The 57,671-nt window shown below is 40.4% G+C and carries 48 protein-coding genes, 1 tRNA gene, 1 other RNA gene and 4 pseudogenes (1 of these 54 only partly in view); 21 read left to right on the top strand and 33 right to left on the bottom strand.

The genetic code is table 11. From position 1 onward, the window contains the following. The 8 genes from ACFIO5_RS02855 to ACFIO5_RS02820 form a co-directional block, all read right to left on the bottom strand. A protein-coding gene (locus ACFIO5_RS02855; RefSeq protein WP_375636947.1) for a hypothetical protein crosses the window boundary here: on the bottom strand, nucleotides 1-117 show its 5' portion. Its footprint begins 15 nt before the window's first position; 117 of the gene's 132 nt are visible here — the first part of the coding sequence; it begins with the start codon at nucleotides 115-117; its stop codon lies off the left edge, out of view. A 32-nt stretch (nucleotides 118-149) separates the two neighbouring features. Beyond that, nucleotides 150-845 (bottom strand): phage adaptor protein, encoded by a 696-nt coding sequence (locus ACFIO5_RS02850; RefSeq protein WP_375633311.1) that lies wholly within the window; start codon nucleotides 843-845, stop codon nucleotides 150-152. A gap of 83 nt (nucleotides 846-928) precedes the next feature. Next, entirely contained in the window at nucleotides 929-2,047 is a 1,119-nt protein-coding gene (gene bgtG, locus ACFIO5_RS02845) for a BaGTA-type gene transfer agent major capsid protein (RefSeq protein WP_375643242.1), read from the bottom strand. A 241-nt stretch (nucleotides 2,048-2,288) separates the two neighbouring features. Further along, complete coding sequence (locus tag ACFIO5_RS02840) at nucleotides 2,289-3,062, bottom strand: hypothetical protein (protein WP_375636945.1); 774 nt, start codon at nucleotides 3,060-3,062, stop codon at nucleotides 2,289-2,291. 279 nt (nucleotides 3,063-3,341) lie between these two features. Next, nucleotides 3,342-5,189 carry a BaGTA-type gene transfer agent portal protein BgtI gene (bgtI, locus tag ACFIO5_RS02835; RefSeq protein ID WP_522729871.1) on the bottom strand — a complete coding sequence of 616 codons (1,848 nt, stop codon included), beginning with the start codon at nucleotides 5,187-5,189 and terminating at the stop codon, nucleotides 3,342-3,344. Further along, complete coding sequence (locus tag ACFIO5_RS02830) at nucleotides 5,174-6,535, bottom strand: PBSX family phage terminase large subunit (protein ID WP_375631846.1); 1,362 nt, start codon at nucleotides 6,533-6,535, stop codon at nucleotides 5,174-5,176. The genes bgtI and ACFIO5_RS02830 overlap by 16 nt, the downstream gene beginning before the upstream one ends. 533 nt (nucleotides 6,536-7,068) lie before the next feature. Beyond that, entirely contained in the window at nucleotides 7,069-7,200 is a 132-nt protein-coding gene (locus ACFIO5_RS02825; RefSeq protein WP_375684124.1) for a hypothetical protein, read from the bottom strand. Next, nucleotides 7,187-7,531, bottom strand: coding sequence for a hypothetical protein (locus ACFIO5_RS02820; protein WP_375633375.1), 345 nt, complete (start codon nucleotides 7,529-7,531; stop codon nucleotides 7,187-7,189). The genes ACFIO5_RS02825 and ACFIO5_RS02820 overlap by 14 nt, the downstream gene beginning before the upstream one ends. A gap of 792 nt (nucleotides 7,532-8,323) precedes the next feature. Between ACFIO5_RS02820 and ACFIO5_RS02815 the strand changes: the two genes are divergently transcribed. Further along, nucleotides 8,324-8,692, top strand: a complete 369-nt coding sequence (locus ACFIO5_RS02815; protein ID WP_375633315.1) for a helix-turn-helix domain-containing protein — start codon at nucleotides 8,324-8,326, stop codon at nucleotides 8,690-8,692. A 1,194-nt stretch (nucleotides 8,693-9,886) separates the two neighbouring features. Here ACFIO5_RS02815 and ACFIO5_RS02810 read toward each other — a convergent pair. The 3 genes from ACFIO5_RS02810 to ACFIO5_RS02800 form a co-directional block, all read right to left on the bottom strand. Further along, nucleotides 9,887-10,282: a conjugal transfer lipoprotein TrbH gene (locus ACFIO5_RS02810; RefSeq protein WP_375705089.1), complete on the bottom strand. Its 396-nt coding sequence runs from the start codon at nucleotides 10,280-10,282 to the stop codon at nucleotides 9,887-9,889. A 659-nt stretch (nucleotides 10,283-10,941) separates the two neighbouring features. Further along, the gene (locus ACFIO5_RS02805) at nucleotides 10,942-12,177 is read right to left on the bottom strand and encodes an MFS transporter (RefSeq protein ID WP_375705094.1); all 1,236 of its coding nucleotides are present in this window, start codon (nucleotides 12,175-12,177) and stop codon (nucleotides 10,942-10,944) included. A gap of 803 nt (nucleotides 12,178-12,980) precedes the next feature. Further along, nucleotides 12,981-13,328, bottom strand: coding sequence for a hypothetical protein (locus ACFIO5_RS02800; protein WP_375705088.1), 348 nt, complete (start codon nucleotides 13,326-13,328; stop codon nucleotides 12,981-12,983). A gap of 63 nt (nucleotides 13,329-13,391) precedes the next feature. On the opposite strand from ACFIO5_RS02800, the gene ACFIO5_RS02795 reads away from it, so the two are divergent. After that, entirely contained in the window at nucleotides 13,392-13,763 is a 372-nt protein-coding gene (locus tag ACFIO5_RS02795) for a helix-turn-helix domain-containing protein (protein WP_375636961.1), read from the top strand. Between the two features lie 752 nt (nucleotides 13,764-14,515). Beyond that, nucleotides 14,516-14,887: a helix-turn-helix domain-containing protein gene (locus ACFIO5_RS02790; protein WP_375634542.1), complete on the top strand. Its 372-nt coding sequence runs from the start codon at nucleotides 14,516-14,518 to the stop codon at nucleotides 14,885-14,887. A gap of 240 nt (nucleotides 14,888-15,127) precedes the next feature. Here ACFIO5_RS02790 and ACFIO5_RS02785 read toward each other — a convergent pair whose 3' ends face one another. After that, a complete protein-coding gene (locus tag ACFIO5_RS02785; protein ID WP_375680849.1) occupies nucleotides 15,128-16,267 on the bottom strand; it encodes a phage major capsid protein in 1,140 nt (379 codons plus the stop codon). Nucleotides 16,268-17,103: 836 nt separating this feature from the next. Continuing rightward, a complete protein-coding gene (gene clpB / locus ACFIO5_RS02780) occupies nucleotides 17,104-19,683 on the bottom strand; it encodes an ATP-dependent chaperone ClpB (protein ID WP_375701268.1) in 2,580 nt (859 codons plus the stop codon). 457 nt (nucleotides 19,684-20,140) lie between these two features. On the opposite strand from clpB, the gene ACFIO5_RS02775 reads away from it, so the two are divergent. Then, nucleotides 20,141-21,172 carry a DUF3472 domain-containing protein gene (locus ACFIO5_RS02775; RefSeq protein ID WP_375674732.1) on the top strand — a complete coding sequence of 344 codons (1,032 nt, stop codon included), beginning with the start codon at nucleotides 20,141-20,143 and terminating at the stop codon, nucleotides 21,170-21,172. A 594-nt stretch (nucleotides 21,173-21,766) separates the two neighbouring features. On the opposite strand, the gene ACFIO5_RS02770 is transcribed toward ACFIO5_RS02775, so the two are convergent. Further along, the gene (locus tag ACFIO5_RS02770; protein WP_375684119.1) at nucleotides 21,767-21,916 is read right to left on the bottom strand and encodes a hypothetical protein; all 150 of its coding nucleotides are present in this window, start codon (nucleotides 21,914-21,916) and stop codon (nucleotides 21,767-21,769) included. A gap of 1,341 nt (nucleotides 21,917-23,257) precedes the next feature. Between ACFIO5_RS02770 and ACFIO5_RS02765 the strand changes: the two genes are divergently transcribed. Then, nucleotides 23,258-23,629, top strand: coding sequence for a helix-turn-helix domain-containing protein (locus tag ACFIO5_RS02765; protein ID WP_375705087.1), 372 nt, complete (start codon nucleotides 23,258-23,260; stop codon nucleotides 23,627-23,629). Between the two features lie 491 nt (nucleotides 23,630-24,120). Then, a complete protein-coding gene (locus tag ACFIO5_RS02760) occupies nucleotides 24,121-24,492 on the top strand; it encodes a helix-turn-helix domain-containing protein (RefSeq protein WP_375662272.1) in 372 nt (123 codons plus the stop codon). Between the two features lie 428 nt (nucleotides 24,493-24,920). Here ACFIO5_RS02760 and ACFIO5_RS02755 read toward each other — a convergent pair whose 3' ends face one another. The 4 genes from ACFIO5_RS02755 to infA all read right to left on the bottom strand — a co-directional run bounded on the left by ACFIO5_RS02755 (nucleotide 24,921) and on the right by infA (nucleotide 28,225). Further along, nucleotides 24,921-26,129, bottom strand: a complete 1,209-nt coding sequence (locus ACFIO5_RS02755; RefSeq protein ID WP_375705093.1) for an MFS transporter — start codon at nucleotides 26,127-26,129, stop codon at nucleotides 24,921-24,923. 612 nt (nucleotides 26,130-26,741) lie between these two features. Next, entirely contained in the window at nucleotides 26,742-27,026 is a 285-nt protein-coding gene (yacG, locus tag ACFIO5_RS02750; protein ID WP_375611670.1) for a DNA gyrase inhibitor YacG, read from the bottom strand. Nucleotides 27,027-27,047: 21 nt separating this feature from the next. After that, entirely contained in the window at nucleotides 27,048-27,761 is a 714-nt protein-coding gene (locus ACFIO5_RS02745; RefSeq protein ID WP_375705086.1) for a Maf family nucleotide pyrophosphatase, read from the bottom strand. A 245-nt stretch (nucleotides 27,762-28,006) separates the two neighbouring features. Further along, nucleotides 28,007-28,225, bottom strand: coding sequence for a translation initiation factor IF-1 (infA, locus tag ACFIO5_RS02740; RefSeq protein ID WP_004857577.1), 219 nt, complete (start codon nucleotides 28,223-28,225; stop codon nucleotides 28,007-28,009). 1,392 nt (nucleotides 28,226-29,617) lie between these two features. Here infA and ACFIO5_RS02735 point away from each other — a divergent pair. Together ACFIO5_RS02735 and ACFIO5_RS02730 are read left to right on the top strand one after the other, a co-directional pair. After that, entirely contained in the window at nucleotides 29,618-29,983 is a 366-nt protein-coding gene (locus ACFIO5_RS02735) for a helix-turn-helix domain-containing protein (protein WP_375705085.1), read from the top strand. A gap of 364 nt (nucleotides 29,984-30,347) precedes the next feature. Next, the gene (locus tag ACFIO5_RS02730) at nucleotides 30,348-30,713 is read left to right on the top strand and encodes a helix-turn-helix domain-containing protein (protein ID WP_375705085.1); all 366 of its coding nucleotides are present in this window, start codon (nucleotides 30,348-30,350) and stop codon (nucleotides 30,711-30,713) included. A 1,913-nt stretch (nucleotides 30,714-32,626) separates the two neighbouring features. On the opposite strand, the gene ACFIO5_RS02725 is transcribed toward ACFIO5_RS02730, so the two are convergent. Further along, entirely contained in the window at nucleotides 32,627-33,208 is a 582-nt protein-coding gene (locus ACFIO5_RS02725; RefSeq protein ID WP_375613594.1) for a disulfide bond formation protein B, read from the bottom strand. Nucleotides 33,209-33,218: 10 nt separating this feature from the next. Next, a complete protein-coding gene (locus ACFIO5_RS02720) occupies nucleotides 33,219-33,371 on the bottom strand; it encodes a DUF5993 family protein (RefSeq protein ID WP_273790835.1) in 153 nt (50 codons plus the stop codon). A gap of 819 nt (nucleotides 33,372-34,190) precedes the next feature. Here ACFIO5_RS02720 and purE point away from each other — a divergent pair. Beyond that, nucleotides 34,191-34,688, top strand: coding sequence for a 5-(carboxyamino)imidazole ribonucleotide mutase (gene purE / locus ACFIO5_RS02715; RefSeq protein WP_375610656.1), 498 nt, complete (start codon nucleotides 34,191-34,193; stop codon nucleotides 34,686-34,688). Between the two features lies 1 nt (nucleotide 34,689). Beyond that, entirely contained in the window at nucleotides 34,690-35,877 is a 1,188-nt protein-coding gene (locus ACFIO5_RS02710) for a 5-(carboxyamino)imidazole ribonucleotide synthase (RefSeq protein WP_375705084.1), read from the top strand. Nucleotides 35,878-36,070: 193 nt separating this feature from the next. On the opposite strand, the gene ACFIO5_RS02705 is transcribed toward ACFIO5_RS02710, so the two are convergent. Beyond that, nucleotides 36,071-36,196, bottom strand: a complete 126-nt coding sequence (locus ACFIO5_RS02705; protein WP_375627706.1) for a hypothetical protein — start codon at nucleotides 36,194-36,196, stop codon at nucleotides 36,071-36,073. 1,058 nt (nucleotides 36,197-37,254) lie between these two features. Here ACFIO5_RS02705 and ACFIO5_RS02700 point away from each other — a divergent pair. The 6 genes from ACFIO5_RS02700 to ACFIO5_RS02675 all read left to right on the top strand — a co-directional run bounded on the left by ACFIO5_RS02700 (nucleotide 37,255) and on the right by ACFIO5_RS02675 (nucleotide 42,832). Next, the gene (locus ACFIO5_RS02700) at nucleotides 37,255-37,635 is read left to right on the top strand and encodes a hypothetical protein (protein WP_375684187.1); all 381 of its coding nucleotides are present in this window, start codon (nucleotides 37,255-37,257) and stop codon (nucleotides 37,633-37,635) included. Nucleotides 37,636-39,033: 1,398 nt separating this feature from the next. Beyond that, the gene (ykgO, locus tag ACFIO5_RS02695) at nucleotides 39,034-39,159 is read left to right on the top strand and encodes a type B 50S ribosomal protein L36 (protein ID WP_004863016.1); all 126 of its coding nucleotides are present in this window, start codon (nucleotides 39,034-39,036) and stop codon (nucleotides 39,157-39,159) included. Between the two features lie 141 nt (nucleotides 39,160-39,300). Then, nucleotides 39,301-40,086 carry a tetratricopeptide repeat protein gene (locus tag ACFIO5_RS02690; protein ID WP_375633330.1) on the top strand — a complete coding sequence of 262 codons (786 nt, stop codon included), beginning with the start codon at nucleotides 39,301-39,303 and terminating at the stop codon, nucleotides 40,084-40,086. Nucleotides 40,087-40,897: 811 nt separating this feature from the next. Then, nucleotides 40,898-41,058, top strand: a non-coding RNA gene (ssrS, locus tag ACFIO5_RS02685) — 6S RNA. 328 nt (nucleotides 41,059-41,386) lie between these two features. After that, nucleotides 41,387-41,992 carry a 5-formyltetrahydrofolate cyclo-ligase gene (locus ACFIO5_RS02680; protein ID WP_375636927.1) on the top strand — a complete coding sequence of 202 codons (606 nt, stop codon included), beginning with the start codon at nucleotides 41,387-41,389 and terminating at the stop codon, nucleotides 41,990-41,992. 18 nt (nucleotides 41,993-42,010) lie between these two features. Further along, complete coding sequence (locus ACFIO5_RS02675; RefSeq protein ID WP_375613599.1) at nucleotides 42,011-42,832, top strand: TIGR00282 family metallophosphoesterase; 822 nt, start codon at nucleotides 42,011-42,013, stop codon at nucleotides 42,830-42,832. Between the two features lie 336 nt (nucleotides 42,833-43,168). Here ACFIO5_RS02675 and ACFIO5_RS02670 read toward each other — a convergent pair whose 3' ends face one another. From ACFIO5_RS02670 to ACFIO5_RS02645, 6 genes and pseudogenes are all read right to left on the bottom strand, one after another. After that, complete coding sequence (locus ACFIO5_RS02670) at nucleotides 43,169-43,525, bottom strand: helix-turn-helix domain-containing protein (protein ID WP_375705083.1); 357 nt, start codon at nucleotides 43,523-43,525, stop codon at nucleotides 43,169-43,171. A gap of 280 nt (nucleotides 43,526-43,805) precedes the next feature. After that, a complete protein-coding gene (locus ACFIO5_RS02665; RefSeq protein ID WP_375683330.1) occupies nucleotides 43,806-44,390 on the bottom strand; it encodes a helix-turn-helix domain-containing protein in 585 nt (194 codons plus the stop codon). 235 nt (nucleotides 44,391-44,625) lie between these two features. After that, nucleotides 44,626-44,977, bottom strand: a pseudogene (locus tag ACFIO5_RS02660) (carboxyvinyltransferase); the annotation flags it as partial. Between the two features lie 325 nt (nucleotides 44,978-45,302). Continuing rightward, nucleotides 45,303-45,630, bottom strand: a pseudogene (locus ACFIO5_RS02655) (carboxyvinyltransferase); the annotation flags it as partial. A gap of 91 nt (nucleotides 45,631-45,721) precedes the next feature. Beyond that, a complete protein-coding gene (gene murA / locus ACFIO5_RS02650) occupies nucleotides 45,722-47,017 on the bottom strand; it encodes a UDP-N-acetylglucosamine 1-carboxyvinyltransferase (RefSeq protein WP_375634530.1) in 1,296 nt (431 codons plus the stop codon). 176 nt (nucleotides 47,018-47,193) lie between these two features. Then, the gene (locus ACFIO5_RS02645; RefSeq protein ID WP_375607050.1) at nucleotides 47,194-47,346 is read right to left on the bottom strand and encodes a hypothetical protein; all 153 of its coding nucleotides are present in this window, start codon (nucleotides 47,344-47,346) and stop codon (nucleotides 47,194-47,196) included. A gap of 176 nt (nucleotides 47,347-47,522) precedes the next feature. On the opposite strand from ACFIO5_RS02645, the gene ACFIO5_RS02640 reads away from it, so the two are divergent. After that, a tRNA-Thr gene (locus tag ACFIO5_RS02640) sits at nucleotides 47,523-47,597 on the top strand. A 2-nt stretch (nucleotides 47,598-47,599) separates the two neighbouring features. On the opposite strand, the gene ACFIO5_RS02635 is transcribed toward ACFIO5_RS02640, so the two are convergent. Then, on the bottom strand, nucleotides 47,600-47,935 hold the full coding sequence (locus tag ACFIO5_RS02635) for a hypothetical protein (protein WP_375705082.1): 336 nt from the start codon (nucleotides 47,933-47,935) through the stop codon (nucleotides 47,600-47,602). Nucleotides 47,936-49,320: 1,385 nt separating this feature from the next. Here ACFIO5_RS02635 and ACFIO5_RS02630 point away from each other — a divergent pair. Next, nucleotides 49,321-49,878, top strand: coding sequence for a hypothetical protein (locus ACFIO5_RS02630; RefSeq protein WP_375636918.1), 558 nt, complete (start codon nucleotides 49,321-49,323; stop codon nucleotides 49,876-49,878). A gap of 228 nt (nucleotides 49,879-50,106) precedes the next feature. Then, a pseudogene (locus ACFIO5_RS02625) lies at nucleotides 50,107-50,341 on the top strand (DnaJ domain-containing protein); the annotation flags it as partial. A gap of 874 nt (nucleotides 50,342-51,215) precedes the next feature. Here ACFIO5_RS02625 and ACFIO5_RS02620 read toward each other — a convergent pair. The 5 genes from ACFIO5_RS02620 to ACFIO5_RS02600 all read right to left on the bottom strand — a co-directional run bounded on the left by ACFIO5_RS02620 (nucleotide 51,216) and on the right by ACFIO5_RS02600 (nucleotide 54,378). After that, the gene (locus tag ACFIO5_RS02620; RefSeq protein WP_375705081.1) at nucleotides 51,216-51,977 is read right to left on the bottom strand and encodes a lambda exonuclease family protein; all 762 of its coding nucleotides are present in this window, start codon (nucleotides 51,975-51,977) and stop codon (nucleotides 51,216-51,218) included. Nucleotides 51,978-52,517: 540 nt separating this feature from the next. Further along, entirely contained in the window at nucleotides 52,518-52,679 is a 162-nt protein-coding gene (locus tag ACFIO5_RS02615; RefSeq protein WP_375671809.1) for a hypothetical protein, read from the bottom strand. A 488-nt stretch (nucleotides 52,680-53,167) separates the two neighbouring features. Further along, nucleotides 53,168-53,356 (bottom strand): hypothetical protein, encoded by a 189-nt coding sequence (locus ACFIO5_RS02610; protein WP_273790850.1) that lies wholly within the window; start codon nucleotides 53,354-53,356, stop codon nucleotides 53,168-53,170. Nucleotides 53,357-53,358: 2 nt separating this feature from the next. Beyond that, on the bottom strand, nucleotides 53,359-53,748 hold the full coding sequence (locus ACFIO5_RS02605; protein WP_375634523.1) for a hypothetical protein: 390 nt from the start codon (nucleotides 53,746-53,748) through the stop codon (nucleotides 53,359-53,361). 312 nt (nucleotides 53,749-54,060) lie between these two features. Next, nucleotides 54,061-54,378 carry a helix-turn-helix domain-containing protein gene (locus ACFIO5_RS02600; protein ID WP_273790852.1) on the bottom strand — a complete coding sequence of 106 codons (318 nt, stop codon included), beginning with the start codon at nucleotides 54,376-54,378 and terminating at the stop codon, nucleotides 54,061-54,063. A gap of 415 nt (nucleotides 54,379-54,793) precedes the next feature. Between ACFIO5_RS02600 and ACFIO5_RS02595 the strand changes: the two genes are divergently transcribed. Next, the gene (locus tag ACFIO5_RS02595; protein ID WP_375705080.1) at nucleotides 54,794-55,864 is read left to right on the top strand and encodes a YdaU family protein; all 1,071 of its coding nucleotides are present in this window, start codon (nucleotides 54,794-54,796) and stop codon (nucleotides 55,862-55,864) included. A 1,000-nt stretch (nucleotides 55,865-56,864) separates the two neighbouring features. Continuing rightward, nucleotides 56,865-57,671 (top strand): annotated as a pseudogene (locus ACFIO5_RS02590) (DNA primase); the annotation flags it as partial.

Genomic DNA, 57,671 nt, shown 5'->3' with positions numbered 1-57,671 from the left:
AACGATACCATCAATAATAGCCACCCCAACGCCATCCACCAGCCCTTCACCATCAACACCCAACGCGCATCCAACCATAAGCGACAAACCAGCCACCAGTGCCAAACCAACCTTCAACGCCAGCCATAAACGATTTGGAAAAAAGTCTTTTAAAAACGCATTGGGCGAATCTTTGAAAAACCTTTTCGGCGCGATGTTTCAATGCGCAAAGCTTGAAGCTGTTCTTGAAAATCTCTGAAAGAAACGGCGGCATATTCAGGATCTTTAAGAATATTTTTATAAAGTTCATATTTTGCCCGTGCTTTAATAAGATCAAAAGCATAAATCAACCAAGGATTATCGTCTTCTCTCAACTGTTCATCAGCAAAATGAACAGGAGCATAAGAAAGCTGTACAGTTTCCACATGTTCTGGTGTTGGAAAGAGTCCTATTTTTTGATCAAGGTACGTATAAAAGAATGGCGTTCCTAGCGCAGGATGCATACCATATTGTTGATGCAACACTTCCAAGGGCTTAAAGAACAACTTTGTTGGTGTTGCATCCTTTGTTACTAAAAAGACGCCCTCCAAACTCTTTTCTGATTCAATAAAAACCCCCTCTTCTTGCCCATACCATGTTTTACCACTTTGTGTTTTAAACGTCCTTTCTCTTTTTTCATTAAAGAAAAAGGGTTCGCGTTCACACAAACGCAAAGCCGTAAAAATTGAATCTTGAATTTGCAGGGAATATTCCGCTGTTGTATCGTCAATTTCATCTTGAATAAGCGCGACCATATAAGCAAAAGTTTTAGAATGATCTGAATGTGTAAGGTTTAGATTTTGGGGATCAGTGGATAAAGTGGTCATAAGCCTGTCCTTGTTTCTGGAAGCATTTTAAATTTTTCCCCCAACAGATCCCTCTTGTTGGGGGAAGAGAGCAAAAATTCGCTTTAAGCGGGTGCTCCATAAGTTGGGATGACAATAGTGCCAAAATCCTGAGCCCCTTGCGTACTTCCTGGCAAGGTAAAGCAAGTTTTTTTCATACCAATAATGGTTTTTGCCGCGACCCCGAATTCTCTTTCATAGTCGAAGAGTTCTTCCACCAATTTATAGCGTGTTGCTCCTCGATCTTTACCAAAAGCAATCACAGCACTCTGCGCACCAAGCAGAACAGCACGACGCACATTTGGCACAGCTTTATTTGCCGTCCCAGATTCAACCCCTTCGGTAATATGTTCAGCTTCGCGCAAAACCACACCATTATACATGCCCAACGATCCATCATAGAGCGGATTTTTGATACGACTTCCACTATAGATTGCCTTGGTAATGTCGAGCCATTGCCCCGCATCTGTATTGGTTCGCAATTGTGTCACTTGGGTTGGATGGAGATAAAGCACATAGACATTTTCCCCATCGAGCCGCACAGGTCTAATTTTAGGATTTGCCAATTTAGCCCGTTCAACTGCTTTATCAATCAAGCTGAGATCAAAAACATCGTCTTCTTTTAAGTCCTCATCTTTTGCTTTATCATTAGGACGTACCACGCGTTTATTGGTTGGTGCCGTTGGCGCATTAAACCCATAATGGACAGGTTTAAGAGTAATCGTACGTCCCTCAAAGTTAATTGTTTTTGCGGTATACCCGCAAACTTGAATGAAGAACATCATACTCAGACGATCTGCATACCAATCAACCAAACCATTTTTTGCCTCGGTGCGCAAATCATGAAGAATTCGTTGTTGATCAATCGTTCCCTCATTTTTGACACGCACAGCATGAACGAGTTCATTAATTGCCAAGCGATCATTGAGAAACTGTAAAGCTTCTTCATTGCCTTCCAATGTCTGCCCTTCGCTCACCCCATCGCCTAGCAACTGCACACGCAAATTAAAGCTAATAGCATCCCCACTTGCTTTCGTAGTTTCATCTTTTAATTGTACGATACTGTTTGAATCATTTCCAATCAACGGTGCAATTGGAAGTGCTTTTGAGACTTCTTGGTTTAGTAATTTAGACCATGTGCGCACTGCCATTGGGTCATTAAGTCCGATATAAGTTACAGTCATTTTGTCCTCTAAAAGTTTTATTGACATAAAAAACCCGGCAAAGCGCCGGTTGTTAAAACACCACATTTCATTTCAAATGGTGAATATGTTGTTCGTGAGTTTTATCTAATTTCTGTTAGCGTCTGCCTCCCCCTTATAAGAGCTCTCCTCTCCACATCCGTGTTTGAGAAATCCCCCCGCATTCTCCTGCGCCAAAAGCCGCTCCACGTTCCCGCAAAAAGCACCTGCCACATTCTTGTTTTTAAAATTCTCTCCCACCCATTAAACGATTAAAAGCAGCTTTATTTTTAGGTTCAGAAACCCAAGCGCTAAACTCTGCTTCTGACATTTTATCAAGCATATCCAAAGAAATCGGCCCATTTGGCGTCAAGCCGTTATAAGCAGCAAGAGTACGTGCAGAATTGTGTCTTTCCTGTAAATTTTCACCCATGTTATTGGGAACATTTGTGTAGCCAATTTTTTGTGCAATAGAGTAAATCACTTCAGCCGGATTTTGATTTTTTTGCGCACAATCGCGCAAGATCTGCTTCAACTCATCACCAATCAACGCATCAATATTTTTGGGATCGGCCATCTCAGGATAGAGCGAAGCACAAGCTGCCAATTGTTTAGCCCGCGTTTCATAAATAAAATCAGCTGCTTGATCAAAATCATCATGCTTTTGTTTAACACTGGCAACAGACTGCTGAAAAAACGCATGCAACTGTTCTGCTTCCAAAGCAAGAGAAGGCTGTTGTTTTTCATGTACAAGCCCTTGTTTTTGGAGTGTTTTTCCCAACCATTGCATATAGCCCATAAAGTCTTTTTGTGGATCTGGTGGAGCATCTTCTCCCCCTTGAACCTCTTTTCCAGCCTTTTGCGAAGAGTCCTGTTGTTGATGCATTTGCCCTTGAAAATTATCTTCAAGAGTTTTTTCTTCTCTTCCAATTTCACCATCTTCTCCCTCTTGTGTTGAGACCAGAAAATCTTGTTTCAATTGGTTTTGTTCTGCCGGCGTTAAGTGTTCTTGATCCATGACATTAGCCTTCTCTTTTTTTTAACAATAAAATCAAATTTTTCAGATAAAACAGCCCATAAGCATTTACCCCTCAATGCTCTCTCATCATTTAGCACCAGCATTCCCCCATGGCTCCCCCACCATGACAGCAAAACTCCTTCTCCACCCTGCTTTTCCCAACAGTCCTGCCCTACAAAACAGTTCTTTTGAGAAAAGGGAGCCCATGCACTACGAAAATCGATAAGCAATTTATGATATATGGCGTTTATCAGAAGTCACGCATGACAAAGTGTCCTATTATTGAGCCTTTAGTGTCTGCAACATCTGCATTATCTGGTCTGCCCCCACATTATCCCCCATCTGCGCTGAGGCATTTTGCTCTTCTTGAAAAGAGTTTTGCGCCTTTATCGCAATTTTATGAATAAGTGAAGCCGGTAAAGGCGAATAGCGTAAGAGATCGAGCATAATCTCAGGCGTTGCAAAATTTTGCATCAAAGGCAGCAATTGCATGATCAGTGCAAAAGTACGCTCTTTTTCATTAAGACTTGTTGGTGCATCATCCACGACAATATCATATTCCAAACTTGTCACCATTTCGCGTGTCAGCGGCACATACTGGGCATTTTCATCACCGGCAATACGCACCAACCGCCCATCGGACAGATAATTTTGAATAAGATAGAGAATAATTTTCCCCTGTCGTTGCCGATATCGACGCAACCCATCAAAAAAGGAAGCCAAAAGATTAAGTGACGATTGTCGCCGTTGTTGTTCAAGAATGCCAGGCTGATTGACAGCTCGCGTCCCAATAAATTCAGAAGACAACCCCGTCACCTGTTCGAGAGCGCTCTTTGCTTCATTAAACAATTGGAAAAACCCTTGCGGAAATTGCGCCACGGGTTTAGGCTGGATTCTTCCCCCAGACACAGCCCCACTTTTCAACCAAGTAATACTATCGACTCTAGCCCAACTCTCGAGGGCTTGTCGATCATCATCAAAAGCATCGCGTTCTGCCATAATTCCGCCTTTTGATTGGCTATTGAGCAAATGCATCACTTGACTAAAATATTTGTTTGCCCACCGTTGCGGATCTTTTGTTGGCTTAACAATTCCGTAAAATTGCCGGCTTAACTTATCAAAAGTACCGGTAATACACTCCCATCCCAATTGATTGGGTGGAACCAAGGGCTTATCAGGCGCTTCAAGCAGCTTTCTACCTAAAAATGCCCGTTTGACAATTTTTCTGTTCAACCTTGTTGCCTGGACATGAGGAAAGGTTTTGCTTAAATTTTGGAAATCCTGCTCTGAATAATCGACAAACTTTCCACTTAGAGGCTCGAGAACTTTATAAACCACCTCGCGTTCAAACCAGCGACATTCTACCAATGTCACCATTTTAGGACGTTGATAGCCGCTCCCCTCTTCTCCTTGATACCCCCTCTCGGACTGATAACTTTGTGTCATCCCATCGCTGGTTGAATGTAAAAAACTCTGATGTTTAACCCAATCAGCATTAAGATCGCTCCAATGAACATTGGGAAACATTTCCTGCGCCACAGCAAGGGGTTTTTCATCAATATACCATAAGCGTTGTGCATCAATAAGATTAGGCTTGACAGCACTTGCATCCCACACCATTTTCATCGGGTCTAAGCGTGCAATGATTGGTTTTCCTTGTGGATCTTGTTCATAATCAAGGCGTGTATCTGTCCAGCCCATTCCGCAAATAATTGCATCTTGAAAAGCATCGGAATCTTCGTATTCCCCGTCAGCTTCATCACGAAACCACTCAGCCGCCCCTGTCAGAATCTGGTTCGCAAAAGCTGCTCCTTCTTGTCGTGGAATAAATTGAACTTGTCTTTTATTATTGCGCTCAGCCCCAATCACGGCATTAATTAAAGGTGCAATACGGTTAAAAGTCATGACCGGTCTGTTTTGTTCGTTTAAGACAGCCAAGTCTTGCTCATTCCATTGCCGTCCATTATAAAAATCGTAATCTTCCTGGGCATTTTTTCGCCATTTTTCGACATGATCAATATCATCCTGATACCAACCCACGAGTTTTTTAAATAGTGCTTGATTTTCAAGCGTTTCGATTTGATTAAAAGAAGAATCTGTAGACATATTCATTAAAAAGCCATCCATGAAGTTTGAGAATGGTGAAACGAGCGATAAGGTTTTTTTCGCGCTTTAGCATTTGGCTGTTCATAAGCCACACACATCAGTCCAAAGGCATCGGCCCCATGGCTTGCCCAATCATGTTCAGCGCCTAGTCCGATATTGCGCTGTTCGTCGCGCTTTTCATGATACCAAGCAAGCGCTTTTCTGCCCGCACATGTTGTTTCACGATTAAACCATAGTGCAGGAAACAACCGCCTTACGGCTTCGATACGCATTTTCACAGCGCCAGTTCCTTGATTAGGAATTATTTTGGTTTGAAAACCGGCTTGTTGAAGGGCACTTTCAAAACTCACATTATAGACACGATCTTTTGTTGCGCCATCATGAGGCAAGACCATAAGAGCCTTTTCATATCCCCTTTGAAAGACCCAGCCCACATGCTCTGAGAGAGGTTGTCCTTGGGCTTCATAATAATCGAGCACTCGGATTTCCCGTCCAACGAATTGCGCCACCCACAATGCGGTAGCATCGGCCTTTGCTCCTGTTCCCCCGATATCCCAAAAGATTCTCACCTGCATCAAAGGATCACGTGGAACAGTTGTAATCCGCCCTTCCATTTCGGCTTCGAGAAGACATTTCTGATAATAAGCCCCTTGGACAGCTTGGAGATATTCGCCTTCCCAAATATGGTTATACTGCTCTGGTCTTTGCTGCAAATCGTCCATTCGATCACGATTGAGTTTTTCAGGAAATTGCGGATTATCACGCCAATTGATTTCCACCCCTTTGATATGAGGATTATCGACATTTCGGAAACGTTTTTCCACGGCTGCATTTTCATGGCATGGGTTCCATGTCACCCATAATTCTGCATTCCAATCTTTTCCTTCTTCGCGCAAAGTTGGAATAAGTGTTTGCCAAGCAGTTTCTGTCACGGGCTCGGCTTCATCGACCCAACAAAGGAAAACGCGCCCCATTGATTTAATACTTGCGATATTGCGATCAAGCCCAGCAAACACATAGACGATCCGTCCATCTTTTGACTTAATATATTTATCGCCGATTTCATAATAGTCTTGTAAAAAAGGATAAGACTCGATAGCGCGTTTAATTTCCTCCAAAGAACTTTCATTAAGAGAATTTTGAAATTGCCGTGCACAAAGAATAATCCCGCGTTCTCCAGCCATTCCATGGCGATATCCCACCACAGCAGACATCAAAGCAAAAGAACGTGTTTTTCCAGAACCGCGTCCTCCCCAAGCGGCTCGCACATCGGCATTTCCAGTAAAGACAGGAATAAGCTTTGGAATAAGAGCCACTTGAGCCGTTTTCTGCTCAATTTTTTGAGAAATTTTCTGAACAGTTGTCATTATAAATTTTCATACTTTAGCAATAATTGCGCTGCACCCTTTTGCTTATCCCAAGTTTAATGATCCCAGAGCAATTGAACGAAAAGAGCAATTGAACGAAAAACGCCCTTCTCAAAAGCAGCGCTTTATCTTTTCTTCATCCTAATATTCAATAAATTTCACTTTTTTGCATGAGATCCCCTTGACCCCACCTATGCGCCCCAAGCCCCCAAGGCACAAAAGCCCCACCCCCTCAAACACCGCGCCTGTCATCCCCCAACCACAAGCACGGTATCCCCTCAACCAAATCATAGCCTCAGCACATGGCTCTCAGGCATATCCAAAGCCCAACATCCTCCAAGATCATGCCTCTCAAGCATCACCAATCCTCACACTTTATCCCCCAAGATACCCCCACCAAAACACATGCATCCCGCAAGCATAACACTTCTCTCAAGTTTCATGCCCCCCACCCATCAAAACACTGTTCCATATCCACCACACAAATACCCTGCACCAAATTCCCTCCAGCACACGGTCCCTTACAGCATCATTCACCAAAGCCCCTTCCCAGTATCACGAGCGCCCACAAGCACGATAGCCTCCGCTTCAATCCCTTCAAGATAGGCAATCACCAAAGCAGCCCCCTTCCAAGATATCACCCACCCAAGCCTAACATTTTTCAATATCACAAGCCTCAGTTATCGAGGTATTATGCTTCTCCGGTCCGCTATTTTTTGCATTCACTGGTACAATCTCGATACGCGAAACTGTTTTAACCTGCCCTTCTCCAGCCTCCTGAAGAGGCAACACTTTTGCAAGAAGCGAAAAAAACGGTACGGGATTATTGAGAGCATGATACTGAAGATAAGACACCAGCCCATCTTCACCATAGTGATATCCAGCCTGCTCCGCCGCTGTCAAAAGAGCTTCATTAAATCGCTTTGTTGTTTTATTTAAAGTCCCTTTTTTCCGCCCTCTTCGACGTAAGGGAAGACAATGTTCATCTACCATCATCATGTTCCTTCCAACTAAAGAGAAACCAAAACCTCAAACACAAAAAATGACATAAAAATCAGCAACAAAATTTGACAAGCATTCAAAAATTAAAAAAATGGGACACACCCAAAAAGATAAGAGCCCACATAAAGCCCAAATCCTCCGCTTCATTTTACAGATTCACATTTTTACGCTTTTACATCATTACAGAAAAAAGCCAAATGAAACTCAAAAACCGCCATCCCCACGCCCCTCTGTAAACACGGGTCTGTCAACAAGCTGATTTCTCGTCTATCAGATTTCCCTGCTGATTATTTCATATGGCTATCCCACACTTCAAAGAATGGTGTTTCATCAAACACGCCAGATAAGCTCTGATCTACAATTCGACTTCAAAAAGCAAATTTTCCTCTGCTGAATAAAGCTTCCACCCCGCACCGGTTTTAAACTATCATCCAACCTCTTCCCCAGTAAATTCCCCTACTAACATCAGATTACCACCCCCCCAAACATCCCTATTTTACAATATAACAGACTAGAAAATCTTTTAATTGTTCTTGCCAATCCCTTGAAATTACTTTATCACTCAAAGGATATATTGATCGTCCACGCAACGATCAATAAGGGATAGTAAAGCCCTAAGCTCTAGCGTAAGAATGAACCCACTTTGTGGGTGTCCCGGGATTCCGGGAGTTTTTGCTATGTCCAGGTGTGATAAGCACTAAAAGCAAAAATGCTGACTAGAGCTCAGTACTTTACTACTCCCGGAATACCAATGCGAGGGCGCTCGCAACCGGAGGGGAGCTTGAAGTGCAAACTAAAAATTCACATTTCAACGACATTTCAATAGGTAAAAAGATCCGTCATAGAAGAATTTCAATGGGACTTTCTCAAAAGGAATTAGGAAGCTATTTAGGTGTCAGTTTTCAACAAATCCAGAAATACGAAAAAGGATCTAATCGTGTAAGCGCGGGGTGTTTGCTCGAAATTGCTAAAAAACTAGAGGTTCCTATGAACTTTTTTTATGCGGACCTTTTAACAGCAGATATTCCCACAAAAGAACATGCCTTACACCACGATCAAGACACATACAGCGAAAAAGAATACGCACTTTTGAAAAACTTTAGAGAGCTCGAAGCGAAAAAACAAAAAGCAATCTTGTGGTTAATTTCTGATTAGGCAAAAGCGCATCAATCGACATCCTTTGCCAATATTCCCCTCTGCCTAAAGCCTTGCCCGCCTGATATCACCACATCTCAAAAAACGGTTTACGACATCATAGGATAACAAACTTCAAAATAGGATAAAAACACCAAAACCTTGGAAAAACATCCCCACCCCTCTCACAGAATCTTATCAAAAGATCTCATCTGATTTAAACGCACAATTCCGATTGTATCATTATGATACCTTTTTACATTTACCTTGTCAAGTTTTTATATTTTTCTTTTGATATTTTTGTGTTTTTCTTTAAGGAAGCCACATCCCTCAAAACACCCTTCCCTGCAAAATGCCCCTCATACAAAACACAATGTCTAAAACAACAAGAGCTAAAATAGGATTTCTCCTAAATAGGCTTTCATTGTATTGCTCATTCACCCACTTATTAAAAAAAACACTTCTCAATGCTTCTCACACCCATTTCACGGATATCCCCATACAAATATAGATGCAACTATAATTGTTAAGCTCCGCATAGAATATAAACGCCAACCACAATTTTTCTCTCTTCACATCTCTTTACACATCAACTCTGCAATCTGTTCACAGCCATTCCCCACACACTCTTCTCCAGAAAACGCACTTCAACAACACTCTTCATCCCAACTTTCTCCTCCATTCACGAAGACACTTCCCCCAATCCTTCCCACCACATTCCATGCCATGATAAAAGCTCTCACAAAGCACAAATCCTCCGCTTCATTTTACAGATTCACATTTTTACGCTTTTACATCATTACAGAACGCAGCCAAAGGAAACTCCCAAACCACCACGCGATAATTTGATAAAAACAAAACACCTTTACAACAATCTCAAACAACAGATTTCTGTAAAGAGCTCATATGAATTTGATTGTTTAGATCTGACTATTAGATTGGCATATAGAGCCGTAGAACAGAAAGTAATTTTCTATAAGACAGAAACGATAAAAGCGCTATATAACTGAGACAGAACATGAAGAATTGCAAACAGATAAAACGACATCTTTCTTCGTTACAACACTGAAATTGTAAACGAGACGATGAATAACTATCGTCTGAATATGCAATTTTCACATCTGCAAATTTTTATTGATTAATTCAATCCCAACACTTCCCCTGAAACACATTTCTTCATTATCTACTTCTTTGAGACAAACCGGCAAAGGGGTTTCATCTATTATAAGTACGGATATAATAACGGGTTACTCCAACCTCATCATAAGAAACCATAGACATGATACCTGTCTTTATTGGCATTATTTGATAAGTCAAGATTACACCATTTTGCTGTTTGTTTGGTTGATCTGTATAGATCACGTTATATCCATTCCGTCGCAAGAGATCAATAAATAGAGGAGTAAAGTTGTCTTCTGTTTTATTTTTTTTCACAATAAGTATTGTTGTAGCGGGCGGTAAAGGTTTTTTAAGATTACGAACAAAATCGTTAGCAATTAATTTTACATCATCTTTCGTAATATTTGGACTGACATAACTTGATGAATAATTACTGATAGATGCACAACCAGCCACCAATACAAGCGGTAACGGAAATAAATATTTTGACATCTTAACTCCCCTATTAATTGCATTCTCTTCTGAGAAGCTCCTACACCAGAAATAAGAGCCTCCTTTCAAAGAATAGCCTTAACAACATATTTCTTTACTATCAAGCATTAGTTAATCACTTTCTCGCTTGTTTAAAAAAACGACCACCATCTCTCATAGTACTCAAAGCTTATGTTTAAGACACAAAATATATATGTTAAAAGTACGAAAAAACACATGTAAAGCATATAGTATATGTATACTTACTTTCATGGTGTGTTGCATTACATAAACCAACGCACAGCACCCTTCATTTCCCCTCCATTCACAAAAACACTTCCCCCCAATCCTTCTCACCACATTCCGCGCCCCCAAAAGCCCAAAGTGACCAAAAACACGCACAATATATAAACCACAAATCCCCCACTTCACTTTTACAGATTCACATTTTTACGCTTTTACATCATTACAGAACGAAGCCAAGGAAAGGTTCACCGCCCCGTACCACTCTATAAACAACGGTCTGTAAAGAATTCAAATGCTTGCCTAGCAAGTTTCCACCACTGACCACTCATTCGTTTCAGATCACCCCCTTCAAAGAGCTGTGTTTTTACCTCATGAATAAGATAATGAGCGAACCGTCTTTAGAAAAAAGAAACGGCATGGAGATATAAAATATATCAATGGTCGTCATCGACTGTCGTGTTAAGAGGTGTTAACTCTTTATTTTTCTTAATTTTTACAACGCCAATAATTCCGGTGGAAATAATTAATGCGGACATAGCTAAAAAAGAGCTTAACAATCCCACGAGAGCCAAAAGTCCAGCAATAAAGCCAGACATTGCTTCCGCAGAGTTTGCTAAAGTTGAAAAGGTTCCAAAGCTCTTACCAAAATCTTCACGACGAGAATATAATTGAATAGCTGAGACTAAACCAATATCCACAAAGGCACCAATAAATCCTAGAACAAATGCTAACACGAGAAGGAATTTTAAATAAATTTCTGCAGCTAAGGGCATAACAAACAGAATAACCCCATAAAGAAGCCAAAATATCATGAGCTTCAACGATGTAATATTTAATATAATTTTACTATAGAACAAACCACCAACAATAGTTCCAACAGCCATGAGAGAAAAAATATAACTCACAAGGCTCTCCTCTCCCCCCACAAAAAGAACAAAAGCTGGAATTAAAAATCTTAAAATAGCACCCGTAAAGAGAATAGCAAACGACGATCCAACGAGCGTAATAAATAAATTATTATTTTCTGTAGAAATATATTTAAGATATGAAGCTGTTTCTCGATAAATTTTTATAAAATTGAATGATTTACTCTCGCTTGAATTTAAATTCATGAGATTAAATAACATGATAATAGATATAAAATAGGTAAAAAAATCAAAAATGAGTACTGCCGATTTATTTGCTAAAAAAAGCAGTATGGAACAAACCAAAGGGCCAATGACGGCTGCCGTTTCCATGATAATTTGAGCAATGCTATTGGCCTTTGTAAGATCTTTTATTGAAAACATTCTGGGAATAGCAGCTTGAAAACTTGGTTGGAAAATACTTCTTCCTATCGTTGTACATATTGCTGCAAAAATAAGAACAATGATATGTGCCGTACCTGTTATAGTGGTTATAAAAACAAACAATGAAGCTAATAATCTAACAACTTCACTTAAGATCATATTTTTCTTCAAAGAAAAATTATCCGCTAACCAACCTCCTATAGGGCCAAAAAAGAGAAAAGGGATAAATCGAAAAAAATACACAAGACCTGTAAAAAAGGTGTTATCTGTTAATTCTAAGACCAGTAAAATAAAAACAACTTCATAAGCATAATCACCAACTTTGGAAATAAAGAGAGAGCAAAAAAGAGCTAATGGACTCTTTTTTAAAAACAAATTCATATCAACCATCCGATGTTAAACTTTGCTACACTTAAAGTTACACTTCCTTCGCTACAATTGGTGATATGAACTTCAGAAGAGTCTTTTATTCTAATAAATCGCTTAATAAGTTAAGTGAAAATTTTTAAAGAAATACTCCTCTTGATATAAGCATTTACTCTAATATCAAGTAATATATTAATTTTTCTTGCTTATTTGCTTTAAAAAAAGAAAGAATGTAAAAATTATGAGATCACAATCTTCCATATTATTACATTGACCTCCACCCCACGTCTCAAAGAATGAAAATTCCCAACCAGCACTAGTCTACAATCCCACAATAAAAAGCAACTTTCCCCACAAAATAAAGCTTACACCCAACCACTTCTCAAACGACAGCACGTCATCAGGCTCGACAAATCAAGCCCTATCTCCAAAACCGCCATCCTTCACGCATCTCTTTGCACCACCGCCTTACCCACACTCTCCTCCTATCCATGCGCACTCTCTTCATCCTCCATTCCCCTTTTTCTCTCCCGTCACACACTTAACAACTTAACAGCACTCTTCCTCTAAACTTCCATTCACGAAGACACTTCCCCCCAATTCTCGCACCACATTCCACGCCCCCAAAAGCCCAAAGTGACCAAAAACACGCACAATATATAATCCACAAATCCCCCCACTTCACTTTTACAGATTCACATTTTTACGTTTTTACATCTTTACAGAACAAAGCCAACGAAAAGTTCACCACCCCGCACAGCTCTATAAACAATAGTCTATAAACGAATCCAGCTTTTTGCCTAGTACCCTTACAGTCTTCAGACCCGCCCCTCAAAAGAAAATGTTTCATCAGACCAGACAAGATAAGCCCAGCCAAAAATATTCACCACACACTCTAAAAAACACCTAAATGTGGAAATTGATATACTTGATATCATCCCCCCTCCAAATAACGCCGTTTTATAGCACATTGATTTTTCTTGCCAATCTTCTGAAATTACTTTATCACTTAAAGTGTAATTTTGATCGTCTACGCAACGATCAATAGGGATTAAAAACCCGAAGACTTGACACATAAATTTATCCCGCTTTGCGGGTATCCCGGAATTCCGGGAGATTTTGCTATGTCCAGGTGCTTTGGCACTAAAAGCAAAAAGCTGAGTCAAGTCAGTGTTTTTAACTCCCGGAATACCAATGCGAGGGCGCTCGCAACCGGAGGGGGGCTTGAAGTGCCAACTAGAAATCCACATTTTATCGATATTTTGATAGGCAAAAGAATCCGTCACAGACGCATTGCAATAGGGCTTTCCCAAAAAGAATTAGGAAGCTATTTAGGTGTCAGTTTCCAACAAATCCAAAAATACGAAAAAGGCTTAAACCGTGTAAGTGCCAAATGTTTACTAGAAATCGCTCAAAAACTAGAAGTTCCTATGAACTTTTTTTATGCAGACATTGCCACAAAAGAAAATCTTTCAACAAAAGAAACCCTCTTACACCACAATCAAGAAACCTATAGCGAAAAAGAACACACTCTTTTGAAAAACTTTAGAGAGCTCGAAGCGAAAAAACAAAAAGCAATCTTGTGGTTAATTTCTGATTAAGCAACAGCGCACTAATCAACATTATTCCATTCATATCCCCCTTAAGTCAAATTCAAACCAGCTCCCCTTCAAAGAGCAATGTTTTACGGCATAATAGAATAGAAAATTCTTGATTTTTCTTGCCAATCTTCTGAAATTACTTTATCACTTAAAGTGTGATTTTGATCGTCCACGCAACGATCAATAGGGAGTTGAAGACCCGAAACCTAAACATAAATTTATCCCACTTTTGTGGGTATCCCGGAATTCCGGGAGTTTTTGCTATGTCCAGGTGCGATGAGCACTAAAAGCAAAAAGCTGATTTAGGTTCAGTATTTTTGACTCCCGGAATACCAATGCGAGGGCGCTCGCCCCTAGCGGGGGGCTTGAAGTGCAAACCAAAAATCCACATTTTATCGACATTTCTGATTAAGCAAAAAACGCGATTTATAATCCATATTTCGCACTTTTTTAAAAAGTACCCAATCTTATAGTCTTTGAGATTATTTTGATTTTTCTTGCCAATTTTCTGAAACTACTTTATTACTTAAAGGGTGAGTTTGGTCGTATACGCGACGATCAATAGGGAACTGAAAGCCCGAAACCTCGATACATAAGAATGAACCCACTTTTGTGGGTGTCCCGGGATTCCGGGAGATTTTGCTATGTCCAGGTGCGATGAGCACTAAAAGCAAAATGCTGATTCGAGGTCAGTGCTTTCAGGCTCCCGGAATACCAATGCGAGGGCGCTCGCAACCGGAGGGGGGCTTGAAGTGCCAACTAGAAATCCACATTTTATCGATATTTTGATAGGCAAAAGAATCCGTCACAGACGCATTGCAATAGGGCTTTCCCAAAAAGAATTAGGAAGCTATTTAGGTGTCAGTTTCCAACAAATCCAAAAATACGAAAAAGGCTTCAATCGTGTAAGTGCCAAATGTTTACTGGAAATCGCTCAAAAACTAGAAGTTCCTATGAACTTTTTTTATGCAGACATTGCCACAAAAGAAGATCTTCCCACAAAAGAAACCCTCTTACACCACAATCAAGAAACCTATAGCGAAAAAGAACACACCCTTTTGAAAAATTTTAGAGAACTCCAGCCGAAAAAACAAAAAGCAATCTTGTGGCTAATTTCTGATTAAGCAAAAGCGCAACGATCAACATTATTCCATTCATATCCCCCCCTTAAGTCAAATTCAAACCAGCTTCCCCTCAAACAACAGCACTTCATCAGGCTCAATAACTCAAACCCTGCCCTCAAATATTCTAGCACACCACACCCCTTCAAAGAGCAATGTTTTACGGCAGACTAGGATAATCAGCTGCATTTTTGTTGTCACTTATAATTTTCCAATGACTTTTGAATGCCTCAATTAGTCTTTTTATAGCACTTTCACTCTTTTTAAAGCTTCTTTCTCTGCTTCTTCTTTTAACTTCATGTCATTGGTGCCTTCATACCTTTTTATTGTTTTTTCAATCTGATCATCAGTCCCTGCTTTAAAAACAATCATTGTTTCAAACGGACGAAATAATGACGATTGCGAAATATGAAAAAAGATATTCGTGCGCAAATTGTTTGGATCAAACTCGCTATACCTTTTTATTTTTAAGTCATCGATAGATATCGCTTTTTTTGACATAGCAAGACCAATAACATCGCTATTTTTCTCACCAAAATCTTTTACTTTTAAAAGGTTATTTTTAGCGTCACAAACTGTCGATATATTCATGACTTCGTTAAGAACTAGAGCATTTATATCAAATTGAGCACCTATGCCAAAAATGAATACAAGATCACGCAAAGAAAAAGCTTTTTGAAAATAACAAGCATTGTACAAACGTGAGGGAACCCCAAGACATCTGACTGCTCGTCGAATGATTTTTATAGCGAGCTCATATGATTTTTCATCTAAACGATGATCACGAATGTCTGGAATGTAGATTTCTTGTGTTTCTTGTAACGGTGCAACTTCACTGTTTACTGCACGATCAATAAGCTTTTCTAACCAATTGTAACTCTCAACATTATCCTGCTCTCGGACAGACGATCTAATCTCTTCTAAAAGATTGTCCAGCCCACACTCTTCTCTAAAAGCACGCTCTCTTCGATCACACGTCATCGTAAATGTATGGGTATTTTCTCGTTTGTCCGGTATAGATGATGCGTCAATTTTTGGATCATTCACTTTAAATGGATCAACGCTTTCTCCACTTTTAACAGATATCGAATGCTCACCTCTAATAGTATCAAAAACTCTCGCCCCTTGCTCCTCCCTAAAAGAAATGCCTTGTTCAAGAAACATCTTTAATGGATTGGAATCATCCGGTGTTAACGATATACGCTGTATTAAAGAGTCCAAAATTTCCTGTTGAAGCTTATCATCACTTATTAACGAATCTTTCCTATCCTCGTAGAAATCCTTTAAGCCTTCTGGAATACGCCGATTGTAACTCTTAACTTCCTTTGCAAACCAGCTGTTAATTAATTCCTTGTTTGTGGCTAAGTTTGTAGCTAATTTCATGAGATTATACCCCCCATTTAAATTTCAAATGACCCTTTTTATCAATAAACTCCAATACAGTTCTTATTAAAGTTCTTGAAAAAAGTTCATTATCTGTTTATTTTACTTAATATTTACCATATTATAGTTTATTGGTAAATAAGTAAAGTAAACTAAATTAAGATATAGATGATATTTTTAATATACACCTCCACTTAAACTTGTCTTTGTAACACGAATAGCGAAAATTTTAACCAAAACAGGTTAGGGAGCTTTTTTAAGTCTTTATCTTGATTAAAAAACTGCAAAGGAGCAAACTTGATTGTGCAGATAATCATGCTTCATTATCTACGAGCCACTAACAAGAGTGCAATCAATCAAACAGTTAAAAAAAACTTTTAGCAAAATTTTAAAGCAAAAAAACGCACATCACCGAAAAAATGAGAGAGCAGTGCATTTTACGCATCCTCCACCTTTTTCTTAAACAGCAAAACTCCAATCCATCATCAAAATATCTTCGTCTAAAATCCCCCACACCCCCTCAAAGAGCAATGTTTTACGGCGGATAAACGGCATTTCTCTCTAACGTTTTTACGCACAAAGCAATAAAGCAATCCCGCTTGTGACTTCACTTATAAAATTGCAAGAAAATAGTTTTCACGACAAACAGAAGTAAAAGAATCCTACGATATTCGAAAACGCTGATTTAACATGCAAAAACACCAGCCACTCCCTTTGCTTTGCAATAAAATACCGCTGTCTCATCGTGAATTTTTCTAAATCAGCACGCTTCAAAGAGCGGTGTTTATCACATAATAGGATTATCACCGCCCTTTATACCATGAATTTTTCCAAACTTAATCTTCAGGCAAAAATTCCAACCGATCTCCTTGTTTTGTAATTTTCACCGTTGTCTCATCGTGAATTTTTCCAAATAAGATATTTTCCGCCAGTGGGTCTTGAATTTCTTTTTGGATAATCCGTTTAAGCGGACGCGCACCATAAAGGGGATCATAGCCCTTATCGGCAAGAAATTTTCTCACCTCTGGCTCGATTTGCAAAGTTATTTTGCGTTCATTGAGCAAATTTTGCAAATGTTCTATCTGAATATCGACGATAGCTTCCATATCGTGACGTTGCAGCCTTTGAAAGAGAATAATCTCATCAATACGGTTTAAAAATTCAGGACGGAAAGCCGCTTTAACGACATTCATAACATCATTTTTTGCCTGATCGGTTGTTTGCCCTTCAGGCAAAGCAGTTAAAAACTCAGCACCAAGATTAGAAGTCATAATCAACAAAGTGTTACGAAAGTCGACAGTTCTGCCCTGGCTATCCGTCAAGCGTCCCTCATCCAACACTTGCAACAAGAGATTAAAAATATCAGGGTGTGCTTTTTCAATTTCATCGAATAAAATGACCTGGTACGGTCTTCTACGTACAGCTTCGGTCAGCACTCCCCCTTCTTCATATCCGACATATCCGGGAGGTGCCCCAATCAGCCTCGCCCCAGCATGTTTTTCCATATATTCTGACATATCAATACGCAACATGGCATTGGGGTCTTGGAAAAGAAAAGCGGCCAGTGCTTTGGTTAATTCGGTTTTCCCCACACCAGTAGGACCCAAAAACATGAAAGAGCCAAGCGGCCGATTAGGATCTTGCAACCCTGCACGCGCACGACGTACAGCACGAGAAACAGCTTGCACAGCCTCTCCCTGCCCAATCACACGTTTGCTAATTTCATCTTCCATCCGCAACAGCGCCTCCCGTTCTGCCTCCAGCATTCGATCAACAGGAATACCGGTCCAGCGTGAAACAATCCGCGCCACATGTTCAGCAGTAACCGTCTCTTCGACGAGATGATTTTGTTGGTCATCATTTTCCGCGATACTCAATTGTTTTTCGAGTTCAGGAATGACACTATAAGCGAGCTCTCCAGCGCGTTGGAATTGTCCATCACGCTGTGCAATAGCCAAAGCATTACGGGCTTCTTCGAGTTGTTTTTTCAAATCGGCAGCATGCCCTAATTTTTGTTTCTCGGCCTGCCAAGCACTTGTCATCTCAGCGGACTGTTGTTCCAATGTTTTGAGTTCCTCCTGCACATTTTCCAAACGTTCTTTTGCTGTTGGCTCGACATCTGTTTTCAAAGCTTCCCGTTCGATCTTCAACTGTAAAATACGCCGATCAACAGCATCGAGTTCTTCCGGCTTTGAATCGACCTGCATACGCAACCGCGCAGCCGCTTCATCGATCAGATCAATAGCTTTATCCGGCAAGAAGCGATCCGTAATATAGCGTGAAGAAAGCTTTGCAGCTGCAATTAAAGCACTATCAGCCAAACGAACTTTGTGATGTTGTTCATATTTTTCCTTAATACCGCGCAAAATAGAAATAGTATCTTCCAAAGAGGGTTCAGGTACAAAGACAGGTTGGAAGCGGCGTGCAAGAGCAGCGTCTTTTTCGACATATTTTCGATATTCATCGAGCGTAGTAGCGCCCACACAATGGAGTTCTCCGCGTGCAAGAGCAGGTTTTAACAAGTTAGAAGCATCCATAGGACCGTCAGATTTTCCAGCGCCAACAAGATTGTGCAATTCATCAATAAAGAGGATAATTTGTCCATTTTCGGCTTGCACCTCTGCCAGCACCGCTTTAAGGCGCTCTTCGAATTCCCCACGATACTTTGCACCAGCGATAAGCGCTCCCATATCCAACGCATGAAGCTGTTTATCCCGCAAAGTTTCAGGCACATCGCCATTGATAATGCGCAGAGCTAACCCTTCCACAATAGCTGTTTTCCCCACCCCAGGCTCACCAATCAACACGGGATTATTTTTGGTACGCCGTGAAAGCACCTGAATAGTGCGGCGGATTTCCTCTTCCCGCCCAATCACAGGGTCGAGTTTTCCTTCACGGGCATCTTTTGTGAGATCCCGGGCATATTTTTGCAAGGCATCATATTGTCCTTCAGCATGGGGGCTTGTTGCTGTTTTTCCTTTCCGCAGCGCATTAATTGCCCGATTAAGCGCTTGCGGGGTCAATCCTCCACTTGTTAAAATATCGGCTGTTTTTGCGGTCTTTTCCATGATCAGCGCTTGCAACATGCGCTCCACGGTCACAAACTGATCACCGGCTTTTTTCGCAATATCCTCAGCCAGCGCGAAAACTTTTGCCAATGGCTGAGAAAGATAGAGCTGTCCATTTCCCCCCTGCACTTTAGGCAAAGCATCAAGTGCTTCTTTTAGCGCCTTTTGAATAAGAGTAAGATCACCACCAGCGTTTTGGATAAGCGATGCAGCCAATCCTTGAGAATCGTCTAACAACACTTTCAGGAAATGCTCCGGCAAAAACTGCTGATGATCAGAAGCAAGAGCGCTATTTTGTGCTGATTGTAAAAAACCCTGCACGCGTTCGCTATATTTTTCCAAGTTCATTTTTTTTCCTTAAATCTCAAGCCATCACCACACTTTAACCTCTCCAATATTCCACAAAAGAAACATCCAGAAAGGATTTTCCAGCCTCTAAAAAACACCGCGAAACAAGCAGCATGAAGAAGAACCATAGTGCTAAAAAGAATATGGGTTTCTACAAGCCTCATAGCAAGAGGGAGAAAAAAAATACGCTATCATTTTAAATAAAAACCGCAACTTTTCTTATACCCCACATCATCACTCCCCTTTTTAAACCATCACCCCTAAATTCCACCATTAAACTTAAATTTGAACAGCAGAAAAGGAGCATGCAAAAACACTTTAAACAAAGTAGTCTTTACAGCATATAGTTTAGAGTAAACATTAAAGTATTTTCTCTAATTTTACTTAACAAAACATTGAATATGTGCTTTAATACTTATAAAGTTACACTATTTTTATTAAGATAGAGGATTTGAGTATGTACCATACTGTAAAAAAGGTTATTTTAATACTTTTATTCCTTCTGATAAGTAAACCAAGCTATGCCATTTTTGCCGGCAAAGTTATTACAATAGAGCATGAATGGCTTAAAAATGCATCATTTGATCTATTTGTTTTCACCCAGCAAGTAAATTACGATGGTGGGCCTAACTCCATCTATTTCTGGGGAAATAAATTTGAATTCCAAAATGGAAAAAGTGGACAAATTGGTTTTTTCAACAGGAGCGGCCGTACCATTCATTTTTCTATCTGGAATGCAACGGGATGGAAGGGTAATACATGCAAGCATTTTACTCAGGAAGGTTCAGGAGTACGATGTGAAATTAACTTTCCATGGGAGATGGGACGCAGATATCGATTATATGTTGAAAAAAATGGAAATCTAGTTACAGCGACAGTAGTCGATTTTATAACGGGTAAAAAAGTGAATATTGGGACCATAGAAGTACCAAATACATTTGGACAACTCCGTAAATCTTCAAGTTTTGTTGAAGACCATTCTCGTTGGAAGAGACATCTCTCCTCCTGTTATGATTTAAGTCCGCAAAGTTCGATTTTTTTTGAGCCTCAAGGCATAAAACAAAACAAGCTACACGAAGGGAGTCTGAAAGCTTCTAATCAAGGAAAGTGTCGAGATTCTGACCTCATCCAAACATCATGTACATCCAACTTTTGCATGACAAGTATAAGCGACTTTGGAGGTTTAGCCTCGCCTACTACTAAACCAGAAATACAAATTTCCAATGAGAAAGATCTGTCTGCAGAAACAATTTCTAACGTTTTGAAACAAAAAGAGCTTGTCGTTATTCGTTCAAAAAATCGTTCTTGGGCACCCAATATCTTTTTGCCATCTCCTGATTCATTTAAGTGGAAATCAATCTTTATAGATCATCTAGCGGCTTTCAGTTCTACGCTTCACACCACTCACGGCACACAAAAGATAACCACAGGTCAAAAGATTATGTATATGTCTGATGGAAAAACTTGGAAAATTATGAAAAGAAACTAACTTTTTTCTTCTTGATAAGCCCCTCACTCCCCTTTGAAAACAACTGGGGGTGAGAAAGTTTTTTTTCATTTCCCCACCACGGCTCCCTTTCCCAGTTATTTTTTCGAGCCCTGCTCTCATCCCTTTAGCTCACCTCATCATCATACTTTCCAGCGCATTTTCTCCATTCTCATCCTCTTTCAAAACCACAACACCCTTTAATAAAATCCTCACCTCCCTCTTCTATCACCCTCACACCATCCCTTCACGCATCCCTTTGCACTACCCCCGCCTCTTATCCACACCCTCCCCTTGTCCATAGGCACTCTCTCCATTCCACGCCCCCCTTTTCTCTCCCATCACACATTTACGACTTACAGCACTCTTCATTCCAGCTTCCCTCCTCGATTAACAAGCTCTCGTTCTCCCCCCATTTATCTCACCCCATCCATGCAAAAACCCAACGTGCCCCCAAAATTAGCTCACCTCATCATCATACTTTCCAGCGTATTTTCTCCATTCTCACCCCCTTTCAAAACCACAGCACCCTTTAATAAAAGCCTCACCCTCCCTCTTCTATCACCCTCACACCATCCCTTCACGCATCCCTTTAAACTACCCCCACCTCTTATCCACACCCTCCCCTTGTCCATAGGCACTCTCCCATTCCACGCACTCCTTTTTCTCTCCCATCAAACATTTACGACTTACAGCACTCTTCATTCCAGCTTCCCTCCTCGATTCACAAGCTCGTTCTCTCCCCATTTATCTCACCCCATCCATGCAAAAACCCAACGTGCCACCAAAACACGCACAATGCATAAATCCATAAATCCTCCTCTTCACTTTAACAGATTCACATTTTTACGCTTTTACACATTCACAGAAAATAGCCAACGAAAGATTCACCCCACGCACTGCTCTGTAAACACTGCTCTGCAAAAATCTGATTTCTTGTCTATTAGATTCCCCTGCTGATTATTTCATATGGCTATCCCACATATCAAAAAATGCTGTTTCATCAGACAAGACAAATAAGCCCTTCCTCCAAATATTCTCCACATACTCTTCTCCAGAAAACGCACTTAACACCCCTTTTCATCCCAGCTTTCCCCTCTCCACTCACAAATGCATTCCCCCATTTATCTCACCACATTCCACGCCAAATAAAAGTATACACAAAGCACAAATCCCCCGCATCATTTTACGGATATACGTTTTAACGCTTTTACGTTATTACAGAAGTCAGCCAAATAAAATTTCCACATCACCACCCCGCGCTGCACTGTAAACACTGTTCTGAAAACGAACCCAGCTTTTTGCCTAGTACCTTACAGTCTCCCCCCCCCAAAAAAGACAGCACTTCACCAGGCTCAACAAATCAAGCCCTACCCTGAATATTCAAGCTCTTCACTCCTCCTTCAAATAGCGCCGTTTTACGGTATAACAGAATAGAAAATTTTTCATTTTTCTTGCCAATTTTCTGAAATTACTTTATCACTTAAAGTGTAATTTTGATCGTCCACGCAGCGATCAACAGGGAACTAAAAGCCCTAAGTCCGAGCGTACAATTGAGCCCACTTTTTCGAATATCCTTAGAATTCCGGGAGATTTTGCTATGTCCAGGTGCGTTTCCGCACTAAAAGCAAAAAGCTGACTAGGGTTCAGTACTTGTTACTCCCGGAATACCAATGCGAGGGCGCTCGCAACCGGAGGGGGGCTTGAAGTGCAAACCAAAAATCCACATTTTATCGACATTTCTGATTAAGCAAAAGACGCGATTTATAATCCATATTTCGCACTTTTTTAAAAAGTACCCAATTTTATAGTCTTTGAAATTATTTTCATTTCTCTTGCCAATCTCCTGAAATTACTTTATCACTTAAAGTGTGTTTTTGATCGTCCACGCAACGATCAAATAGGGAGTTGAAAACCCGAACGCTCAGTACATAAATTTATCCCGCTTTGCGGGTATCCCGGAATTCCGGGAGCTTTTGCTATGTCCAAGTGCGGTAAGCACTAAAAGCAAAAGGCTGACTGAGCTCAGTATTTTCAACCTCCCGGAATACCAATGCGAGGGCGCTCGCAACCGGAGGGGGGCTTGAAGTGCCAACTAAAAATCCACATTTTATCGACATTTTGATAGGCAAAAGAATCCGCCACAGACGCATTTCAATGAGCCTTTCCCAAAAAGAATTAGGAAGCCATTTAGGTGTCAGTTTCCAACAAATCCAAAAATACGAAAAAGGCTTCAATCGTGTAAGCGTAGGGTATTTACTCAAAATCGCTCAAAAACTAGAAGTTCCCGTAAACTTTTTTTATGCAGATATTGCTACAAAAGAAGATCTTCCCACAAAAGAAAATACCTCACACCACGACCAATACACCTATAGCGAAAAAGAACACACCCTTTTAAAAAATTTTAGAGACCTCCAGCCGAAAAAACAAAAAGCAATCTTGTGGTTGATTTCTGATTAAGCAAAAGCACAACAATCAACATTATTCGTTAATCCCTCTAAAATATAAGCTTCAGATCACGCCCCCTCAAAGGAGAGTGCTTCAAAAGGCGCTACAAACAAGCCCACCCCTAAAATATTCAACACACACGCGCCCATACCTAGATACGGAAATTGATATGCCTGATATCAACCTCAAAAAGCATTTTTTCACAGCATAAGAGGATAATTCTTGAGATCCAAAAATATTTTCATTTTTCTTGCCAATCTCCTGAAATTGCCTTATGAATAAATACTGTAAGTTTGGTCATATACGCGACGACCAATAGGGAACTGAAAACCCGAAGACTTGACACATGAATTTATCCCGCTTTGCGGGTATCCCGGAATTCCGGGAGATTTTGCTATGTCCAGGTGCGATGAGCACTAAAAGCAAAAAGCTGAGTCAAGTCAGTGTTTTCAGACTCCCGGAATACCAATGCGAGGGCGCTCGCAACCGGAGGGGGGCTTGAAGTGCCAACTAAAAATCCACATTTTATCGACATTTTGATAGGCAAAAGAATCCGTCACAGACGCATTTCAATAGGGTTTTCTCAAAAAGAATTAGGAAGCCATTTAGGTGTCAGTTTCCAACAAATCCAAAAATACGAAAAAGGCTTAAATCGTGTAAGTGCCAAATGTTTACTGGAAATCGCTCAAAAACTGGAAGTTCCTATAAGCTTTTTTTATGCAGACATTGCCACAAAAGAAGATCTTCCCACAAAAGAAACTCTCTTACACCACGACCAATACACCTATAGCGAAAAAGAAAACACTCTTTTGAAAAATTTTAGAGACCTCCAGCCGAAAAAACAAAAAGCAATCTTGTGGTTGATTTCTGATTAGGAAAAAGAGCAACAATTAACATACCCCCCTGCCTAAAGTTTCCCATACCTGATATCACCATACCTCCAAGAATGATATTTTACGGCATATAAGATAATTCACACTATAGCTCCTCGTTTTCTGTTTCCATTATTGCTTCAAGTCAAGCTGATTAAGGATTGGCAGCTGAGTTTTTTAAGTTTGGCTATTCGTAGCAAAGCGGAGTTAAACAAAAATGACATTGTTACTCAAAACCATGCCCCCTATTGCGTTTACGAGACGGTAGAACAGTGTCAAGAAGGCAAAGCCCCGAAAAAAAATATGAGCGGTTAAGTAAAAATCAAAGATTAAACCTATAACGTCAAAAAAGCTGCTCTATGTTGGATTATCTCCACGTCCTCTAAATCTCAGAAAAATGATTTAAAATATTTGTTTTATTGATGAGCCAATCATTGAGATCGAACAATTAACAAAGAACGGTTCAGCAATATCCTGATAGCCAATAAACAGAATAATCCACTCAATCCAGAAAGAAGGAACAATTTTCCAGCCGAAGTGTGACCTAAAACAAACGCTCCAACAAACGGCGCCACCAACATAGCTAAATTTTGTATAGACTGCACCCATCCGGAAGCCAATCCAATCTGTTCATTGAAATTGCTTACCAGATAAACGTTAGAAGATATGGAAAAGTAAGCGCTAACCATTCCAATAAGGAAAAAACAGAGCAACAAAGTCTCAATACGGAGTAAATCAAAGTAAAAAAAGCACACTGAGATCATGACAAAACCAATCATTGTTGACATTGCCGGCATTAACAACTCTGATATTTTGCCTGTAAGGGGTTTATGCTTTGATTGTTTCACACTCCAAAATCCATAGAGAAAATTACCGATTGCCGAAGCCGATACCAGCGTCCCAAGAGCCTGTTTATTCATTTTCATTGCACTAAGAATAACCGGCAACTGATTATTCACCATAAAGATCATGGCAAAATACACAAACATCACCGCCACATAGGCATACCAAGTTGTCCCATAAAGCCTCTGCTTTGATTTTATGGTATTCGCTGTTTTTATCATGAGCGACGAGACAGGTTGTGCACCAAGACAACAAAACACCATAAAGCCTAGCAATGTCAAAAATCCAGAAAACAATAAAGTATAGGTATCTGATAAAAGTATGGACAGAGCACTCCCCAAAGCAGGTCCTATCATCTTTGCTGCGCTATTGATCATGTTAAGCACAGAATAGTAACGAGTCCGTCCGTTTTCAGGCACCGAATTTGCACTAAGAACGGAAATTGCAGGCATGGCTAGACTGTTGAATGTCGCTCGAATAACTGCCAGTATAATAAATCCTTGCAGACTCGTCGCCATCAATAAACCGACAGTACAGAGTGCCCGTAACAGCAGTGACGCCCGCAACCAATGGATCATAGAACGGTGACTTACCAACATTCCAATTGGCTTAGACAGAACGATACCAGGTAATAATGTTGCCGCTCCAATAAAAGCGACATCATATTGATCAGCTTTCCACGTGAACACAGATACGGTCAAAATCACGATATAATCAATCCAACCGCCAAATGACACCACGCCATTACCCAGCAAAAGCACCAACAAGCAATTTTTTGTTACCCCATCTCTTTGCACCAAAACACGCACCCCTCTTTTTTCGTTAGCAATACTGATCAGATGATCAATTCTTCCTCACGCCCTAAAGGCACCAACAGCTTTCACGCAACAAAGCACCAACAAGCGATTTTTTGTTACCCCGTCTCTTTGCACAAAAACACGCGCCCCTCTTTTTTGTTAGCAATACTGATTAGATGATCAATTTTTCTCTCACACCCTAAAGGTACCAACAACTTTCACGCAACAAAGCACCAACAAGCAATTTTTTGTTACCCCATCTCTTTGCACCAAAACACGCACCCCTCTTTTTTCGTTAGCAATACTGATTAGATGATCAATTTTTCTCTCACACCCTAAAGGCACCAACAACTTTCACGCAACAAAGCACCATCGACCTTCATGCAACAAAGCAATTTATAATTATCCATGGTAAACAAAACCTTTGGGGATAAGTCTTAGATATGTATTAAAACTTCCATCGTTGATTGAACTTAATCTGCGTCTTTGCGAATGACGATAATAAGCAAGCCGTTAATCCAGCTCTTAAATACATTTACGATAATCCCGCGCGCCTCCCCTTCAGTTTCCACACAAAAAAACGCTTTAGCGTTCTTTTCTCAAGAGAACTCTTTATTCTTCTTCATCACTTACTTGTGGTGGGGGTGGTAAAATATAAGAGCCTGAAAGCCAACGATTAAGATCAATAGCTCGGCACCGTGTGGAACAAAAAGGATAAGAAGATTTTTGTGACATCTGACCACAAATAGGACAAGGATGCGGAGGACGGGTCTCTTTTTGCAAATTTAGCTCTTTTTGTTCTTGGCACACCTTTGTCATTGGCTTCTTCATTAACTTTTCTTCTGTTGCTTTTTTTTCATTTTTGCTTTTCTCTTTTTGTTGCTTTTCACCTTGCATTGATCTTACCTTAAAGTTTTTCTAATGCGTTTGTTCAGTCCAGTGAGTGAAAAGTGGATAGTGATAAGCGGTCAAGAGATCGGCTGTTTCAGCCAAAGGCAATCCCACAACATTAGAATAAGAACCCGTGATATGGACAACAAAAGCCCCTGCTTTTCCTTGGATAGCGTAGCCACCTGCTTTCCCTTGCCATTCTCCTGAAGCAAGGTAAGCCTTCATCATGGCAGAGGTTAAGCGTCTAAAGCGAACACGACTTTCAACCAATTTTACGGTTATTTTTCCACGTTCATTGAGCGCACAAATGGCACCATAGACCTTATGCGAACGCCCAGAAAGGTATCGTAAACATTCATAAGCCTCATCCTCGCTTTCTGGTTTGGGGAAAATGGTCCGCCCAACAGCCACCACGGTATCAGCCGCCAAGATAATCATTTTCTGTCCAGGTAATTTTTCTTGACCATTCTGCAACTCGTCTTGACCATTCTGACTGTACCAGCGCAAAATTTCTTGGGCTTTCAGCGCTTTTTCTTTTGCCAAACGTTTGGCAAGGTTTGCAGGATGTTCTTTTAATTTTGGCGTTTCATCAATATCGCTTGCATAAACCTGCTGGGGATCAATCCCTATTTGTGCCAAGAGCGCTAAACGCCTTGGTGAAGCGGAGGCAAGCACCAAATAAATTTCTTCTGTAAGAGTATCTGCCAAACGTTTTTCCCCCCACTCTCTTATATTTCTCATTTCCACCCCTTCACAATTGACTTCCCTCTCGCCCCCTTTAGCGCCCCCTTTTTAAGCGCGCCCCTTTAGCCTCCCTTTTAAGCGCTATTGATCTCCTTATCCTTTTTCCGCATCGATTTTACAGTTTTTCAAGGCTCTTCAAACACTCCCCTTTTTTCACTCATGAAAAGCAAACTAAAAAACTGTTAAAAAATAATAGAAATAATATGATAGCTTTTAGAAAAAAGTGCAAGCCACCCACGAGGCTACTTATAGCGATATGTAATACGCCCTTTTGTCAAATCATAAGGTGTCATTTCCACCATGATTTTATCACCGGCCAACACCCGTATACGATTTTTCCGCATTCTACCAGCGGTATGGGCAATAATTTCATGATCATTTTCCAGTTTCACACGAAACATCGCGTTAGGTAAGAGTTCAGTAACGATACCAGAAAATTCTAAAACTTCTTCTTTTGACATAAACAAACATTTCCTTTACAGTGCACATATTTTGTTAAGCTGCGCGTTATTTCCAGCGTTCATATCCTATTTTCTTAAGTTTGTGAATAAAAATTCCACAAAAAGGGAAAGGTTTTTCAAGTTTACTCTTCCATGCTCTCAAAAAACGTCATCCCACACCTTAAGAATCAAAACTTTTTTTTCACCAATTTTACCCGCTAATTTCCTTCAATTTTTATGATGATTTTGGTTTCAGTGTGACAAGAAATTACGCTAATTTTTTCCCCTAAAGCATTTTCACAACACCTCTGACTAATCCCTCTACAACTTACGAACAATCATCCTCTCTCCAACTTTTCCTCACCTTCCACACCTTAAACATGCGCCCTTCAGATAAACACCACTCCCCCCACGCCAGAAGCCCTTCCTTTTCTCAAAAACCTTCTCCATTCTTCACACACCATTCACAACATGCTTCACTGCCCCACACTTCATACTCTACGCATTTCCCATACAGCCTTCCCCATTTTCTCTCTCTTCACACGCTTCCTCTAAGCCACTCTTTCCATTTATGTTGTTCTTCCTACCTTCGAAAACACGATCCCTATACATTGCGTATCATTAACCACAACGCCTCTAACGACATAAAGCCTTTTCCTTTTTTACACATTTCCGTTTTCACGCTTTTACGTATTTACAGAATAAAGCCACATGAAACTTCCACACCGCACCACTCTATAAACAATAGTATTACCCCAGCTTCTTGCCTAGCCAATCTCCCCCAAGCACACTTCAGATCACCCACCCTCAAACGAGATTATTTCATCAAACGCGACAAAAAAATCCAGCCTAAAATACTCATCATACACTCTAAAAAACACCTTGATAAATTGATATGCCTGATATCACCCCCCCTATAAGCTCCCCTTCTAATCATGATTTCGGAGCCGCGTGAGAGGGACAAAACAAGCCGTTAAGTTCTGGGGGTCAAGGACGCCGTTAGGCGCCATGTAATGGTCTCCTTGACCTTAAGAACCTAGGATTGTTAGTCCCCTCATTAAAAGCGGGTCTGATCTCATGATTTTGGTGAGCGTTCCGGAGAGTTTGAGAGGCGGAAAGCCTCTCATTAAAAAATAAAGTTTATAAATAAAAACTATTTTCATTTGCCAATCTCCTGAAATTACTTTATCACTTAAAAGATATTTTGATCGTCTACGCAGCGATCAAGAGGGATTCAAAAACCCTAAGCTCTAGCGTAAAATGAGCCCACTCTTGTGGGTGTCCCGGAATTCCGGGAGTTTTTGCCATGTCCAGGTGCTTTAAGCACTAAAAGCAAAAAAGCTGACTAGAGCTCAGTATTTTGACTCCCGGAATACCAATGCGAGGGCGCTCGCAACCGGAGGGGGGCTTGAAGTGCAAACCAAAAATCCAAATTTTATCGATATTCTGATAGGCAAAAGAATTCGTCATAGAAGAATTGCCATGGGACTTTCCCAAAAAGAATTAGGAAGCTATTTAGGTGTCAGTTTTCAACAAATCCAAAAATATGAAAAAGGCTTCAATCGTGTAAGCGCAGGGTGTTTACTCAAAATCGCCCAAAAACTGGAAGTTCCCATAAGCTTTTTTTATGCAGATATTGCCACAAAAGAAAATCTTTCAACATATGCCGCACACTATGATCAAGAAACATACAGCGAAAAAGAACATTCCCTTTTGAAAAATTTTAGAGAGCTCCAGCCGAAAAAACAAAAAGCAATCTTGTGGCTGATTTCTGATTAAGCAAAAGAGTAACAATTAATATTATTCCATTCATATACCCCCTTAAGTCAAATTCAAACCAGCACTCCACACCCCTCCAAATCACGCCATTTTATGGGATATTGATTTTTCTTGCCAATTTTCTGAAATTACTTTATTGATAAGCACGTGTTTTTGATCGTCCACGCAACGATCAAATAGGGAGCTAAAAGCCCGAAAGCTTAATACATAAATTTATCCCGCATTGCGGGTATCCCGGAATTCCGGGAGATTTTGCTATGTCCAGGTGCTTTAAGCACTAAAAGCAAAAAGCTGATTAAGCTCAGTACTTTTAGACTCCCGGAATACCAATGCGAGGGCGCTCGCAACCGGAGGGGGGCTTGAAGTGCAAACCAAAAATCCAAATTTTATCGATATTCTGATAGGCAAAAGAATTCGTCATAGAAGAATTGCCATGGGACTTTCCCAAAAAGAATTAGGAAGCTATTTAGGTGTCAGTTTTCAACAAATCCAAAAATATGAAAAAGGCTTCAATCGTGTAAGCGCAGGGTGTTTACTCAAAATCGCCCAAAAACTGGAAGTTCCCATAAGCTTTTTTTATGCAGATATTGCCACAAAAGAAAATCTTTCAACATATGCCGCACACTATGATCAAGAAACATACAGCGAAAAAGAACATTCCCTTTTGAAAAATTTTAGAGAGCTCCAGCCGAAAAAACAAAAAGCAATCTTATGGTTGATTTCTGATTAAGCAAAAGTGCACACAAAGCATAAATTCTCCGCATCATTTTACGGACATACGTTTTTATTTTACGGATCAACGTTTTGATGCTTCTCCACATTTACAGAAAGCAGCCAAACGAAACTTTCAAATTCCCCCCGCATCACTTTGTAAACATAGGTTTGTCAACAATACAGCTTCTTACTCTAGCCAATTCCCCTGCTGATTTCAGATCACGACACCACAAAGGATAATGTTGCATCAAACGCGACAGATACGTCCTATTTTAAAATATTCTTGCCCCTTCACCACCATAAAGTAAGAACACGCAAAGCACCGGTCAATCCCACTTCAAAAACAACTTTCCCCACACCCTCTCTCCTCTCTCGTCAACACACCCGCCTCTTCATCCAAACTTCTCCTCCCCTTCATAAAACTCTTCATCCCCACCCCCCCAATCTTCTCTCCACATTCCATGCCATGATAAAATCATACACCACGCATAAAGTCCCAGCTTCCTTTTTTACAAATTTCCGTTTTTACGCTTTTGCATATTTACAGAAAGCAGAAAATCTGTAAAAAATGCATTATACAATAACGTTTTCAACAACTGTCATCAAAATCTCGCCTCCCTTTTCATCTAAATCCCCCTATTTTCACTTAAATCATAGATATAAACCGCCCTATTATTGTATTGAGCAGCATAAAATTTTTCGACAAATTCTAGCGATCAAAAGGGTGCATAAGAAGCATTTTACGACTTTTAAAAGAATTTTTATTTACATCCAGTGCTTTTTTGTAACGTAGAAGAGTACATTTAATTAATTGACTATAAGAAAGTTTGAAATGAGAGAAGCTTTTCGTTTTTCTCGTTCAACATCCACAACGATAACTCATTATTATAAATCAATTTTTTTCGTAATACAAAACACACCAAAAGGAATAGACTTGTGTTGCATATTCACGCGCTTGTTTTAAAGAAAGATCTCTCAACGCTCGTCACACCCATTTTGCAAAACGCCGCCCGTAAAGGAATGGTAAAGCCCCCATGAAGTGTATAAAATCCATTCAGCCCCCTTATCTTTACGCTTATAGAGAAACAAGTTTACGCTTATGGAAGAACAAAGCCGGCATCATCACAAAACTCTGCCAGCTCCCAATGTTGCAGACAGCCTTCAGTTCAAGAGATAATTCATTAAAGGCATGCCTTTCTTGCACAGTTTTGACCCACATGCACGACCCACCACTTATGATGTACAAGCCAAGTAATTTTAATTGATTTAATATGAGAGAACTGGTGATGAGAAATTTTATTATATTCAGCAACGCGCTTCACGTTAAAAAATGGTTATTTATTATTATAAATCAATATATTAATAAAGAAGAGAGTCATCATCAAGACGCTTACCTTTTTCTAAAAAAGGCTTCACACTGAAAGAAAACATCTAAAACTTAGATAAAAAAAAAGGTTTGCCTCTAATAAACAAACCTCTGCAGAAAATTATTCACATAACTTTCAAAATTTTAAATTAATCCCTCTAGAAGCAATAAAAAGCTTTAGAAGCACCAAAATGAATACAAAGGTCAATTTAACACAATGTTAAGAAAAATCAAGAACAAAAAATTTTTATCGTTAATGCACCTTTAAAAAACGAGGCTTTTTAACCTACGCGGCTCAAAAGTCCGGGGCTTCTCTACAAACGCCTCCAAGCCAATCAATCCCTTCATCTCTCTCAAAAGACAGCATAAAAGGTTCACAGTACAAGTCTTCGCTAAAAAAAATATCAATCGCCAGCGCTCATAAAAGCCAGCGTTGGTATAAAAGATCAGATTATCGAACAATCTTGCTGAAATGTCTTCCCAATAAATAAAAAAGAAGCGGATTCTTAAATATTTCCGCTTCTTTAACAATAAAAATTATGATGAGGGATTATTAAAAAATTTCAAGACTGTGAAGGGAACCAATTTGATAACAATTCATACCTTACAGGATCATCGGCACATTGCCCACCACCACATTCCAGTATAGTAGAAATCAAATTTGCCGCAATCAAAAACACAAATAAGAAACTTGCTGCTTTACTCAAGACTGGAAAAGGAGAAAATTCTTTGAACTTGTGTGCCAATTCGCCTAAAATCATGACAAATGAGACAGCAAAGATACAAAGGACAGAAATAATGAAAGCCCAAGTATAAAAATGCAATCCAAAGAACGTTGAACCATATCCTAAATCATCGGGTGTGATATGCAAAAACACTTGCCGTGCTGCCACAGCACTGGTTACCATACAACCAAGAATAACCATACCATAATGGGTATTTTTCACCTTATGGTGAATATTGAGTAAGAACCCACAACCTGCCAGCATCAATCCAACGCGCTGCAGCAAACAAAGGGGACAAGGTAACTCAAACTTTACCAATTGATAATAAAAAGCCACCACCAAGACAATAGATAACCCAAAGAGTCCTAGCGTATTCATAAAGATGACGAAGTGAGGATTTTTTTGTTCAACATGTTCCATGGCTATTCTCTCAAAAAGATAAATTTAAAGTGGAAGTTGCGTGATGATTGAAAGTGAGAAGAATGACAACAAATAAAATTGCCCACAAAGCATAACTTATATTTTTTTTGCCACACATAGTCGTTACTGCAGTACCTAAAGCGATTAAAAATGGAAGAAACATAGCTTTTAAATCTCCTTTACATCCGTTGTTTAACTCTTATTTATTTCAGCGTTCACCATATTACAAAATTGGGCAAAAAAGAGACCATGGATTTATTATTCACAATTCGTCACTCGCGATTGATATTGCCATTATATTTAAGTGAAAAACGATATAATCGCTCAGAAGCACATCTCAACAAAAGCGTTAAAAGCACAAAAGCGTTGATTATTCGCTTCCCCTTATATCAGCCATTGTTAAAGATATATCGACAATTATAAAGATTATATCCCCTATAAAGATTATATCCCCCACTCACAAAAGAATCACTTGAACAACAAAATAAATAGGCTTTGAAATCGAGAGATATACATCTCTTTTTTTCTCAAAAGAATATCCTCATTTTGCAACACATTTTTGACATAAAAATCTCTTTTTCTCATAAGCAATGTTTCAAATTGCAACAGATTTTATATCATATGGTGATCTTGTTTATTTTAGCAAATAAAAAATAAGACATTTTTTTAAAAAAACTTATAATCAATGGCTTTTCCCCAATGCACTTTTCCCTCTTATCTTAAATAAAAGACAATGCCGCAAGCTCAACAGCCTCATGGGTCCCACGCCACCCCGTGACATTACCCTCCCCGCTCACAAGAAGTGCTTCATGCCTTCAATACTTTAGTTTTTCATCTCTCGAGATCCCCTTTAAATTTTTAGCTTTCCACCTTATTTGAAAAATAACTGTTTCTCTGTCATCAATTGGCTTTGCAAAAAGAATATAAAACTTTAAAAAAATAATGATAAAGAATCGCATTGAACCTTTGAAAAGGATAGAGAATGATGAAAAAATCATGTGATGTGGCGATTTTAATGGGGAGCCAATCGGATTGGCAAACGATGTGCCATAGTGCAGATATTTTGACGAATCTTGGTATTTCTCATAGTTCGCATATTGTCTCAGCACACCGAACTCCTGAACGCCTTTATCAATTTGCCAAAGAAGCAAAAGAAGCAGGGTTTAAAGTTTTAATTGCCGGTGCGGGGGGTGCAGCGCATCTTCCAGGTATGTTAGCAGCCCTTACTCCTCTTCCTGTTTTTGGCGTTCCAGTGCATTCTCACTCTCTTTCTGGTCAAGATTCTTTGCTTTCAATCGTGCAAATGCCAGCAGGGATACCCGTCGGCACATTAGCAATTGGCAAAGCAGGCGCAATTAATGCAGCACTTTTAGCCGCAGCCGTTATGGCCGTTTATGACCATGATCTCGCCCAACGATTAGAAGATTGGCGTCAACAACAAACAGCCAATGTCGCCCAAACGCCTGTAACGGAGGTTTAAAATGGCACCGTTTTCCACCCCCCCCTCCAACGCCACCCCCTCCAACGCCACCCCCTCCAACACCACCTCGTCCAACACCACCTCGTCCAACACCACTCTCTTCACCATGTTACCTCCAGGCAGCGTCATTGGTTTAATCGGAGGAGGACAATTAGCACGGATGCTCGCCATAGCGGCTGCAGAATTAGGATTTCGAACCGTTATTTTTTGCCCTGAAGCCGATTGCCCAGCCGCTCAAACAGCAAACAACCATATTGTTTCCTCCTATGACGATATATCAGCTTTAGATCATTTTATTTCTCAGTGTGATGTTGTCAGCTATGAATTTGAAAATCTTTCGCTTCAAACGGTTCAATATGTAGAAAAGAGTAAGCCTGTTTATCCTTCTTCCAAAGCATTAGAGATCACGCAAGATCGACTTTTTGAGAAGCAATTTTTGCGTGATCAAGGGATTGGCACCGCGTTATGGCACGCTGTTGACAATTCTTCTTCTCTTCTTTCCGCTCTTGATACCTTAGGCGGACGTGGTCTTTTAAAGACGCGTCGTTTTGGTTATGACGGAAAAAACCAGATCAAGCTTGATCACCCAGATGAACAAACCCTTGACGAAGCCTTAAGGACTTTTCAAGAACAGCCTTGTATTTTGGAAGAAATAGTTCCTTTTTTATCGGAAATTTCGGTTCTCTCGGCCCGCACAAAACAAGGAGAACATATTTTTTATGATTGCCCTGAAAACCAACATAAAAACGGAATTCTTCATAAATCCTTTGTTCCATCACATATTCCACTTGACGTGCAAAAAGCAGCTCAAGAAATCAGTGTAACAGTCATGGATGCCCTCGATTATGTTGGTGTTCTTTGTATTGAACTTTTTGTCTTAACGAATGGTCATCTTTTAGTGAATGAATTAGCACCGCGTGTCCATAATTCTGGTCATTGGACACAAAAGGCATGCATAACTTCACAATTTGAACAGCATATCCGTGCTATTTGCGGACTTCCCTTAGGCAGTCCCTATCGCCACAGCGATTGCCAAATGACCAATCTTATTGGTAACAATTTTAGCACGTTAAAATATTTTCTGAAGCAAGAGCGCACCTCGATCCATTTATATGGCAAAAGCACTGCTCACCCCAACCGCAAAATGGGGCATATCATCCAATTACTGGGACCAGCCAACAAATCTTAAGCCCACATATATACAAATACTTTTTCACACTTTTCCCCAAAATGAACTGAAAAAACAACCTCTCCCCCACACCGATATCCAGCGGCTCAAAGCGCCCCTAACCTTTTAATTCGCCCCTAGCAGGGCTTCACGCCCTCCTACAAGCCCTGCTCTTTTAAAAACATCACCTCTTCCCCCTCCAAACCGCTTCATCCTACACGAACATCTCATCCGCCCTCAAAAACAACCTCTCCCCCACACACCGATATCCAAGCAGTACAACAAGCGCTCCCAACCCTTCAACTCCACCCCCTAGCTCTTCTCCCCTTCCTTTTCTCAAAAATATCCCCCCCAAGGCTCAAAACAATCCACCAGCCCTCAACTTCCCCTCAACGGATACCTCCCACAGCATAAATATTCCCCCATAACATACGCAGCCCCTTCATTTTTCTTTTAATGCCAATCTTTAAGAAATAGACTGATCTATTGCACCTCATAGATACCAATCCCCATGATTGCGCTTTTATTGTCTCTAGCTTCTCTTCTTATGTTCATTTTTTCACAAAAGCATTTTCACAAAAGCATCGTTTTGTTTTCCATAAAATCGCTGCAAAGAGGTAAAACGTATTACTCTCCCCAAACAACTCTCGAGAATTCGTCCCAATATCAGCCAGACGATAGCCCCCCTCCAGCATAGCAACTTTCTTCTTTTTCTCCTCTCTCTTTTTCCTTCAACGGATAGAAGATTTTCTCCTTTCGTTAATTCCCCCCAACACATTCCTCGAAAAGGTTTCCTGAACTTCTCCCCAAAGGCTTAAGTTTCTTCTTTTCAGATCAATTTTTCTTCTCTCACAAAACCCTCCCCTTTTTTAGTGCATCAATTTTCTCACCTTTTAATCCTGTTAAGATAATGAATTATAAGGCACATCACCACCGTATAATGCGCATTGATTTTATGGCATCTTTTTATTGCATCTCGCACAATTCTTTATGAACTCCCCTTATCGTAAACGCACTTTGTTTACGCATATTCTTAACCACCCATAAGAGATTGTCTGTAACTCTCTAATCCTGCTCAGCAATGACATTCGTCACCCCCAACAGACCAGCGCTTCATGAAGTTCCCACAATTTTTCTCAATCCAAGCTTCTTTCAAGAGCACCTAATAATTTATAAATATAAATGTTTATTTTATTATCCTGATAAAGCTAAACTATACTTTTTAATACTATCATTTTAACACTATCAGTGCCTTTAAAACGCTCATTGTGCGAAAAAATACTTCATTTCTAACAATAATAAAATAATTTCGCTTGTATCTTATCTTAATATGTGATTAACGTTCAGCACAAACTTAGATCTTTTTATAGCAAAAATACCATACAAAAGGGGAAAATAATGGAGGGGATCTCTTCAAACAAACTCAAAAATGAAAACAATGAAAATAAAGAAGAAACTTTAAATGAGGCACAGTCTGTTCCTCCCCAAAAACGTAAAGGGGGTCCATTTAGACATATGTTGTTCCTCTTTCTTTTAACTTTTCGTAAACCCATTGTTTTCGTAACGAAAATCCTAGCGATAGGCTTTTTATTAATGGCAGGAATTCTTTGTCTAACATACCTCGCAGTAGGAATAGAGTCATTACCCCTATCGATCGGGATACCAATGATCATTACGTCAGCTCTCTTTGGCATTTGCAACATGTATATAAATTGGTATTATGACATGCTTTTATTACGTTTATCGCCAGACAATGTGAAGCTTTCACTCTTTCAATAAACATCATCATAGACCACCCTTGGGAAGGTCAAATTTTTTCTGCAACATGGATATTAAAAGGAATTCAAACTATCCACATTCAAGAGCCAAAGTGTATTCTCAGTATACTGGCTCCCTCACCGGATAATTTGAATTCCCCATCTGCTCGACAATATCCAGCACTCCACCCACGTAGAAATAATTGGGTTGCAAAGAATCATAAACTATTGCCTTAAAAGAGAAATTTATGCATAATCTTTCACTCTAACCGCACAGATTTAATCCCTCATTAAAAGTACAGAGCGCTCCGTCCCTGATCTCCACGTCAAAGATATAATTACAGGATATGATTACAGCACTAAGCTTATCCATTCCCAAACCAAATATCCTCTCACCCCTCACGTAAAATAAAAAGCCTCAAACAGAAGACACTTGTGTTGCCAATTTACGCACTTGTTTTACCACGCGCTTATTTTAAAGAAACATTTGGCCAATGCACATTGCCCCACCACTTCACAACAGCAGCCCCGGTCATAGAGCATAAAAACTCTCGATAATAACTTAAACATTCATAGTGCACCACCCTCTTTAAACTTATGAAGCGTAAACGCCAACCTCATCATACCGCTTTGCCAGTCTCCAATGTTACAACACTCTTAGCATTTGAAAGCATTCATAAAAGACCGTTTTATTCCTTATCTTCAAGTATCTTTACCATAAATCAATCCCGCTTGTGATATGCAAGCAGCGAATGCTATGCTTAAAGATACACAGATTTGCAATGAGAAAACCTTAAGACTATGCGAAACTCTTATTTTACTATGTTTTCTCTGAACAATAGAAATTTATCCTTATCAATTCATCATCTTCGTCATCATCATGCGGTTTATTTTTTAGGTTTTAAGAATAAGCCTTAAGAATATCCTCACACACGAACAAAAAACACCTCATGTTATAAATTTTACATGAGCCTTACTAAACGATGATATTTTACGAAAAAACAGGATTATTTTCTCACAAATAGGAAGCTTTTACTTTTTTTCACTCTTTGTGCTTTTTTGTGTCCTTCTTTTTACGAGAAAATTTTTACCTCCAAGGCAACCATTAACACACACTATAGGAATTTGTAAGGGATATACCCTTGACAAGAATAAGACTTCTTGTTAGATCTCTCCTACTTTTTTGCAATTTTCACTTATCGTTGTGCTAATGAAGTGGTTAGTGCGTACCTTAAGAGTACGCTTTTCTTTTTGTGATCACAGTGAAAAAGTGTATCGTGTGATGTTATGATGCAAGTACGATATCGCAATGCAATGCTCATTAAAGTGAGCAGTCTATTGGGGTTGTGGTATTGTATTTTCGTATTTTAATATTGTATTATAGTATTGTGTTACGTAAACTATTTAAACGGTGAATATGATGAAAATTAAAAATTCGCTTAAAGCACTAAAAGAGCGCCACCGTAACAATCGTTTGGTGCGTCGTAAGGGTCGTGTTTATATTCTTAATAAAACGAACCCACGTTTTAGAGCACGTCAGGGCTAATTTCTTTAGGGTCAATGTTTTTATGCCTACTTTAATTGTAGGCTTAAAAATTTTTTCTTGCGTTTTTTTGTTATAAGTCCGTTGATTACAAGTCTAGTATTTGATAATATTTGGTGATTTATCTTTTGGGGGCTTGTTTTTATGGATTCTTCTATTTTTTTAAAAGCCTTTCGATTTTTTCAGCTGCGTTTTTTCTGTATTTTCCAGCGCGCGTTTTTTCTTTCTTTTGTTGGCGTTTTTTGTTTTGTTCCCTCGAGCTATGGGCAAAATCCTTCTTCTCTTCCTGAAGATCGGCCTTCTCCACAATCGCTTTTACCGTTAGATGATCTTATTCCCAATTCTCCTCCCTCCTCCTCAACGCCCTCCGATTCTGATTCTTCGGCGGTTATTCTTGAAGATCTTGACAAAGAGCAGCTTTCCCATGTTGACAGAGTTAAGCAGCGCAAAGAAGCAGAAATTTCACGTTTACTCAAAGAATTGAAATATTGTGCTGATGTTGCTAAAGCGAAAAAGATCAGTCAACAGCTTCAACATTTATGGTCCCAATCGGGGAGCGAGACGATTGATCTTTTGATGTCATGGGCTGAAAATGCACTCAACAGCGACGATTATGGACTTGCGCTTGATTATATTGATAATGCTCTTGCACTTTTACCTACTCATGCTGAAGCTTGGATAAGACGCGCTTGGATTCACATTCAACTGAACGATTTCAAACTTGCCCTGCTTGATCTCAACCATGCTCTTGAACTTGAGCCGCGCAATTATAGTGCTTTTTTTGAACTTGGCGTTGTCATGGAAGCAACGGAGCGTCCAAAACTTGCTCTTAAAGCTTATGAAACAGCATTGGATTACTATCCACAAATGCGCAGGATTCAAAAGCGCGTGCAAGCTCTATTAGACGAACAATCACCACAAGCTCTTTGAAACCATTCAAAAACGAGACGCTTTACGGCATCCTTTCAAACCTAGATAAGACACAAGCCGGCTTCACATTCCACTCAATAAACTGCCCCTGCTTATAACCACACCATCACCCCCCACACAATTCACAGTACTTTTTTTGAATTTTGACTTTTTTGTATTGAAGGCATCTTCCAAACACTGCCAATATACTCCCTACAGAATTTCTTCTCATAGCAAGCAAACGCTTCCACGCCGGAGTCCTCTTCACGCCGTTTCTTCTTTTCACACCTTCCATCATGGATAAAAAAAATTTGTAAACACGATCCTCAAAAAATACTTTTTTAAAAAAGCTTACAACATCGCTTAGCGCCTCTGATAAACTATCATCATCTGTTTTTTATTTTTAAGCTTCAACCATAGCAGCACATACCGTATCGGCTCTCCTTCACCCCTCAAAGTTGATAAAACAGCCCTGAAATATGGATTCACAAAGCAAAAACTTCAAAGACGCAACACCAATTCAACCAACATCCTTGAATAAGAAATATTTCCCTTCAAACCTCCTCCAAGTATTCCCGCGAAACATAAAAATCAAGCATTGTCCCAAAAGAGCCAATCAAGCCATTGCCAATAAATCGTTCTGCGTCACTCAAACACCCACCCCCACTCATATTTTTTGCTTTTTTACTTTGAATAAGCCATCCATCATACAGCCATTTCGAGCAACCACCAGCAAGGTTATAAAAACTCTCCTGAAATACTTTATGAAAAAGAAGAGAGCGAGATTATTTTATCCCTAGCAGAAACTCTGAAATTGTTTTATATTAAGGAGGGTGTTCTGCGCTTCTCGACAGGAAATAACGTATTCCTGAGACCTTAATGATCTCCAAGGGAGCTGTCCCTGATCAAGCCCGTGGGCTTTTTCATATGGCGCCCACCTATTTGTATAGGTTCCCGGGATCAGCTTTTTCCATCGGCTGTTGTGGATCACCCTTTTTTACATCAAATTTTTCCAGCTAAAATTGAGAGCGTCTTTTTACATAAGACCAATGACGATACTCTCTTTTCAAGAAATAAAAATTACGATAGGCTTTATTTTGTAGAACAGACAGCACTTACAAATAATCCCCTCTGTGAATCTGCTTCATCCCTTCGCACGCAAGCAGCGCAAAAGCGGCTTGTTGCACCAAGATACCCCCTAAAGAGCACACACTTTTTTCATGCTTTTTTTTTCATGAGCACAGCTCTTGTCCTAACAGAGATTTACAAAACGCCAACAATGGATAAAATACCAGCATCTTATAAAATAATTGACGAGACAATGACAAATAATCCCCTCTATGAATCTGCTTCATCCCTTCGCACACAGCAACGCAAAAGCGGTTTATCGCGTCGTGATGCTCTTTTAACAGAAGAGCGTGCACTCTTTTCACAGCGTGCTTGTTGCCACTTTATTGAATACCTTGAAAAGAAGGGAACCGATTTTTCACGCCTCATTTTAGCAGGCTATTGGCCCATTAAATCGGAAATTGACCCGCGTCCTTTACTGGATGCTGTAGCGTTACGCGGTGGGCATTTAGCCTTACCAGCAGTTCTTGATTCCACCACCATGATTTTCCGTGCATTTTCGCCCAGCACGATTTTAGAGCCCATGCGTTTTGGCACCTTTGGTCCGGGTGCAGACAATGGCGTTGTTGCCCCCAATAATATTATTGTTCCGCTTTCTGCGTTTGATCGTCAATGTCACCGTCTTGGCTATGGAGGAGGATACTATGACCGTGCTGTTGCAGCTCTTGAAAAACAAGGGCATCAAATGATATTATGGGGCATAGGATTTTCATGTCAGGAGGTTTCCTCTATTCCTCCGACAGAATATGATCTACAGGTACAAGGAATTTTTACAGAAAAAGGTTTCTTAAAATGTTAAAATGTGATTAAAGCGCCTATGCGTTTTTTATTTTTAGGTGACATTGTTGGTAGCACAGGCTGTAAAGCTGTTTTTGAACACCTTCCTCAACTGATTGAGAAATGGCAGCTTGATTTTGTTGTGGTAAATGGTGAAAATGCCTCTGGTGGTTTTGGTCTCACACAAGAAACGTATCAAGATCTTTTGATAACCGGTGTTGATGTTGTCACCACAGGTAATCATGCTTTTTCTCACAAAGAAGCATTGCAGTATGCCCATGAGAGTGATCGTTTTTTACGCCCTGCCAATTTTTCGAAAGAAACTCCTGGAAAAGGTTCTGGTGTTTTTACGGCAAAAAATGGCGCCCGTGTTCTTGTCGCCAATCTGTTGGGCAACGTTTTTATGCCGTGTAAAGTAGAAGATCCATTTGAAACAGCGGAAAATATTCTGCTTGCCTGTTCGTTGATGGAGCAAGCCGATACGATTATTTTTGACTTTCACGCAGAAACGACAAGCGAGAAGCAATGTTTTGGCCATTTTCTTGATGGTCGTGTAAGTGTTATCGTTGGCACACATACGCATATTCCCACGGCTGACGCGCAGATCTTAGAAGGTGGGAGCGCCTATTTAACAGATGCAGGCATGTGTGGAGATTATAATTCATCTCTTGGAATGGATAAAGAAGAACCCTTACACCGTTTTCTTTATAAGACGAAGCAAGATCGTTTTGAACCGGCATGTGGTCCTGCCACCCTTTGTGGTTTAGCGGTTGAGATTTCAGATCGCACCGGTTTAGCAGAAAAGGTCTCGGCGGTACGGATTGGTCCTCATTTAAAGCCTGAAGTTCCGGATTTTTGGTAGCTTCTTTTAAGCCACCCCTTTGATAGTTTCTTTCCAAGATTTTCTTTTGAGAACTCTATTTGGCAAGACGACTTTTCCAGCCCTTCCCAAATCCCTACTAAAAACACCCCGCCCTCCAATTTACCTAATACAGCAACTTTTCTAGCACAAATAAGTCACTCTTTTAAAAAAAATAAAGGATAAAATTTTTCGTGATTTTTAAAACGATGAGAAGGAGGTTTTATTTGGACATTTCTGCGGGGGGGGGGGGAGGAGAAATGTTAACCCCCTTCTCTAGAAAAAGCTTTATATAATAATTTATTATTTAGCAAGAGCCTCTTTAATCTTTTTTTAATTCTAACGAAAATTTAATCTTAAAATTGCTTTCTGCTTTTTAGGTTTGAGCTCTCTAAAACTTTTCAAAAGAATGTGCTCTTCTTTACTTGCGATCCCTTCATCACAGCAATACAAGACGTCTTCTTTTGTTGAGAGATCCGTATAGAAAAAAGAAATGGGAACATTAAGAATGTCGGCAATCTCCTGTAAACGCCCTGCGCCTATACGATTAGAGCCTTTTTCATATTTTTGGATTTGTTGAAAAGTCACACCTAACTGACTGCCTAATTGCTTTTGCGACATTCCCAGCATTGTTCTTTTAAAGCGAATTTTTCTGCCTATCGAAATATCGTTAAAGTGTGGATTTTTAGTTTGCACTTCAAGCTCCCCTACCGGTTGCGAGCGCCTCTTATGCGTATTCCGGGAGTCTGAAAGTACTGAGTTCAGTCAGCTTTTTTGCTTTTAGTGCTAGAGCGCACCTGGACATAGCAAAAACTCCCGGAATCTCGCGATACTTATAAAGCAGGCTAATGTTTCATCTTGGATTTTCAGGCTTTGGGTTTCACCATTCAACCACACTGTACGACGAGAACCCTAGTGCTTGTTCATAAAATAATTTCTGGAGACCAGCAATAAAATTTAAAACAGTGTTTTTATCTCATGAGACAATCAAACACAAAATTGCTTTCTGCTTTTTAGGTTTGAGCTCTCTAAAACTTTTCAAAAGGATGTGCTCTTCTTTACTTGCGATCCCTTCATCACAGCAATACAAGACATTTTCTTTTGTTGAGAGATCCGTATAGAAAAAAGAAATGGGAACATTGAAAATATCAGCAATTTCCTGTAAACGCCCCGCCCCTATACGATTAGAGCCTTTTTCATATTTTTGGATTTGTTGAAAAGTCACCCCTAACTGACTGCCTAATTTCTTTTGCGACATTCCCAGCATTGTTCTTTTAAAGCGAATTTTTCTGCCTATCGAAATGTCGTTAAAGTGTGGATTTTTAGCTTTCACTTCAAGCTCCCCTGCCGGTTGCGAGCGCCCTCGCATTGGTATTCCGGGAGTTGAAAGAGCTGAAACTTGACTCAGCCTTTTGCTTTTAGTGCTAGAGCGCACCTGGACATAACAAAAGCTCCCGGAAATCCGGGATATCCATAAAGCTGGATAAATACGTGTCTCAAGTTTAGGGTCTTTCATTCCCTGTTGATCGCTGCGTAGACGACCAAAACATTCTCTTACCAATAAAGTAATTTCATGAAATTAGCAATAAAATTTAAAAACAGTCTTTATTTTATGAGCTCCACCCCCGCCTCTCAAACTTTTATGCCCGCTCGTAAAAACTCCAAAACCATGAAATAAAACCCACGTTTATTGAGAGGACTAATAACCCTTTATTTTTGAGATCACACCTCCCAAAAGCACACCTAACAACATATCACCCCCTCCCAAAGCCATTTTTGAGAGACATCTTACAGATTTACACTGTGATGCGTTGGATTTTTGCACCACAACGAGCCAATTTTTCTTCTAATCTCTCAAATCCACGATCAAGATGATAAACACGATTGACGATTGTTTTCCCCTTTGCTGCCAATGTAACAAGAGTAAGAGGGCTGCAATCACAAGAGAAACAAGAAGCACGCAAATCCGTCGCCATGATGAGTCCCCCCTTGCAAATTCTCTGTTCCATGAGATAGTTGCCCTCTCGCCCATCAAGCTTTATTTGCGCCCTCAAGCGATTGAGTTCTTGAACATGCATAAAACGATTTTCGAAAACCGTCTCTGTAATATGCGCGCTTCCCTCAACCCCGCGTCATGAGCGCCATGAACGAAACTTAGACAATAATCACGAGCCTCCTCAAGAGTGAGAGAAGCAAAACTTTACACGAAAGAAAAACCATTCCGAAAAGAAAACAGCAGCCACAAAAGCCATACCCTTGAAAGATGGAGATTTGAAAGAACTATTGAGAAAATCATCAAGAATATACGGCTCCAAAATTCCACAAGCAAGAGAGTAAACCATTAAAAATGCACCAGCCAAGCCCAGCGCCCCAAGCCCAGCCCCTCCCAACAAGCAAACATTGTGTTAAAACGCCCCCAAGCAATCGCCCCCCTCAACCACAGCGCAAAGCATTCAGCATATCTTTGAAAGCTTTACACTGTGATGCGTTGGATTTTTGCACCACAACGAGCCGATTTTTCTTCTAATCTCTCAAATCCACGATCAAGATGATAAACACGATTGACGATTGTTTCTCCCTTTGCTGCCAATGTAACAAGAGTAAGAGGGCTGCAATCACAAGAGAAACAACAAGCACGCAAATCCGTCGCCATGATGAGGCCCCCCTTGCAAATTCTCTGTTCCATGAGATGCGTTGCTCTCTCGCCCATCAAGCTTTATTTGCGCCCTCAAGCGATTGAGTTCTTGAACATGCATAAAACGATTTTCGAAAACCGTCTCTGTAATATGCGCGCTTCCCTCAACCCCGTGTCATGAAAGCATGCCGCCCACACAACAGCCACCCCCCAAGCAACCTCTCAAAGCCATTCTTTGGAGCATATCTTTGAAAGCTTTACACTGTGATACGTTGGATTTTTGCGCCACAACGAGCCAATTTTTCTTCTAATCTCTCAAATCCACGATCAAGATGATAAACACGATTGACGATTGTTTCTCCCTTTGCTGCCAATGCTGCAATCACAAGAGAAACAGAAGCACGCAAATCCGTCGCCATGACAGGAGCCCCTTGCAAATTCTCTGTTCCATAGACAGTTGCCGTCTGCCCATCAAGCTTTATCTGTGCCCCTAAGCGATTGAGTTCTTGAACATGCATAAAACGATTTTCGAAAACCGTCTCTGTAATATGCGCGATTCCTTCAGCCCGTGTCATGAGCGCCATGAATTGCGCTTGGAGATCAGTTGGAAAAGCAGGATAAGGTCCTGTTTTAATATCAACGGGCATAATTTTGGTGTTCTTTGGATTTCGCTTAATATGAATTCCTTGAGGTTCTATTTGAATCTCGAGTCCTGTTTTTTGGAGCACCTTAAGCACCTTTGTGAGATGATTAGGATTTGCATTTTTAAGAAAGACATCTCCTCCCGTCATAGCAACAGCCATTGCATATGTTCCCGCTTCGATTCGATCAGCAATAACGCGTACTCTAGCACCGTTGAGTTTTTTAACCCCTTCAATTGTAAGCGTTGTTGTTCCTTCACCGGTTATTTGAGCCCCCATAGCATTCAGGGTTCGAATAAGGTTTGTCACTTCTGGCTCACAAGCTGCATTCTCAAGAGTGGTTGTTCCCTTTGCCATTGTCGCCGCCATCAGCAGCACATGGGTTCCACCAACAGTGACTTTAGGGAAACGATAGTGAGCACCTTTTAACCCCTTTAGCGCTTTTGCATGAACATATCCATTTTCGATAGTAATCTGTGCGCCTAAAGTTTTAAGTCCCTCAAGGATAAAATCGACAGGTCTTGTTCCAATAGCGCATCCTCCAGGAAGCGAAACATAAGCCTCTGCGCATCGTGCAAGCAGTGGTCCGATAACCCAAAAGCTTGCACGCATTTTTTTCACCAGTTCGTATGGTGCCCGTGTTGTGGCTATTTTTTGCGCCGTAAAATGAATTGTTCTTGAATTCACACATTCATCTTTAAACTCTTGTCCATCAACGGCATATCCAACACCATGATTATTGAGAATACGAATAAGCAATTCAACATCGGCCAGATGCGGAATATTTTCTAAAGTGAGCGTTTCTTCTGTAAGCAGCGCCGCAATCATAAGAGGCAATGCAGCATTTTTTGCCCCAGAAATAGGAATTGTTCCTTGAAGTTTTTCTCCCCCAACAATTTGAATAGAATCCATCGTGTTTTCCCTCTTTTCCTTTGTGCCTGCCCTTCCAAAGGATTGTCCCCCTTCGGGAAGTTATGCTTTATTAATCGTTTTAGAACGCATTCTAACTATGAGAACAAATTATTGAGAAGTTTGGTTGCAAAAATTTACTAAAAAACATTTTTTTGCATTTTAGAGCTTTTTGCATTTTAGAGCTCTGGTTGTGCTCTTTTTCGGCTTTGCTCTTTTCGACGTTTCAGGTTTTGACGCAATTGTTGTGCCAATCTTTCTTGACGTCGTTTTGCTTTTTCATCTTGATGATTAATTTCATTTTGTTTTTGTTTTTGATGCATTTGTGTCATTGCGCAACCTTTTAAACAGTGTTGAGCTTCTATCCAAGCAACTCATAACCTTAAATATTTAAGCATATAAGAAACATATGTCATGACATAAGATACGTTTTCTTGCAAGAATATACAAATGTTCTCTTGCCTATTTTCTGACAATATGGCACAAGACAGCGCAAAGATTGAAAAGGGCTGCGGTAGCTCAGTGGTAGAGCACTCCCTTGGTAAGGGAGAGGTCGAGAGTTCAATCCTCTCTCGCAGCACCATTTTATTCTTCTTTTGCCTCTCTCTTCTTGCCCTTATAAGTCTTCCCTATAAGCCTAAATCTTTTCCCCCAACCTCCATCAGCTTCATCAAATCCTCCATCCTTTAAACCATGCGTTTCAATAGCCTCAAAATCAGTAGCTTCAAAATCAATGGACTCAATGACACACTTAATCTCTAAAATGCTTTGCGAATGGCTTTTGAAATTGACCGCCCCCCAAAGAATATCCCCCCACCCCTTGCCTCCCCCCTCTTTCCTTTCTGTAAGATTTGCCCTATCCTTCTCTTTACCAAGCCTCACTATTGCAACAGCTCTTAGCACTTGAGACGGTATAGACATTTTTATTTTTTCAATATTTTATTTCTTGAATATTTTTCCCCACAAGCTCACCCTGTTTGTAATATGCAAACAAACGATTTTACTTGATTCAATATAAGAGCGTCTGAATAAGAAGGGTTGAAATAAGAACATCTCACACTATTTCGGGCTCTCATTGAAATTCAAATTGAATCTCAATAATGAGTTATTATAAACTCATTGTTTGAACATATCCCATTGATACCTTTATCCGCCCCAAAACGAATAATCTTATCTTTCCAGCCTCTCTATCCACCTCAAGCAACACAAGTATTCCCTGTAAAAATTAGAATAAGCTTCATCGATCCTATTCGTCATTTACAACAGATCTAACAGAGCCATTTCCAGAACCTCCTCTCAACGCCTTTCCCATTCTCCCCACCCCTTACCAAAAGCAAAAAACAAACAGTGATAAAATCCCCTCAATAAAGCTTTCACTAAGCACCCCACGCTCCCATATGGCAAACATCTCATATGACAGGCATCCCCATATACTAGGCATCCCATATGGCAGAAAATTGATAGCCCGCCGTTTCAAAGAAGATCCCTCATTACCAATTTTATACACTATGATTTTCCACGTGCTCTAAGCCATCCCTCTTTCAACACGCATCTTTTTTATACGAATACTTTGATTGATACAGATAGCGTTATTCCTCTTGCATAAGAATCCGAAGAGCAAAAAATTCTCTCCCCCTCTATTCTATTGAAATCAATCACTCCTCTTCGCTTACAGTTCACAAACAGAAAGATCCGTATGGCGAGAAACTTTCCAAGAAAAGCATATCTCTTCGTAAGAAGCCTCCCAGTAAACGAGATTATGAATCGTCTCAAGAGCTACAGCCCATGCCGCAATTTTGGCAACGGGCCCCCAATAGTACCAACTTACTTTTTCATAAAGTAAGATAGGGTGCGCAATGTTTATAATCTACAGGGTTTTATAATCTCTGGGGGTATAATCTACGGGGCTTGACCGTTATACCCCTCACGATATTATTCACAGGCGCCAGTATGAAATTTATGAACGCCGGCATAAAATGGCTGTGAAATGAGCTTAGAGCGAGATATCTTTATTAAAACAAGTGCGTGAATGTACAACAACAAGTATATTTCATTTGGAGTATTTTGGATATTCCCTACTCTCCCCACCCTAGGACAACCATTTTGGCTACAGATCCCCTTATATTTTCTGCATATTTTCTGCTGTCATACCTCCTCCAATAAGCTAAAACCCCACATATGCGGGGTTTTAGCCAGTACCACACCTTTATTTAGACACATTATGATCATTATAACCATTTTTATTAAATACGTTTTTACGTATATTTTCAACACAAAAATAACACATATTGATTTATTCAACAGAAATGACTTATAAAAGCTCATCAGAAACAAACGACAATAAATACCCTCTGTTTAAACACTTTATTTTCTTCGCTATCGTAATAAGCGCTGTTTTATTTACGCATCATACAACGAGTGGATGTACAACAGATGGTCTTTTTGTTGGAAGTACTTCTCCGATCAATTGTATTTCAAAAGAATATATAAGACAGAAAATAAAAAAGAAGATATTGGAAAAAGAACGCGAAAGAGAATGGTTAGAGCTTGAACAATTTTCTGTTAGCGCTTGTCCAAGTGGAAAATTTCCTGTTTATTATGGCGTTTCTATTATCGATTGTGTTTCAGAGGAAGAACTAAAACAAAATCGTCTTAATCAAAATCGTTTTAATAATGAAATTAATATAATGAACTTATTCCTGCAATGGTTTATCGTAGCATTCGTAATAACAACGATAATGTCTGTTCCCATAAGTTTACTTTGGCGTTTTAGATTTAAGGTTCCTGCCTGTTTATTTACAATAATGACAACCTTGGCTATTATTGCCGTCCCTTTTACATTTGATTTATCGTCTCTCTTTTAATCTATTTTTGTAAAAAATATTTCTAAAATATTAAAAACACCCTGCATTTTTAAGCGTTTTGAACTGTATCTCCTCTCATTTAGAGACAATAGCCCCAAGTACAGCCATGCCATTCAATACGATTTTAACCATATTTCTAACATAAAAATAACACATGTTGATACATTCAAAAGAGATCAATTAAATGATCTTGTAAAATAAGAGCAATACACAAAGTGGCTGTATTTAATGATAGTCAATGAAGACGATTATTATGGAATTCTTGGTGTAAGCTACGAATGCAACGATAAACAGATAAAATCTGCTTTTCGTAAATTAGCTCTTGCAATACCACCCTGATCATAATTCTAGTACCGAAGCAGAACAAAAATTCAGAAAAATTTGTGAAGCCTATGAAGTTCTTAAAGGTCCTCAAAAGAGAGCTGCTTACAATCAGTTCTATCATAAAACTTTTAAAGATAATCACAAGGCTTCTGAAATTAGTAGAAACCAAGAGAACAGACGACAAGATAATACCAAGCGTGTAATTGATAGTATCGCGTATGTAATTTTCATTATTTGTGGAATAATACCTGTAATGTGTTATATAATTTCGTTTTTTACGTGGAATATACCACTAGGAATAATAAGTATAGGGTTATTAATTTTCATCAGTATAAAAGGATATTTGGTAAATATTGGTGCATTTATCTTCGGGCTCATACTAATATCATTTATCAAATTTATATGGAGAAGTATCTATTGATCAGTGCTTTTGAAGAGCTTTAAGATCAGCCCCACAGTGAATTCACAAAATGTGGTCATTTTTGATTTTCTATAACAAGGTAGTGTAGAAAAACATAAAGATTATAATATCTCTATCCGTTCTTTTCTTATTCTCCCCTTTCCTCCACCCTTCTATTTTCTTCCACAACCTGCCCCCCAACCTTTCCCCAACGAGCCTACTTGACTCCACACAGGCTTTTTCTCATGTCCCTACATCCTTTTCCCATATTGGCTAAAAAACGCCCCTCAAACGACTCTTTCCCAAAAAACAAAAGCACCACAAGAACCATTTCCTCTCCAATGAAAAAGCACTTGTCCGGCAACTTAGCCATCATGGGGCCTTTCATCGCGCCCCCAAACACGGCACAACACAAAAGCGGACAGAACCGCACCCCACATCCCCTATCTCACTTCCCTAACATCTTCCCCCAAAGTACTTCCTTATCTCTCTTATTTTTCACTTGACTGCCCCTCTGAAACACCTTCTTCCATTTTCCCAAGCAATAGCTGTCACGCGAAGTCTCTCTCCCTTCAACACCCACCTGCTTTTCCGCTTACTTCTTGCCTTATGACTAAAGCTTGCCTCTCCTCAACGCTACACAAGATCCCTTCCCACCCCGTCTCATTCTCGTTTTCCCCTCCAGCATACGCCTTGTCTTCATTCCAAGCACCCTTTCTTTCCCCTCCTTCAAAGCAATTTCTGTTCTTATATGAAAACCTGTCCCAACAGATTTAATTTGCTGTACCATCTTCTCCAACGCCTCATTAAAACGGTTAATTTCATTTTCAAGTTTGCAAATATACGCTTCATCACGATAAGCCCGTTTAATCAAAGGGGGCATATCCGGCCAATAGAGCATTAAATCCACCCATTCGCGTTGAGAAATCCATAATCCCCCTTGACATTGTGCTTTATGTTCTGCTGGAAAACTCTTTTGCATGAAATGAGGGATCAAAATTTCAGGTTTTTTTGTTTTAATTTCTAATAAGCCATTTTTTCCCACAAAAGCATCGGGGGAAAATCCTTGTCCGCGATCATCTGCCAAAACAAAGCCAATACATTCAGGTTCTGTATGTGTCAGTTTCCCATAAAGCTGTCGTGCGCTTGGTTCTAATTCTGTTCCACGTCGCATAGAAAGTGTTGTTCCTTCATCAACGGTTTTTCCGGTAATTCTTTCTCCCGCCAATTTCATCATCACACTCTGATAGCGTGACGTTTTTTGCCCTTGTTTTTTTTGCGCCATAACCATCTCAAACAAAGAAGCCGTAATCAAACCATTACGCGCTTGCTGCCATTCCTCTGTTCCTTGAATACAATCGATAATGATTGGCATAGTATTTCTCCCCTTCATCTTTAAGGTGTTTTGTAATATATCCTCTTTAAAGCATTCACCTTTTTTAAGCTGTTTCCCTCACACGGACTAAAGACAACAACATCCTTCAATATTGTGCCCTAAAAAAACACAAAAACCGGCTCTTTCCCCTTGAACTTGCCTTTTTATAGGTTGGAACCTGTCTGTACTGCTGCTTTTCTTCCCCCTAAGCCTTCATTTTTGTTCTCCAGCATGCTTTCCGTATCACTCCAAGTCACTGAATGACGACCTGTCCCACCATTGCCTTATCCCCCTAATGAACCAGCCGGCAACTTCCCCCACACAAGCGCCCACAATTCCTCATATATAGGCTCTTTTCTTCATGCCCCCTTTCCACACCTCATATCTTCCCTCCAGCATATGCCTTGCATACGCTTCAAGCTCTCCTCCCCCCACTCGTCCTCTCTCTTAACCAGCCAACCACCAACATTTTCCCCAACAAGCTTCCCCCCAACATCCCTCCTCTCTACAAGTTTCTCATCCCCTCCTTTTCCATATCAGCTAAGCCCCCCAAGTCGTCCCCCCCCCCAAGAACGAAAGCATAACGCACACCATTGTCACCGCAATGAAAAAGCACATGGGCCCATCATTGCGGCGCTCTCCCCCAGCACTCAACACAAAAGCACCCCAAAGCCCCCCACGTGTCCCAATACGTCTAAACAAGCTTTAACGACCTCCCCCGTCAAACACCTCCTTCCATTTTCCAGCATGCTTTACGTATCATTCCAAGCTCCCTACTTGCGTGCCGCAAAAACACAAAAACCGGCTCTTTCCCCTTGAACGTGCCTTTTTATAGGTTGGAACCTGTCTGTACTGCTGCTTCTCTTCCCCCTAAGCCTTCATTTTTGTTCTCCAGCATGCTTTCCGTGTCACTCCAAGTCACTGAATGACGACCTGCCCCACCATTGCCTTACCCCCCCAATGAACCAGCCGGCAACTTCCCCCACACAAGCGCCCACAATTCCTCATATATAGGCTCTTTTCTTCATGCCCCCCTTTCCCATATCGGCTAAGAAAATCCCCGCGCAAAGCTCTCCCCCCCAAAGCGGCTCCCCTAAGCTTCCCTCCAAGAACGAAAGCATAACGTGCACCATTGTCACCGCAATGAAAAAGCACTTTGGCCCATCATTGCGGCTTCTTTTTCAACCCTGCTACTGCACGACGGAAAAATCATGGCGGCAATATTCTTCCTCCAATTTTTTTGCCATAGACTGAGCCACTTCTTGCGATATAAAAAGTATAGCGTTGTGTTTTTGTGGTTCGAGTCTGATTAAATTTCGCATATTTCCAGCATAATAAAGCGGAATCCCTTGATACGAAGTCTTGAGATAACTTGGCATGTTTACCACCAATAATCTGTCAAGACATCACATGGGCGTAAACGATGCTGTTTTTCATAAGAGCCATAGAGATTATCTTCATAATCGCAAGCCGCTCTTTCATTCAAACAAGCATGATAAGCTTCACTATTCAAAATGAAAGGCTGCAATTGTGTATTTTCTTCATTCATTTCATGATTTTCGACATAAAAATCAGCGATTTGTTCCGTAATATCTTCAGCATGAGAAGTTGTCAGATCGAGTCGTAAAACTCTATAAACAGTTTCACATTCTTCAATCAGTTCGAGCACTTCTTCGATTTCGTCGATTGGTCCTTCATAAGTACAAGGATTTTCCTCTTCGCATAAAACGACAATGATTTCATCCTCTTTAACGAATGAAATATTTTTCATGATTTCCCCCTTTAGATAGTTGATAAAGCATAGCCTTGTCTTGACAAGACTAAATATAGCGTTAGTCTTATATCCTCTATAGGAGAGATGTCAACCATTTTATCCTTCATAAAAGATATATTTTAAATATCTACGGGGTTCAAATGACATATGTAAAGAAAAATCTATTATTCTTTGTTCCTCTCATGCCCCTTTGTTGTTCTCTATTTGTTCTTACAAAATTGCAATTATAAACACACAGGAGAGATAAAATGAGTGACATAATATTAATAAAACACTGGAGTCGCCTTGATTCAAAAGCACAGAAGGAAGTTATTTTGAAGCTTCGTCAATTGGTCGCCGCAAAAGAGTCAAAATCGCCTGTCTCTCTTGCGGAGAGAGTTTCGAAATAAGCTCTATAAATTCTTTATCTTCAGGGCTAGCCCCTTTACCGTAAAGAATATAATTCATACTGATATTAATTTCGTGACAAATTCGCGAGAGAGATTCGATTGTTGGTTCTTTTCCTTCAGAAAGAATAGAATGAAGGTACCCCGCACCTTTACCGGCAGCGAGGGAGATAGATCTTTTTGACCGCCCACTTTTTTCCAAAGCGATTCTTAATCTTTGACGCCAACCATCGATATTCATAATTTCACCATATAGCGCGTCTTTTTAAAAAAACACGTCCTTTTTATAAAACGGGCTTGCATTATCCTCTAAAAAGGATAAAATTAAGGAAACAAATTTTACTTTTTAGGGGGAATTTTTTTTATTTTTAGATCATAAAAACACTTTAACCACCCTACCGGATATAAAAGACCACCTCCAAAGCTTCTGCCCAAAAGCAAGTACGTTGAGAATGTGTGGTATTCTTTATTCTTTCCATCACCGCAATCTTAAATCGTAAGTTTGCATGCGCTTCAAGCACAGCCAATCATTTATAAGCATCGTAAAGAAGCCTCTAGTCATCATCGAACAGAGCCAAAAACAACACAAGTTAAATCCTTATTTGAGCTTTTATCATCAATAAAAATGTATAAAAAAGAAGAAAGTAGATTGCAGTATGAAACACGCTAATCAACAAGAAACTCCTCATTATGAATCGTCTAGGCTTCCATATGTTTGTTGGTATCAAAATGACTTTCTAGGAGGTGTACGTGGGATGCGCGCACACGAAATTGGAATCTATACGATTCTTCTCAATGAAATGTATGCCCGTGGCCGACCTTTAGAAATATCGAAAGAACGTTTAGCGCGTCTTTGTGGTTGTGACAAGCGAACTTTTGTTAATGTTTTAGAGATGCTCATCCAAGAGGGTAAGATTTTAAATTTAGCCAATGGATTATGGAACAAGCGTTGCGAAAATGTTTTTCAAGAGCGTGAAAAATTGCTTGAACAAAAATCCTTTGCGGGTCGTTCTTCGGCAAAAAAACGCAAGAAAATCAATGCAGAGATGCAACAACTGCTTAACGAAAGTCCAAAAGATGTTGCACAAAACTCAAAAGCTCAAAAGGCAGAAGAAAAGGAAACACCTTACGGTGTTTTAGAAAAGAAAATTTTGTTTGATGAGACAGAACCTTGTTTTTCCTTCGAAGAGAACTTTGAACAAAGCGATCATCCATCCCCCTCACCGGCTCTTGATTCACCTCTCCCTTCTCCTCCACAAGAAGAAACGGAGCAAAAAAACGCCTCCCCTTTAAATGCTCCCCAAGCCGAGTTCACTCCCGCCCCTATCGCGCAAATTGTCACGGGGGAAAAAACAAAATCTGCCACCACTCTTCCCCCCAGCAATCTTCCTGCCTCCGTCCCTCCTTCTTCCAACAAAAAAAACACAACCTCAGTTGCCAAAGGGCATCGTCTTCCTGAGCATTGGCAAGCAGACATCAAGGCGGCAGTTTCAGAAGGCTTGAGTGAGAGCCAAGCCCATTGGCAAGAAAAGAAGTTTCGCGACTATTGGCAAGCTAAGGGCGGCAAAGAAGCACTCAAAGTAGACTGGCAAGCCACATGGCGCAACTGGTTTCGCCGTGAGATCGAACGGCAAGAACAGCAAAAACAGGGAGGCTCCTCATCTTTTACCTCTGAGAACAACGACACGCTTTACCGCAGTTTGATCAACTATAACGACAATTTTTGACATCACAAAAACAACGTATTTTTCAAGCACGCGCGGGGATAAAAATGTTTCAAAACCACAACAGCATCGGACAAAATAACACAGAACAAAACAAAGGGCGGCAAAACAACAATGAAATAAGCTCTTCACACAGCAAAACGAGACAACATCGACCATTTTGCTCTCATCACAAAAGCGTTTTCCCCACGCAAGGACCCCCACAGGCACCCCAACATACACACCCCAACATACACACCCCAACATGCACCCCAATACACTAGGACTCCAGCATGCACCACCCCCTCAGGCATATCCACCCCGCCCTTCTTTCACCCCCTTCCTCCTTTCCACCTTCCTCCTTTTCCCAAGGCGCCACTTCCCATGCTCTTGGCAAACAGACATCAACAGAGCAGCTTCAAAAAACTTCAATGAAAAGCAAACTCTTTGGTAACAAAACACCCCTCCACACAGGCACCCCAACTCATGCCCCACCCCCCCAACAGGACACTCCAACATGCACCACACCCTCACAGACATATCCACCCCGCCCTTCTTTCACCCCCTTCCTCCTTTCCGCTTTCCTCCTTTTTCTCAAGGCGCCACTTCCCATGCTCTTGGCAAGCAGACATCAACAGAGCAGCTTCAAAAACCTTCAATGAAAAGCAAACTCTTTGGCACTCCCCCTCCCACACAGGCACCCCAACACATGCCCCAACAAGGTATCCCAAAACAGGACTCCAACATGCACCACACCCTCACAGATATATCCACCCACCTTCTTGCATCATCCACCCTACCTGCTTCCAACGCGCCCCTCTCAAAGGGCTCCACCTTCCTAAACCCTTGGCAAACAGATACCAACACAGCCATTTCAAAAACTTTCAGGATAGAGCAAGTCCCGCGCAAAAAAGGACCGTATAGCATAAGACCTTTCACCATGTGATCGAACAACGAGAACAGCAAAAACAGAGTCCTCACTTCTCACATCTTGAGAAAAACGACAATAATATCACGAATGACCATGAGCACAATTTTTGAAATCAAACAAAAACTTATCTCACAAGCAGATAGAATAGCAGAAATGCTTCTTCCCCAAGGGCACAAACGAGGCAACAATTGGATTATAGGCAACACACGTGGTGAAGCTGGTCAAAGTTTATCGATTTGCTTGAGTGGTAGTAAAGCAGGACTTTGGTATGATTTTGCAGAAGGCACTGGAGGAGATCTTTTAGACCTTTGGTGTGAAGTCAAAGGCATTAGCCTTTCTCAAGCCTTAGAAGAAGCACGCGCGACTCTCAATCTGACACGCCCCAAACCCTTTATGGCGCCCCATCGTTCCTATCGCCGTCCACCGGTTCCTACAGGGCAGAGCCCGCAGAATCTTGTAAAAAACTATCTCCACGAAAAACGCCACATTCCTTTAGAGATTATAAAGCGTTACCGCATAGGAGAAGATGGTGAAAAAATCATTTTTCCCTTTTATAAACCCGACGGCACCCTTGCTTTAGTCAAAGAACGGCTCGCACAAGCAGGAGCAAAAACCAAACCAACAGCCTCCCAATGTGAACCGATTTTATTTGGTTGGCAAGCCCTTTACCCCACAAACCACCCCGCCACGCACACGCCCCAACAAGCAACCCAGCACGCACCTCAGCAAGCATTCCAACACACACCTCAGCAGCAGGGACCCTCAACCAACCCCACCTCTACACAGGCATCCCAAAACACCCCCTCAACCAACCCCGCCTCTACACAGGCATCCCAAAACACCCCCTCAACCAACCCCGCCTCTACACAGGCATCCCAAAACACCCCCTCAACCAACCCC

It is taken from the genome of Bartonella sp. AA86SXKL (genome assembly GCF_042196885.1).
The sequence above is the reverse complement of the archived record's forward strand: the minus strand, read 5'-3'. Positions and strand labels throughout refer to the sequence as shown.

What these genes read in the sequence shown, in the direction of transcription:
- ACFIO5_RS02850 (WP_375633311.1), bottom strand. Translation starts at nt 845, where the DNA reads ATGACCACTTTATCCACTGATCCCCAAAATCTAAACCTTACACATTCA.
- bgtG (WP_375643242.1), bottom strand. Translation starts at nt 2,047, where the DNA reads ATGACTGTAACTTATATCGGACTTAATGACCCAATGGCAGTGCGCACA.
- ACFIO5_RS02840 (WP_375636945.1), bottom strand. Translation starts at nt 3,062, where the DNA reads ATGGATCAAGAACACTTAACGCCGGCAGAACAAAACCAATTGAAACAA.
- bgtI (WP_522729871.1), bottom strand. Translation starts at nt 5,189, where the DNA reads ATGGATGGCTTTTTAATGAATATGTCTACAGATTCTTCTTTTAATCAA.
- ACFIO5_RS02830 (WP_375631846.1), bottom strand. Translation starts at nt 6,535, where the DNA reads ATGACAACTGTTCAGAAAATTTCTCAAAAAATTGAGCAGAAAACGGCT.
- ACFIO5_RS02820 (WP_375633375.1), bottom strand. Translation starts at nt 7,531, where the DNA reads ATGATGGTAGATGAACATTGTCTTCCCTTACGTCGAAGAGGGCGGAAA.
- ACFIO5_RS02810 (WP_375705089.1), bottom strand. Translation starts at nt 10,282, where the DNA reads ATGTCAAAATATTTATTTCCGTTACCGCTTGTATTGGTGGCTGGTTGT.
- ACFIO5_RS02805 (WP_375705094.1), bottom strand. Translation starts at nt 12,177, where the DNA reads ATGAATTTGTTTTTAAAAAAGAGTCCATTAGCTCTTTTTTGCTCTCTC.
- ACFIO5_RS02785 (WP_375680849.1), bottom strand. Translation starts at nt 16,267, where the DNA reads ATGAAATTAGCTACAAACTTAGCCACAAACAAGGAATTAATTAACAGC.
- clpB (WP_375701268.1), bottom strand. Translation starts at nt 19,683, where the DNA reads ATGAACTTGGAAAAATATAGCGAACGCGTGCAGGGTTTTTTACAATCA.
- ACFIO5_RS02775 (WP_375674732.1), top strand. Translation starts at nt 20,141, where the DNA reads ATGTACCATACTGTAAAAAAGGTTATTTTAATACTTTTATTCCTTCTG.
- ACFIO5_RS02770 (WP_375684119.1), bottom strand. Translation starts at nt 21,916, where the DNA reads ATGGGGAGAGAACGAGCTTGTGAATCGAGGAGGGAAGCTGGAATGAAG.
- yacG (WP_375611670.1), bottom strand. Translation starts at nt 27,026, where the DNA reads ATGCAAGGTGAAAAGCAACAAAAAGAGAAAAGCAAAAATGAAAAAAAA.
- ACFIO5_RS02745 (WP_375705086.1), bottom strand. Translation starts at nt 27,761, where the DNA reads ATGAGAAATATAAGAGAGTGGGGGGAAAAACGTTTGGCAGATACTCTT.
- infA (WP_004857577.1), bottom strand. Translation starts at nt 28,225, where the DNA reads ATGTCAAAAGAAGAAGTTTTAGAATTTTCTGGTATCGTTACTGAACTC.
- ACFIO5_RS02725 (WP_375613594.1), bottom strand. Translation starts at nt 33,208, where the DNA reads ATGGAACATGTTGAACAAAAAAATCCTCACTTCGTCATCTTTATGAAT.
- ACFIO5_RS02720 (WP_273790835.1), bottom strand. Translation starts at nt 33,371, where the DNA reads ATGTTTCTTCCATTTTTAATCGCTTTAGGTACTGCAGTAACGACTATG.
- purE (WP_375610656.1), top strand. Translation starts at nt 34,191, where the DNA reads ATGATGAAAAAATCATGTGATGTGGCGATTTTAATGGGGAGCCAATCG.
- ACFIO5_RS02710 (WP_375705084.1), top strand. Translation starts at nt 34,690, where the DNA reads ATGGCACCGTTTTCCACCCCCCCCTCCAACGCCACCCCCTCCAACGCC.
- ACFIO5_RS02700 (WP_375684187.1), top strand. Translation starts at nt 37,255, where the DNA reads ATGGAGGGGATCTCTTCAAACAAACTCAAAAATGAAAACAATGAAAAT.
- ykgO (WP_004863016.1), top strand. Translation starts at nt 39,034, where the DNA reads ATGAAAATTAAAAATTCGCTTAAAGCACTAAAAGAGCGCCACCGTAAC.
- ACFIO5_RS02690 (WP_375633330.1), top strand. Translation starts at nt 39,301, where the DNA reads ATGGATTCTTCTATTTTTTTAAAAGCCTTTCGATTTTTTCAGCTGCGT.
- ACFIO5_RS02680 (WP_375636927.1), top strand. Translation starts at nt 41,387, where the DNA reads ATGACAAATAATCCCCTCTATGAATCTGCTTCATCCCTTCGCACACAG.
- ACFIO5_RS02675 (WP_375613599.1), top strand. Translation starts at nt 42,011, where the DNA reads ATGCGTTTTTTATTTTTAGGTGACATTGTTGGTAGCACAGGCTGTAAA.
- murA (WP_375634530.1), bottom strand. Translation starts at nt 47,017, where the DNA reads ATGGATTCTATTCAAATTGTTGGGGGAGAAAAACTTCAAGGAACAATT.
- ACFIO5_RS02645 (WP_375607050.1), bottom strand. Translation starts at nt 47,346, where the DNA reads ATGACACAAATGCATCAAAAACAAAAACAAAATGAAATTAATCATCAA.
- ACFIO5_RS02635 (WP_375705082.1), bottom strand. Translation starts at nt 47,935, where the DNA reads ATGTCTATACCGTCTCAAGTGCTAAGAGCTGTTGCAATAGTGAGGCTT.
- ACFIO5_RS02630 (WP_375636918.1), top strand. Translation starts at nt 49,321, where the DNA reads ATGACTTATAAAAGCTCATCAGAAACAAACGACAATAAATACCCTCTG.
- ACFIO5_RS02620 (WP_375705081.1), bottom strand. Translation starts at nt 51,977, where the DNA reads ATGCCAATCATTATCGATTGTATTCAAGGAACAGAGGAATGGCAGCAA.
- ACFIO5_RS02610 (WP_273790850.1), bottom strand. Translation starts at nt 53,356, where the DNA reads ATGCCAAGTTATCTCAAGACTTCGTATCAAGGGATTCCGCTTTATTAT.
- ACFIO5_RS02605 (WP_375634523.1), bottom strand. Translation starts at nt 53,748, where the DNA reads ATGAAAAATATTTCATTCGTTAAAGAGGATGAAATCATTGTCGTTTTA.
- ACFIO5_RS02600 (WP_273790852.1), bottom strand. Translation starts at nt 54,378, where the DNA reads ATGAATATCGATGGTTGGCGTCAAAGATTAAGAATCGCTTTGGAAAAA.
- ACFIO5_RS02595 (WP_375705080.1), top strand. Translation starts at nt 54,794, where the DNA reads ATGAAACACGCTAATCAACAAGAAACTCCTCATTATGAATCGTCTAGG.